Origin of the sequence: Singulisphaera chitinilytica (assembly GCF_049331405.1) — a bacterium.
Classification (GTDB): Bacteria; Planctomycetota; Planctomycetia; order Isosphaerales; family Isosphaeraceae; genus PoT.
In genome coordinates, this window is sequence record NZ_CP186274.1 from 2,926,912 (window position 1) to 2,978,590 (window position 51,679).

The 51,679-nt window shown below is 63.0% G+C and carries 74 protein-coding genes, 2 tRNA genes and 1 pseudogene (1 of these 77 cut by a window edge); 57 read left to right on the plus strand and 20 right to left on the minus strand.

Features of this window, described 5'->3' with window-relative positions; genetic code table 11:
* The 4 genes in view from ACOYYX_RS11770 to ACOYYX_RS11785 are tightly spaced (at most 19 nt apart) and all read right to left on the minus strand, a layout consistent with a single transcriptional unit that may run on beyond the window.
* Positions 1 to 164, minus strand: partial view of a hypothetical protein gene (locus ACOYYX_RS11770; protein WP_422930099.1) — the 5' portion only. 85 nt of this gene lie to the left of the window's left edge; only the first 164 of its 249 coding nucleotides appear in the window; it begins with the start codon at positions 162 to 164; its stop codon lies beyond the left edge, outside the window.
* Positions 161 to 358: a hypothetical protein gene (locus tag ACOYYX_RS11775; protein ID WP_422930100.1), complete on the minus strand. Its 198-nt coding sequence runs from the start codon at positions 356 to 358 to the stop codon at positions 161 to 163. Before ACOYYX_RS11775 ends, ACOYYX_RS11770 begins: the two co-directional genes overlap by 4 nt.
* 19 nt (positions 359 to 377) lie before the next feature.
* Positions 378 to 683 carry a hypothetical protein gene (locus tag ACOYYX_RS11780; RefSeq protein ID WP_422930101.1) on the minus strand — a complete coding sequence of 102 codons (306 nt, stop codon included), beginning with the start codon at positions 681 to 683 and terminating at the stop codon, positions 378 to 380.
* A gap of 5 nt (positions 684 to 688) precedes the next feature.
* Positions 689 to 934, minus strand: coding sequence for a hypothetical protein (locus ACOYYX_RS11785; RefSeq protein WP_422930102.1), 246 nt, complete (start codon positions 932 to 934; stop codon positions 689 to 691).
* Positions 935 to 1,111: 177 nt separating this feature from the next.
* On the opposite strand from ACOYYX_RS11785, the gene ACOYYX_RS11790 reads away from it, so the two are divergent.
* The 4 genes from ACOYYX_RS11790 to ACOYYX_RS11805 all read left to right on the plus strand — a co-directional run bounded on the left by ACOYYX_RS11790 (position 1,112) and on the right by ACOYYX_RS11805 (position 2,669).
* The gene (locus ACOYYX_RS11790; RefSeq protein WP_422930103.1) at positions 1,112 to 1,312 is read left to right on the plus strand and encodes a hypothetical protein; all 201 of its coding nucleotides are present in this window, start codon (positions 1,112 to 1,114) and stop codon (positions 1,310 to 1,312) included.
* A gap of 3 nt (positions 1,313 to 1,315) precedes the next feature.
* Positions 1,316 to 1,600, plus strand: a complete 285-nt coding sequence (locus tag ACOYYX_RS11795) for a hypothetical protein (protein ID WP_422930104.1) — start codon at positions 1,316 to 1,318, stop codon at positions 1,598 to 1,600.
* The gene (locus ACOYYX_RS11800; protein WP_422930105.1) at positions 1,597 to 1,845 is read left to right on the plus strand and encodes a hypothetical protein; all 249 of its coding nucleotides are present in this window, start codon (positions 1,597 to 1,599) and stop codon (positions 1,843 to 1,845) included. Before ACOYYX_RS11795 ends, ACOYYX_RS11800 begins: the two co-directional genes overlap by 4 nt.
* 359 nt (positions 1,846 to 2,204) lie before the next feature.
* Positions 2,205 to 2,669, plus strand: a complete 465-nt coding sequence (locus ACOYYX_RS11805) for a hypothetical protein (protein ID WP_422930106.1) — start codon at positions 2,205 to 2,207, stop codon at positions 2,667 to 2,669.
* Positions 2,670 to 2,913: 244 nt separating this feature from the next.
* Here ACOYYX_RS11805 and ACOYYX_RS11810 read toward each other — a convergent pair.
* A protein-coding gene (locus ACOYYX_RS11810) for an IS3 family transposase (RefSeq protein ID WP_422926310.1) occupies positions 2,914 to 4,036 on the minus strand; the annotation gives its coding sequence in 2 pieces (ribosomal slippage) (positions 2,914 to 3,757 and positions 3,756 to 4,036; 1,125 coding nt in all).
* A gap of 164 nt (positions 4,037 to 4,200) precedes the next feature.
* On the opposite strand from ACOYYX_RS11810, the gene ACOYYX_RS11815 reads away from it, so the two are divergent.
* Positions 4,201 to 4,791, plus strand: coding sequence for a hypothetical protein (locus ACOYYX_RS11815; protein ID WP_422930107.1), 591 nt, complete (start codon positions 4,201 to 4,203; stop codon positions 4,789 to 4,791).
* 85 nt (positions 4,792 to 4,876) lie between these two features.
* Here ACOYYX_RS11815 and ACOYYX_RS11820 read toward each other — a convergent pair whose 3' ends face one another.
* From ACOYYX_RS11820 to ACOYYX_RS11840, 5 genes are read right to left on the minus strand one after another with little or no spacing between them, the layout of a single operon-like run.
* On the minus strand, positions 4,877 to 5,125 hold the full coding sequence (locus ACOYYX_RS11820; protein WP_422930108.1) for a helix-turn-helix domain-containing protein: 249 nt from the start codon (positions 5,123 to 5,125) through the stop codon (positions 4,877 to 4,879).
* A gap of 15 nt (positions 5,126 to 5,140) precedes the next feature.
* Positions 5,141 to 5,674, minus strand: a complete 534-nt coding sequence (locus ACOYYX_RS11825) for a hypothetical protein (RefSeq protein ID WP_422930109.1) — start codon at positions 5,672 to 5,674, stop codon at positions 5,141 to 5,143.
* The gene (locus ACOYYX_RS11830) at positions 5,671 to 6,135 is read right to left on the minus strand and encodes a hypothetical protein (RefSeq protein WP_422930110.1); all 465 of its coding nucleotides are present in this window, start codon (positions 6,133 to 6,135) and stop codon (positions 5,671 to 5,673) included. Before ACOYYX_RS11830 ends, ACOYYX_RS11825 begins: the two co-directional genes overlap by 4 nt.
* A gap of 2 nt (positions 6,136 to 6,137) precedes the next feature.
* Complete coding sequence (locus ACOYYX_RS11835; protein ID WP_422922865.1) at positions 6,138 to 6,569, minus strand: ISAs1 family transposase; 432 nt, start codon at positions 6,567 to 6,569, stop codon at positions 6,138 to 6,140.
* Positions 6,570 to 6,591: 22 nt separating this feature from the next.
* Positions 6,592 to 7,305 carry an ISAs1 family transposase gene (locus ACOYYX_RS11840; RefSeq protein ID WP_422922867.1) on the minus strand — a complete coding sequence of 238 codons (714 nt, stop codon included), beginning with the start codon at positions 7,303 to 7,305 and terminating at the stop codon, positions 6,592 to 6,594.
* Positions 7,306 to 7,487: 182 nt separating this feature from the next.
* On the opposite strand from ACOYYX_RS11840, the gene ACOYYX_RS11845 reads away from it, so the two are divergent.
* The 17 genes and pseudogenes from ACOYYX_RS11845 (at position 7,488) to ACOYYX_RS11925 (ending at position 23,134) form a co-directional block, all read left to right on the plus strand.
* A tRNA-Gly gene (locus tag ACOYYX_RS11845) sits at positions 7,488 to 7,559 on the plus strand.
* Between the two features lie 123 nt (positions 7,560 to 7,682).
* A complete protein-coding gene (locus tag ACOYYX_RS11850) occupies positions 7,683 to 8,900 on the plus strand; it encodes a tyrosine-type recombinase/integrase (protein WP_422930111.1) in 1,218 nt (405 codons plus the stop codon).
* A gap of 105 nt (positions 8,901 to 9,005) precedes the next feature.
* Positions 9,006 to 9,890, plus strand: coding sequence for a hypothetical protein (locus tag ACOYYX_RS11855; protein WP_422930112.1), 885 nt, complete (start codon positions 9,006 to 9,008; stop codon positions 9,888 to 9,890).
* Positions 9,891 to 10,098: 208 nt separating this feature from the next.
* The gene (locus ACOYYX_RS11860) at positions 10,099 to 10,488 is read left to right on the plus strand and encodes a DUF1580 domain-containing protein (protein WP_422930113.1); all 390 of its coding nucleotides are present in this window, start codon (positions 10,099 to 10,101) and stop codon (positions 10,486 to 10,488) included.
* A 237-nt stretch (positions 10,489 to 10,725) separates the two neighbouring features.
* On the plus strand, positions 10,726 to 11,361 hold the full coding sequence (locus tag ACOYYX_RS11865; RefSeq protein ID WP_422930114.1) for a hypothetical protein: 636 nt from the start codon (positions 10,726 to 10,728) through the stop codon (positions 11,359 to 11,361).
* Positions 11,362 to 12,124: 763 nt separating this feature from the next.
* On the plus strand, positions 12,125 to 12,634 hold the full coding sequence (locus ACOYYX_RS11870) for a hypothetical protein (RefSeq protein ID WP_422930115.1): 510 nt from the start codon (positions 12,125 to 12,127) through the stop codon (positions 12,632 to 12,634).
* Complete coding sequence (locus ACOYYX_RS11875) at positions 12,631 to 13,800, plus strand: hypothetical protein (protein ID WP_422930116.1); 1,170 nt, start codon at positions 12,631 to 12,633, stop codon at positions 13,798 to 13,800. The genes ACOYYX_RS11870 and ACOYYX_RS11875 overlap by 4 nt, the downstream gene beginning before the upstream one ends.
* Positions 13,801 to 13,852: 52 nt before the next feature.
* Positions 13,853 to 14,161, plus strand: a complete 309-nt coding sequence (locus tag ACOYYX_RS11880; protein WP_422930117.1) for a DUF6444 domain-containing protein — start codon at positions 13,853 to 13,855, stop codon at positions 14,159 to 14,161.
* A gap of 214 nt (positions 14,162 to 14,375) precedes the next feature.
* A pseudogene (gene tnpC / locus ACOYYX_RS11885) lies at positions 14,376 to 15,302 on the plus strand (IS66 family transposase).
* 18 nt (positions 15,303 to 15,320) lie between these two features.
* Positions 15,321 to 16,151, plus strand: coding sequence for a DNA primase family protein (locus ACOYYX_RS11890; RefSeq protein ID WP_422930118.1), 831 nt, complete (start codon positions 15,321 to 15,323; stop codon positions 16,149 to 16,151).
* 476 nt (positions 16,152 to 16,627) lie between these two features.
* Positions 16,628 to 16,861 (plus strand): hypothetical protein, encoded by a 234-nt coding sequence (locus ACOYYX_RS11895; protein ID WP_422930119.1) that lies wholly within the window; start codon positions 16,628 to 16,630, stop codon positions 16,859 to 16,861.
* Positions 16,862 to 16,993: 132 nt separating this feature from the next.
* The gene (locus tag ACOYYX_RS11900) at positions 16,994 to 17,125 is read left to right on the plus strand and encodes a hypothetical protein (protein ID WP_422930120.1); all 132 of its coding nucleotides are present in this window, start codon (positions 16,994 to 16,996) and stop codon (positions 17,123 to 17,125) included.
* 173 nt (positions 17,126 to 17,298) lie between these two features.
* Positions 17,299 to 17,784, plus strand: coding sequence for a hypothetical protein (locus ACOYYX_RS11905; protein ID WP_422930121.1), 486 nt, complete (start codon positions 17,299 to 17,301; stop codon positions 17,782 to 17,784).
* A gap of 488 nt (positions 17,785 to 18,272) precedes the next feature.
* On the plus strand, positions 18,273 to 18,566 hold the full coding sequence (locus ACOYYX_RS11910; protein ID WP_422930122.1) for a hypothetical protein: 294 nt from the start codon (positions 18,273 to 18,275) through the stop codon (positions 18,564 to 18,566).
* Positions 18,567 to 18,680: 114 nt separating this feature from the next.
* Positions 18,681 to 19,064: a hypothetical protein gene (locus ACOYYX_RS11915; RefSeq protein WP_422930123.1), complete on the plus strand. Its 384-nt coding sequence runs from the start codon at positions 18,681 to 18,683 to the stop codon at positions 19,062 to 19,064.
* A gap of 3 nt (positions 19,065 to 19,067) precedes the next feature.
* Positions 19,068 to 20,849, plus strand: coding sequence for a hypothetical protein (locus ACOYYX_RS11920; RefSeq protein ID WP_422930124.1), 1,782 nt, complete (start codon positions 19,068 to 19,070; stop codon positions 20,847 to 20,849).
* Positions 20,850 to 22,345: 1,496 nt separating this feature from the next.
* Entirely contained in the window at positions 22,346 to 23,134 is a 789-nt protein-coding gene (locus tag ACOYYX_RS11925) for a hypothetical protein (protein ID WP_422930125.1), read from the plus strand.
* Positions 23,135 to 23,314: 180 nt separating this feature from the next.
* Here the strand turns inward: ACOYYX_RS11925 and ACOYYX_RS11930 are convergent, their stop codons facing one another.
* Positions 23,315 to 23,926, minus strand: coding sequence for a hypothetical protein (locus ACOYYX_RS11930; protein WP_422930126.1), 612 nt, complete (start codon positions 23,924 to 23,926; stop codon positions 23,315 to 23,317).
* Between the two features lie 361 nt (positions 23,927 to 24,287).
* The gene (locus ACOYYX_RS11935) at positions 24,288 to 25,394 is read right to left on the minus strand and encodes a hypothetical protein (RefSeq protein WP_422930127.1); all 1,107 of its coding nucleotides are present in this window, start codon (positions 25,392 to 25,394) and stop codon (positions 24,288 to 24,290) included.
* Between the two features lie 572 nt (positions 25,395 to 25,966).
* Here ACOYYX_RS11935 and ACOYYX_RS11940 point away from each other — a divergent pair.
* A complete protein-coding gene (locus tag ACOYYX_RS11940; RefSeq protein WP_422930128.1) occupies positions 25,967 to 26,770 on the plus strand; it encodes a hypothetical protein in 804 nt (267 codons plus the stop codon).
* Positions 26,771 to 26,780: 10 nt separating this feature from the next.
* On the opposite strand, the gene ACOYYX_RS11945 is transcribed toward ACOYYX_RS11940, so the two are convergent.
* Positions 26,781 to 27,041, minus strand: a complete 261-nt coding sequence (locus ACOYYX_RS11945) for a helix-turn-helix domain-containing protein (protein ID WP_422930129.1) — start codon at positions 27,039 to 27,041, stop codon at positions 26,781 to 26,783.
* Positions 27,042 to 27,290: 249 nt separating this feature from the next.
* Here ACOYYX_RS11945 and ACOYYX_RS11950 point away from each other — a divergent pair, with 249 nt between their 5' ends.
* From ACOYYX_RS11950 to ACOYYX_RS11985, 8 genes are all read left to right on the plus strand, one after another.
* The gene (locus tag ACOYYX_RS11950; protein WP_422930130.1) at positions 27,291 to 27,704 is read left to right on the plus strand and encodes a hypothetical protein; all 414 of its coding nucleotides are present in this window, start codon (positions 27,291 to 27,293) and stop codon (positions 27,702 to 27,704) included.
* A complete protein-coding gene (locus ACOYYX_RS11955; RefSeq protein ID WP_422931618.1) occupies positions 27,653 to 28,450 on the plus strand; it encodes a hypothetical protein in 798 nt (265 codons plus the stop codon). The genes ACOYYX_RS11950 and ACOYYX_RS11955 overlap by 52 nt, the downstream gene beginning before the upstream one ends.
* Before the next feature lie 26 nt (positions 28,451 to 28,476).
* Positions 28,477 to 29,565, plus strand: coding sequence for a major capsid family protein (locus tag ACOYYX_RS11960; RefSeq protein WP_422930131.1), 1,089 nt, complete (start codon positions 28,477 to 28,479; stop codon positions 29,563 to 29,565).
* A 42-nt stretch (positions 29,566 to 29,607) separates the two neighbouring features.
* Positions 29,608 to 29,979, plus strand: a complete 372-nt coding sequence (locus tag ACOYYX_RS11965; protein ID WP_422930132.1) for a hypothetical protein — start codon at positions 29,608 to 29,610, stop codon at positions 29,977 to 29,979.
* Positions 29,979 to 30,425 carry a DUF4054 domain-containing protein gene (locus tag ACOYYX_RS11970; RefSeq protein WP_422930133.1) on the plus strand — a complete coding sequence of 149 codons (447 nt, stop codon included), beginning with the start codon at positions 29,979 to 29,981 and terminating at the stop codon, positions 30,423 to 30,425. Before ACOYYX_RS11965 ends, ACOYYX_RS11970 begins: the two co-directional genes overlap by 1 nt.
* A 53-nt stretch (positions 30,426 to 30,478) precedes the next feature.
* Positions 30,479 to 30,892: a hypothetical protein gene (locus ACOYYX_RS11975; RefSeq protein ID WP_422930134.1), complete on the plus strand. Its 414-nt coding sequence runs from the start codon at positions 30,479 to 30,481 to the stop codon at positions 30,890 to 30,892.
* Positions 30,893 to 30,984: 92 nt separating this feature from the next.
* Complete coding sequence (locus ACOYYX_RS11980) at positions 30,985 to 31,533, plus strand: hypothetical protein (protein WP_422930135.1); 549 nt, start codon at positions 30,985 to 30,987, stop codon at positions 31,531 to 31,533.
* Positions 31,530 to 31,901, plus strand: coding sequence for a phage collar protein (locus ACOYYX_RS11985; RefSeq protein WP_422930136.1), 372 nt, complete (start codon positions 31,530 to 31,532; stop codon positions 31,899 to 31,901). Before ACOYYX_RS11980 ends, ACOYYX_RS11985 begins: the two co-directional genes overlap by 4 nt.
* Here the strand turns inward: ACOYYX_RS11985 and ACOYYX_RS11990 are convergent.
* Entirely contained in the window at positions 31,898 to 32,125 is a 228-nt protein-coding gene (locus ACOYYX_RS11990; RefSeq protein WP_422930137.1) for a superinfection immunity protein, read from the minus strand. The two genes, ACOYYX_RS11985 and ACOYYX_RS11990, sit on opposite strands and share 4 nt — an antisense overlap.
* Positions 32,126 to 32,210: 85 nt before the next feature.
* On the opposite strand from ACOYYX_RS11990, the gene ACOYYX_RS11995 reads away from it, so the two are divergent.
* The 24 genes from ACOYYX_RS11995 (at position 32,211) to ACOYYX_RS12110 (ending at position 47,369) form a co-directional block, all read left to right on the plus strand.
* Positions 32,211 to 32,723, plus strand: a complete 513-nt coding sequence (locus ACOYYX_RS11995; protein WP_422930138.1) for a phage gateway protein — start codon at positions 32,211 to 32,213, stop codon at positions 32,721 to 32,723.
* Between the two features lie 10 nt (positions 32,724 to 32,733).
* Entirely contained in the window at positions 32,734 to 34,248 is a 1,515-nt protein-coding gene (locus tag ACOYYX_RS12000; RefSeq protein WP_422930139.1) for a DUF3383 domain-containing protein, read from the plus strand.
* A gap of 14 nt (positions 34,249 to 34,262) precedes the next feature.
* Positions 34,263 to 34,709, plus strand: a complete 447-nt coding sequence (locus ACOYYX_RS12005) for a phage tail fiber protein (protein WP_422930140.1) — start codon at positions 34,263 to 34,265, stop codon at positions 34,707 to 34,709.
* A 428-nt stretch (positions 34,710 to 35,137) separates the two neighbouring features.
* Entirely contained in the window at positions 35,138 to 35,317 is a 180-nt protein-coding gene (locus tag ACOYYX_RS12010; RefSeq protein ID WP_422930141.1) for an HNH endonuclease, read from the plus strand.
* A complete protein-coding gene (locus ACOYYX_RS12015; protein ID WP_422930142.1) occupies positions 35,314 to 35,757 on the plus strand; it encodes a hypothetical protein in 444 nt (147 codons plus the stop codon). The genes ACOYYX_RS12010 and ACOYYX_RS12015 overlap by 4 nt, the downstream gene beginning before the upstream one ends.
* A 109-nt stretch (positions 35,758 to 35,866) precedes the next feature.
* Positions 35,867 to 37,348: a phage tail tip lysozyme gene (locus tag ACOYYX_RS12020; protein ID WP_422930143.1), complete on the plus strand. Its 1,482-nt coding sequence runs from the start codon at positions 35,867 to 35,869 to the stop codon at positions 37,346 to 37,348.
* Positions 37,348 to 37,899, plus strand: a complete 552-nt coding sequence (locus ACOYYX_RS12025) for a phage baseplate protein (protein ID WP_422930144.1) — start codon at positions 37,348 to 37,350, stop codon at positions 37,897 to 37,899. Before ACOYYX_RS12020 ends, ACOYYX_RS12025 begins: the two co-directional genes overlap by 1 nt.
* A complete protein-coding gene (locus tag ACOYYX_RS12030) occupies positions 37,896 to 38,288 on the plus strand; it encodes a hypothetical protein (RefSeq protein ID WP_422930145.1) in 393 nt (130 codons plus the stop codon). Before ACOYYX_RS12025 ends, ACOYYX_RS12030 begins: the two co-directional genes overlap by 4 nt.
* Entirely contained in the window at positions 38,285 to 39,139 is an 855-nt protein-coding gene (locus ACOYYX_RS12035; RefSeq protein ID WP_422930146.1) for a baseplate hub protein, read from the plus strand. The genes ACOYYX_RS12030 and ACOYYX_RS12035 overlap by 4 nt, the downstream gene beginning before the upstream one ends.
* Entirely contained in the window at positions 39,140 to 39,844 is a 705-nt protein-coding gene (locus ACOYYX_RS12040; RefSeq protein ID WP_422930147.1) for a Gp138 family membrane-puncturing spike protein, read from the plus strand.
* Complete coding sequence (locus ACOYYX_RS12045) at positions 39,844 to 40,191, plus strand: hypothetical protein (protein WP_422930148.1); 348 nt, start codon at positions 39,844 to 39,846, stop codon at positions 40,189 to 40,191. Before ACOYYX_RS12040 ends, ACOYYX_RS12045 begins: the two co-directional genes overlap by 1 nt.
* Positions 40,184 to 41,386, plus strand: coding sequence for a baseplate J/gp47 family protein (locus ACOYYX_RS12050; protein WP_422930149.1), 1,203 nt, complete (start codon positions 40,184 to 40,186; stop codon positions 41,384 to 41,386). Before ACOYYX_RS12045 ends, ACOYYX_RS12050 begins: the two co-directional genes overlap by 8 nt.
* On the plus strand, positions 41,386 to 42,036 hold the full coding sequence (locus ACOYYX_RS12055) for a DUF2612 domain-containing protein (protein WP_422930150.1): 651 nt from the start codon (positions 41,386 to 41,388) through the stop codon (positions 42,034 to 42,036). Before ACOYYX_RS12050 ends, ACOYYX_RS12055 begins: the two co-directional genes overlap by 1 nt.
* 5 nt (positions 42,037 to 42,041) lie before the next feature.
* On the plus strand, positions 42,042 to 43,187 hold the full coding sequence (locus tag ACOYYX_RS12060) for a hypothetical protein (protein WP_422930151.1): 1,146 nt from the start codon (positions 42,042 to 42,044) through the stop codon (positions 43,185 to 43,187).
* The gene (locus ACOYYX_RS12065; protein ID WP_422930152.1) at positions 43,184 to 43,522 is read left to right on the plus strand and encodes a hypothetical protein; all 339 of its coding nucleotides are present in this window, start codon (positions 43,184 to 43,186) and stop codon (positions 43,520 to 43,522) included. The genes ACOYYX_RS12060 and ACOYYX_RS12065 overlap by 4 nt, the downstream gene beginning before the upstream one ends.
* A gap of 4 nt (positions 43,523 to 43,526) precedes the next feature.
* Complete coding sequence (locus ACOYYX_RS12070; protein WP_422930153.1) at positions 43,527 to 44,099, plus strand: hypothetical protein; 573 nt, start codon at positions 43,527 to 43,529, stop codon at positions 44,097 to 44,099.
* On the plus strand, positions 44,100 to 44,327 hold the full coding sequence (locus ACOYYX_RS12075; RefSeq protein WP_422930154.1) for a hypothetical protein: 228 nt from the start codon (positions 44,100 to 44,102) through the stop codon (positions 44,325 to 44,327). It begins immediately after the preceding gene.
* Positions 44,327 to 44,725 carry a cell wall hydrolase gene (locus ACOYYX_RS12080; RefSeq protein WP_422930155.1) on the plus strand — a complete coding sequence of 133 codons (399 nt, stop codon included), beginning with the start codon at positions 44,327 to 44,329 and terminating at the stop codon, positions 44,723 to 44,725. The genes ACOYYX_RS12075 and ACOYYX_RS12080 overlap by 1 nt, the downstream gene beginning before the upstream one ends.
* Before the next feature lie 45 nt (positions 44,726 to 44,770).
* A complete protein-coding gene (locus ACOYYX_RS12085) occupies positions 44,771 to 45,127 on the plus strand; it encodes a hypothetical protein (protein WP_422930156.1) in 357 nt (118 codons plus the stop codon).
* A 1-nt stretch (position 45,128) separates the two neighbouring features.
* Positions 45,129 to 45,353 (plus strand): amino acid ABC transporter substrate-binding protein, encoded by a 225-nt coding sequence (locus ACOYYX_RS12090; protein ID WP_422930157.1) that lies wholly within the window; start codon positions 45,129 to 45,131, stop codon positions 45,351 to 45,353.
* On the plus strand, positions 45,350 to 45,676 hold the full coding sequence (locus tag ACOYYX_RS12095; RefSeq protein WP_422930158.1) for a hypothetical protein: 327 nt from the start codon (positions 45,350 to 45,352) through the stop codon (positions 45,674 to 45,676). The genes ACOYYX_RS12090 and ACOYYX_RS12095 overlap by 4 nt, the downstream gene beginning before the upstream one ends.
* Entirely contained in the window at positions 45,621 to 45,818 is a 198-nt protein-coding gene (lysC, locus tag ACOYYX_RS12100) for an Rz1-like lysis system protein LysC (RefSeq protein ID WP_422931619.1), read from the plus strand. The genes ACOYYX_RS12095 and lysC overlap by 56 nt, the downstream gene beginning before the upstream one ends.
* A 589-nt stretch (positions 45,819 to 46,407) precedes the next feature.
* Positions 46,408 to 46,848 carry a hypothetical protein gene (locus ACOYYX_RS12105; RefSeq protein ID WP_422930159.1) on the plus strand — a complete coding sequence of 147 codons (441 nt, stop codon included), beginning with the start codon at positions 46,408 to 46,410 and terminating at the stop codon, positions 46,846 to 46,848.
* Positions 46,849 to 46,946: 98 nt separating this feature from the next.
* On the plus strand, positions 46,947 to 47,369 hold the full coding sequence (locus ACOYYX_RS12110) for a hypothetical protein (protein WP_422930160.1): 423 nt from the start codon (positions 46,947 to 46,949) through the stop codon (positions 47,367 to 47,369).
* Between the two features lie 32 nt (positions 47,370 to 47,401).
* On the opposite strand, the gene ACOYYX_RS12115 is transcribed toward ACOYYX_RS12110, so the two are convergent.
* Both ACOYYX_RS12115 and ACOYYX_RS12120 read right to left on the minus strand, forming a co-directional pair.
* Positions 47,402 to 47,584 carry a hypothetical protein gene (locus tag ACOYYX_RS12115; RefSeq protein ID WP_422930161.1) on the minus strand — a complete coding sequence of 61 codons (183 nt, stop codon included), beginning with the start codon at positions 47,582 to 47,584 and terminating at the stop codon, positions 47,402 to 47,404.
* Between the two features lie 25 nt (positions 47,585 to 47,609).
* Entirely contained in the window at positions 47,610 to 48,320 is a 711-nt protein-coding gene (locus ACOYYX_RS12120; protein WP_422930162.1) for a hypothetical protein, read from the minus strand.
* Positions 48,321 to 48,422: 102 nt separating this feature from the next.
* On the opposite strand from ACOYYX_RS12120, the gene ACOYYX_RS12125 reads away from it, so the two are divergent.
* On the plus strand, positions 48,423 to 49,451 hold the full coding sequence (locus ACOYYX_RS12125; protein ID WP_422930053.1) for an IS701 family transposase: 1,029 nt from the start codon (positions 48,423 to 48,425) through the stop codon (positions 49,449 to 49,451).
* Here ACOYYX_RS12125 and ACOYYX_RS12130 read toward each other — a convergent pair.
* Entirely contained in the window at positions 49,411 to 49,752 is a 342-nt protein-coding gene (locus ACOYYX_RS12130) for a hypothetical protein (protein WP_422930163.1), read from the minus strand. The two genes, ACOYYX_RS12125 and ACOYYX_RS12130, sit on opposite strands and share 41 nt — an antisense overlap.
* A gap of 85 nt (positions 49,753 to 49,837) precedes the next feature.
* Here ACOYYX_RS12130 and ACOYYX_RS12135 point away from each other — a divergent pair, with 85 nt between their 5' ends.
* A complete protein-coding gene (locus ACOYYX_RS12135; protein ID WP_422930164.1) occupies positions 49,838 to 50,011 on the plus strand; it encodes a hypothetical protein in 174 nt (57 codons plus the stop codon).
* On the opposite strand, the gene ACOYYX_RS12140 is transcribed toward ACOYYX_RS12135, so the two are convergent.
* The 3 genes from ACOYYX_RS12140 to ACOYYX_RS12150 all read right to left on the minus strand — a co-directional run bounded on the left by ACOYYX_RS12140 (position 49,998) and on the right by ACOYYX_RS12150 (position 51,535).
* A complete protein-coding gene (locus ACOYYX_RS12140) occupies positions 49,998 to 50,231 on the minus strand; it encodes a hypothetical protein (protein ID WP_422930165.1) in 234 nt (77 codons plus the stop codon). The two genes, ACOYYX_RS12135 and ACOYYX_RS12140, sit on opposite strands and share 14 nt — an antisense overlap.
* Positions 50,232 to 50,298: 67 nt before the next feature.
* Complete coding sequence (locus tag ACOYYX_RS12145; protein WP_422930166.1) at positions 50,299 to 51,375, minus strand: tyrosine-type recombinase/integrase; 1,077 nt, start codon at positions 51,373 to 51,375, stop codon at positions 50,299 to 50,301.
* A gap of 89 nt (positions 51,376 to 51,464) precedes the next feature.
* Positions 51,465 to 51,535: transfer RNA gene (locus tag ACOYYX_RS12150), tRNA-Gln, on the minus strand.
* Positions 51,536 to 51,679: the final 144 nt, after the last annotated feature.

Genomic DNA, 51,679 nt, shown 5'->3' on the forward strand with positions numbered 1-51,679 from the left:
CTCAAGTCGCCTCGGCTGATCTGACAGAGGATGCCGAACGCGGCGGCGGAACCCGCGTAGAAGGCCCGGCGCATCTCGACGAGCTGGATCATGGGGGCGTCGGCCGGGATAACCTGGCGCCTGTACGACTCCCATTCGGAGCGGAGCGAGAGCGAAGTCTTCATGACTGGTCCTTTCTGTCTTCCCGGGACTCGTTACCGAACAGCAATGGTTGATCGATGATCGCGCCGCATTCGAGGTCGACCTTCCGCTCGAGTCGCTTGGACGTCTCGAGGTCCTCCGGCCTCCGGGTGCGGTAGAACGTGTTCTGGGCCTGGCGCATCTTGCGGACGAGCAAGGCGAGCTCGCGTCTCTCCACGTCTCTAGCCTCCGTGCGGTTACTGGTCCCGACCGAGGAAAGGCTTGCTCTCCCCTGGCTTGCAATTGAGCTCGACCAGCGAGAGGAGATTCCCGGCCGCATGAGCATGGAGCTCTCGGTTGCGGCAGGCCATGAGGCCTATCAGGGCGACCGCGAGGGTGATTTCGCCGAGCTCATACGCCTCTTGGACGAGGCAATCGAAGGAACGTTGGAGCGACTGAGCTCGATCGGCGACGGCCTCGGAGGCGAGGAAGGCCTCGACGAACTTGCGCTGTTGCTCGCCGCTGAAATTCATCTCGACCACGTTGAACGAAGGCGTGTTCACGGGAGTCAGTTCCTTTCCGGCTTGTGGTTCATGAGCTTCGACGCTTGCCGATCGGTGAGCCCCTTCGCTTGGAGCTTCTGGAAGATCCGGAACATCCGGGACACGCCTCGCATGCAGACCTTGACGCACCGGGTATGGACGAACCCCGAGTCCCCGTAGGGCTCGACCTTGCCTTTCTTCCCGATGAAGTCCCCGAGCTGGATTTCCTTGCCGCAGAAACGGCATCTCTCATTCTCGAATCCGGCAGACATTGGCAGCCCCCTATAGGCACCTTAGAAGTACAAGAAAGGAACATTAAATGTACCTGTCTTGTGCTACCTTATCCCATAGGTTATATCTAGTCAACGGCGGTTATGTACCGAATCGGTCCAAATGAGGTATCTTTTAGGGGGCAAGACATGGCTCAAGCGGTATTGAGGTCGAGGAAGATGGCGAAGAAAAAGAGCTCCGACGACGACGCGACCAAGGCCGATGGCGGCGAGGACCTGACGCAAGTCCGGATCTTCCTCAATCCCGAGGAGCTGAAGCGCGTGAAGGCCTCGGCCGACAAGCGAGGCCTCAAGCTCGCGACCTTCGCGAAGATGGCGACCGTCAAGGAAGCCGAGCGCGTCGAACAGGGGAGGGATTGACCGATGGCCACGCGGAAGGAAATCCGGGCGGCGGCTGCGGCCGAGGGCGGCGCCCGCGAGTGGACGGCCGAGATCCTCAAGGATGGGATGACGCTTTATGCGTGGATGGCCTACAACCGGGCATACGACACGTACGCGACCGACCGTCTCGAGCATGCTCGGCTGTTCCGCTCCGAGGCCGAGGTCGACGCATGGGCGGTGCGCCTCGGCGTGCCCAATGCCAGGCCTATCCGTCTTCGGGGCGAGGCGCCCGCGAAGTCGGCACTCTCGAGAGCGAGGACCAAATGACCCATCTCACGCACCCGACAGCGGCCAGCTATGAGCTCGTGGCCTCGCAGGCCCTCGCCACGGCCGAGGCGATCCTCGGCGAAGGCCTTCGGAACGACCCCGCCAAGGCGATCGCGGCCGTCTTGATGGGCTTGAAGATCTATAGCATCAAGAGTTCGGGCGGTTCCCTCGAGCTCTTGAACGACGCGATGAACGAATACCATCGGCTTCAAGCCGAGGTCGAGGTCGAGGCCTCGACGGGATGACTTCCACGCCGGCGAAATGACTTCCAAACCAGGGACCGAGGCGAAAGCCTTCGGTCCCTTTTTCATGCGCGGTGGTTGCGCTCGGCGGCGAGGTCCTCGAGCTCGACCAGGTCGAGCGCTAGGCGGAAGTCGCTGCGTATGGCGCAGCACATCCACCCGACAAAAGCGAGCCTCGAGCGTGCGGCGTAATGGGCCTTGGGAACTTGGCCAAATCACCTGTTAAGCCGTTGTCTGTTTTGCGATGATCTGGCGAATGAGGGGTTGCCGTTATGGAGGCGGGAACTTTTGAAATGGCTCAACGTCGTCGTCGAAATGGAAGCAGTGTCGTTGAGTCGAGGCGGGGCAAGGAGGACGGAATAATGCCCGAGAATGACGAATCCGTCGATATTCGCTACCATGCTTTGAAGCATCTTGCCATTACCATACTGGTTCCAATCTCCCTTGTGCTGGGCATTTATCTTTTCAGGCCGGTCCTAATTTTCGTCCTAGTTTTCATGGCCCTCGTCTTATCGCCGTCGACCGATAGTCGCCTGGAAGATGGCCACGAGGTCATCACGCTCGAAGGCTTTCGGGCGCCACTAGCGGACGAGGTTGTTCACAAAGAAATCAAAATACATCATACGCCAAAATATTGGTTCGACTCCGACTACTCTGCGAAGGGTAAGCTCGACGTTTCCAAGGGCACATCGGGTATCGTGAAGCTCGATAGCAAGACTGATGATGACGACACCAACCCATTGCGCCCTGTCGCCATCACCCTGAGCGACGGTAGACACAAGGGTTTGACGGTCGCCATCCCTCGCGATCATTTACGCTACAAATAAGCCTCCCAGGTGCTATTTTCGGTCACTAATTGAGATCGACAAATGGCAAAGAATTATTGCAGACGACGTGTCCTGATTCTCCTCTGCATCGTCCTCGGCCTGGCCGCCATCCCGTTCACGCCAATAGCAATCCTCTTGGGCATCGAGCCTCTTATCGAAGGGTACCACTATGAAACTCCCTGTGGTGACTGAGGTGGACCCCATTGTCTAGACCAAAAAACGGCGATCCTTCGCTACTGTCCAATCAGGCCGTCGTGGCTCTGTCCGCTCGGTAGACCGTCCCTGGAGTCCGGTACCCCAGGGATTCGTGGAGCCGATCCTCGTTATAGAAGCCGAAGTATCGCCTCAACCCTCGCTGCAGCTCCGGCACCGTCTCGTAGCCTTGGATGTAAATATCTTCGTATTTCACGGTCCTCCAGAGCCGTTCGACGAACACGTTATCCAATGCCCTGCCGCGTCCATCCATGCTCACGGCTATCCCGGCCGCCTCAAGCCTCCCGGTGAACGCCTCGGCCGTGAACTGGACCCCTTGGTCCGTGTTGAACACCTCGGGCTTCCCCGACCTCAAGGCATCTTCCAACATCTCCAGGCAGAAGGAGCCGTCCAGCGTGTTCGACAGCCGCCAGCCGATCACGTACCGGCTGTACCAGTCGATCACCGCCGCCAGGTACATGAACCCTCCACTCATCGGCACATAAGTGATGTCCGTGCTCCACACGTGGTCCGCTCGCCGGGCTTTGACACCTCGCAAGAGATAAGGGTAGATCTTATGGCCTCTCCCGGCCTGACTCAGCCTGGGCTTGGCATAGATCGCTTCCAGGCCCATCTTCCGCATCAGGCGCTGTACTCGCTTCCGATTGACCTCCTCACCTCGTTGTTCCAGCCAGGCGGTCATCTTGCGGCTGCCGTAGAACGGGCATGCCGTATATTGCTCGTCGATCAACCGCATCAGGCGCAGGTCCTCGGGCGACTCACCCGCAGGTCGGTAGTAGAGGCTCGATCGGCTCAGCCCCAGCAACTCGCACTGGCGGCGCACGCTCAACCGGGGATGATCCGGCTCGATCAAGGGCCTTCGGTCCTCAACTGAATGGGGCGACTTTTTTCAGCCACTCGAGTTCCATCTTGAGGCGCCCGATCTGTTCGAAGAGTTCGGCCTGGCGTGCCTCGGCGTCAGCCGAGGCCGCCTTGGCCGGACTCCCGAAGACCTCCTCGGCACTGCTGATGAGCTGCTTCTTCCAGCCATGGATCGATGTGGGATGGACGCCATAGTGGCCGGCCAACTCGTTGATCGTGCGGTCTCCCTTGAGGGCCGCCAGGGCGACTTGAGCCTTGAACGCCGCCGTGTGGACTTGCCGCTTCCTCGCCATCCGTCCTCCTCCTCAGACCCGTCTGAGTAGCTTAACAGATGGTCCAGTTTTCGGGGTCCACCATAGTTTGTGGCACACTCGTGCCGAATCCGCTCAGTGACATGGTAGCTTGAGATGTTTCCCAAGCGTGAATTGCCAGGGCAGGTGCGGAGCGTGAGGCTTTCATGGTACTGGCCAAGACCCGACTCAAGGCTTTGTGGACCCCCGTCGAATTTGCCGCGTACGTCGCGCTAATTGTGGTTTGCCTGATCGTCTTCTGGTTCACCTATCTCCCCGTGATCTGCTTCTTTCTCTGGTTCGGATTGGGTTATTTCTACATATTCAAGAATTGGGCGGCTAATTTTGTGGTGTTGGGCATAATCTGCGGCACACCTTGCGTCGGATTGTCGTGGCGGATACTGCCCCTCTCTGCGTCGAAGAGGAAAGGCATCTACTCCCCCATTGGCCGAATCATCCTGGCTTGGTCGTTGGCCGTCGCAGGTAACGCGATCGCATGGTGGCTTGTCGCACCAGCAAACCTCATGGGACAGGCCGCCGTGAACGTCCCGGGGGCCTATAAATTTTTCCTCGTGGTCGTCATTCCTTATTTCCTGATGTGTTTCGCAATCCTCATCAAGGCACATTACGACGCATTCCGCCCCTGCAACCCGCCGCGCGAGTCCTTCTTACGCTCCCTCCTCATATCGGCCGGCCATGCCTTCCCGTTCTTGGCGGTTGTCCAACTCCTCTGGTTCGTCTTGGGCGGTTACATTTAATTAAATCTTGCTAGAACCTCCGCAAAATCGGCAAGTCTGGAATATCTTTGCATTGCAGGCGGTTTGTCTTCATGCCTCGCGGCCATCATCGGCCGGATCGCCTCCGCGCGGCGGTGAGAGGTGCGACCCCGAGCGCCTCGGCGAGGCGGTCGGCGGTCTCGAGCTTCAGGTCACGAGTGCCGTTCATGAAACGGCGGATGACTTCCTCAGCGACGTCGCTGAGCTGGGAGAGCGAGTAGGCGGTATGTCCGCTCTCGCAGATGATCTCGCGGAGCTGGTCTCCCATCTTCACTCGCTCTTGAGAGGCCCGATTAGGCCCTCGCGTTGCTTTCATGATCCCTCGTCTGGGTTAGCTCTTGATGCCGAAGAGAGCGGCCATCGCTTTGGCGTTTTCGATCAGCTCGCCGGCGATACGAGTGAGCGTCGCGAGGTTGCCGGTCAACCGGCGGTACTCCTCGGCCGGCATGATGACGGCGTGCGGTACCTGCTTGTGGCCTGACATCGTCCCTTCGAAAGAGCAGATCGCAAACGTCTGCTTGCCGAGTATGACCCGGTCGAGGATCCTTGCAGGGTTCTCGCGGATCTCACCGGGCGCAGTGACGTCGAGTCGGTCGATAGGCTCGACCACAACCGGATGCGTGATCGTATTTCGGACCTGTGAAGCGGTACTCATCGGCGTCCATCCTCCAAATTGCGGGGAGTGAAAGGCCTCGGCTGAGAGGCGGAACGTTGCCTGCTCGAATCTTCGGGTAATCGTCGTCTGGAATTGCTTGATGGCGAGGTTCATGAGCTCGGCATAGCGGACGGCTTGCATAGGCCGGTGATCGCCGGCGAGGGGAAGCGGCTCGAGGCCTTCGCGTGCGCTGAGCTGGTTGACGGTCAAGATTCCTCCGGCTCGTGAGGAGCGATCCTCACCACCGCCGACAGCGGGGGCGGTTCGACGATCGGGAAGGGTAGGTACTCGAAACGTCGCTCGCGTTCGTCCAGTAGGTCGAGCTTGTTGAGCTCGGCCAGATACCCGGCGGCGAGGACCTGGTTTCGAGAGTTCCGGTCTCGCTCGGCCCGATCTCGCGAGGCCCAACAAACGCTCAGCATCAGGAGCAACCTGGCTTGCCAATCGTAAAGCTTCCCGAGCAGGCTCTTACCGAAGTCGTCGAGACGGAGTGACTCCATCGCCTTCGAGATCGGGAGATTCTTGAACGAAGCGAGGTCGCCGGCGAGCTGGTCGAGCGGCCGCGGATCCCAAGTGACTTCGAGCTCGACCGTCCTATCCGGCTCGTCGCCGGCGAGGTCGACCCCCAGCCATCGCCGGCCTTGCTCGGCGCGGGCCTCACGGCTAATCACAGTTAGAAGATGCCCAGCGTGGCGAAGAGATCGCTGATGCGGCTGGCATTCCTTCGCATCGCCCCGGCGATGTTGGTGCTCCCCGTCGATCGTATCAAGCCGAGGGCCAGGTTCCGTAACGCCGCAAAGACCTCGGGGCCGAAGCCTTTGCGAATCCGGCTGGCATCTTCTCCCAGGCTCACGTCTCGCACATGGTGCGAGCGGTTCTCGATGGTCCAATGGCCGCGCGACCAGCGCAGGAGTTCCTCGGCACCGGCCATCGAACGCGGCACGCTGGTGATGAAGTGGCGGGTCTCCGTGGTGCGCTTGCCGTCGCGCAGCACGACCGAGTCGATTCGGCCGACCTGGCCCACTCCGGGCCAGTCCAGATAGCCGTTCAGGGCCGTCGTGGCCGTCGACGTGCGACGCTCGGTGCGGCCATGTCCTTTCTCCAAGGTGGTCGCTGTGTCGATGGCCTCAAGCCAGAGCGCCGCTGCCGGGGGAAAGAGCCTCTACGGCTCCCGGGGCGAAGGCCGCTCGGATGTCGGCCGGGAGTGCGGGCTGATTGTCCTTGACCACCCAGAGGTAATGGCCGCCGCTGTCGACGATCTGACGGCTCAGGTCGCGTTGACAGAAGATGGCATCGCCGGTGATGAGACGGCCCTCGAGGACCAACCCCGAGAGGAGCTGGAGGGCGGCCTTATGTTCATTCGTCTTGTCCTTGGCGCCGTCGGGCACCTTGGCCTGGGCCACGGTCAGCCCGGATCGGTGGGCGACCAGCGAGAGCAGATGAACGGCTTTGTTCAGGCCATCGAAGCTGCCGCGAACCGACTTACCGTCCAGGGCGAAGGGGGCAAGGAGGCCTTCGTCCTCCGCGGGGATTTGGCCGAGCAGGGCCTCGGCCCAGCGGGTCAAGGCCGCCTCCAGTGCGGCCGGCGAGAGGGCCATGAGGACCTTGCGAATGCCGCCGGACTTGGGAGGACGCCTAGTGAATCCGAGGCGATGCATGAACGCGATGTCCTGGTCGTGGGCCCATTGGCCGATGGCGGCATAACTGCGGGAGCCACACATGATGGCGCAGCAGGCCAAGGCGAGGACGGCCGATAGGGGATGCTGGCGGCCGTGTCGACTGCGAGGGTCGAGGACCTCATCGAGGAAATGGAGCAAGCCGAGATTTGAGGGTGCGTCCATGCCAAGGATCTCGAAAGGGGTCGTTCTAAGCCGAAGACGCTTCTCTAACCTCCCCACAATGAATCCGTCAATAGCCCTGCCCTCCTGATTCCTCCTCTTGCACTCTCTCTCGCTGCGTGATAAGATCACAGTCATCGCAAAGATTGATTCAAATATAGGTTTTTGCATTACAGCGGTCATTTGCGGGCGTAATTCAGTGGTAGAATGCCAGCTTCCCAAGCTGGACGTCAGGGGTTCGAATCCCCTCGCCCGCTCTCACTAAACCCCTCCGCCGAAAGCATTTACGCTTACCTGCCGGCGGTCGGCAGAGCGGCCTGGAAGTCCGAATTGGTAGTACCCGGTACTACTTAATTCCTTCGGACAACAGGAGCTCACCCTTGGCCGACCGGAAAAACTCCCCTCCCGCGTACCGGCATTACAAGCCGAAGAATCTCGCCGTCGTCCGGATCAACGGGCGTGATCACTACCTCGGACGCTTCGGCTCGCCCGAGAGTCGAGAGAAATACGGCAAGCTGATCGCCGAGTGGTATGCCACGGGCAGGGTGGGCTCGATCGCCCAGCAAGGGGAAGGGGGGCAAGCGTCCCACGGTAATCCCGCCCCCAACCACGGCGTCACGATCAGCGAATTGATCGTCGCTTACCTCCGGCACTGCGAGACGTACTACCGCGAACCGTCCGGCGAACGCTCGCTCGAGATCGCGAACATCAAATACGCCCTCGTCCCGCTCCGCGAGCTCTACGGCTCCACGCCCGCCGCGGCGTTCGGGCCGCTCGCACTCCAGGCGGTGCGGGATCACATGATCCGCTCGGGCCTGGCCAGGCCGACGGTCAACGCGAGGATCCACCGCGTCCGCCGGGCCTTCCGCTGGGCGGCCTCGCTCGAGATGGTGCCCGGCTCGGTCGTCCACGCCCTGGGCACGGTCGCCTCGCTCAAGCAGGGGCGGACGGCGGCACCGGAGCCCGAGGACGTCACCCCCGCCCCCATCGAGCACGTCGAAGCCGTCCTCCCGCTGCTCTCCCGGCCGGTCGCCGCGATGGTCAAGGTCCAGCTCCTGACCGGTTGCCGCGTCGGGGAGGTGCTCGCCATGCGCCGGCGTGACATCGTCATCGGGCCGGAGAACTGGGAGTACCGACCCGGCCGGCACAAGAACTCCTGGCGGGGACAGAAACGGGTCATCCCCATCGGCCCGAAGGCCCAGGCGGTGTTGGCCGAGTTCCTCCAGCGTGGCCCGGACGAGTTCCTGTTCGTCCCGAGGGAGGCGGTTGCCGCCCACCAGGCCGAGCGTGCGGCGACCCGCAAGACGAAACCCACGCCGTCCGAGCTCGCCCGCCGGGCCGCGGCTCCGGGCAGGAACCACGCCCCCCGCTACAATCGCCGGACGTACCGACAGGCGGTGGTCCGGGCGTGTGCAAAGGCGGGCATACCGGAATGGTCGCCGCTCCAGCTCCGGCACACGGCGGCCACGCTGGTGCGTGCGAAGTACGGGCTGGAAGCCGCATCCAACGTCCTGGGGCACTCCAAGCCGGACACGACGCTGATCTATGCGGAACGGGACCTGGCCAAGGCCCATGCGATCGCCGCGGAGATCGGGTGAGGCCATCAGGTTGGCGGCCGGGAATCATTGGGATCGGACACTATCGGATTGGCGGGGCGAACTGGACGAAATCAGCCAGGTCCCCCGCTGCGGGGAGAGTGGGTCATGGGCCAGTCGGATCTAGCGGAAGCCAAGCAAGAGATCCTGAAGGTGGGTCGGCACGTACTGCGGATAACGTCGATGAGAGACGGATTGTTCCCGATAGGTGATCGCAGCAATCTCTTGCTCAGTTCCATATCGAAGTTGATCGGGTCAATCGAAAGGTACATGGAGCTTGAGTCCGGGCCACCCGTGGAGCGACCTGCCGTGCAGGATGCGGAAGACTTCATCATCCCGGATGCGATTTACAGGCCATCCGGGGACAGCCCACTACTCCTGCTCTGCCTCTTGCAGCATGTTCGAGAGAGGATTGCCAAGGAATGGGATGAATACTGGAAGTCGGTCGAGGATTTCTATGGAATGGCAAAAGCCGACGAAGATGGCAACCTCATCGAAGGCCACCCCGCCAATGAATCGCTTGTATCTCCGGACGAACCGGCCGCCGTGCTCCTCGTCGACGAATCAGGGCAACTCGAGATCCTGCTCGAACATTTCGAACTCGTCTCGGAATTGCCGGCTTCTGGCGAACGGCAGCACAGCACAGAGAGCAAGGTGGGAACTTCGGAGGCGTCCGCCAGGACTGATGTCCCTGCCCTGCAGCTCGCCTTAGACGCCTCCTCGCTCCGGACGGATCTTGCCTCCCGCCAAACTGACACGCCGTTCACCTCAGATCCCGCTCAATCCCGAGGCCTTGTCTGGATCACCACCAGTCGGGCCATGGAAATCGGCAGGGCCATGGGCATTGCCCTGCAGCTTCCTACGCTATCCAAACGGAAGGGTGAGGGGTGTTTCGAAACCAGGTCAGCGGAAGGACGCTCAAGGAGGGTTGAGATTGAACTCGGTTCATTCTTCCGTTGGCTCGAAAGCGGGGCTCGCGGGAAAACCAGCTAAAAAGGTCGTTCAGTCCCGCGGAACCAGGTGTCCAAGTTTCCACTGAGTTTCCGTCGAGTTTCCGTGGCACGTCTGCACCTGTTTAATTTCCGTGATTTCACGGAAATTCGACGCACCGAAGTTGATGCGAAGTTGCAAAACGGTTTCCTCGCTGGCTGCCTCCGGAAACTTGCGTGTCCGACCCGAAACACGCAAGGAGAGGCATCAGATGGCGATCGACATCGCGACCGAGAAGCTGATCACCCCCGTCGAGTACACCAAGCTCAGGCCACCCGGGCGGGGCGGCCGGCCGATGCACGTGAGCACGTTCTTCCGGCACCAATCGCCCGGCGTCAAAGGCATCCGGTTGGAGACGGTGAAGATCGGCGGCAACGTCTTCACCTCCGTGGAGGCAGCCGGGCGATTCTTCAGGCGACTGACGGAAGCCCGGTCGAACGCACCCGGCCAACGCGATCACGCGGAATACCGGCCGCTCGAGACGGTTTCCCACTCCACTCCCATCACTTCACCCGCCCGCACGTCGGCCCAACGGCACCGTGCCCACCAGGCCGCCGAGCGTGAGCTTGACCGCATGCTCGGGCCGGGCGGAAGGAACTGAGCCGTCAAGCACGGCGTCAGCTCGCCACGTCCCCCCTGGGCCCACTCCATCCAGGGGCAAGGTGGCCATTGTAGGTCGTACGGCGACCTCCAAGCCCACCGCAGGCGGCGACAGTTCCGCCAGAGCGATTGGAGAAATTCCGTCACCCTAAACCGTTGCAATTCGTATACTTGCAATCACTAGATGCGTGGTGATTGCACAAAATCTATCCCATCCCCATAGGAGTGGAGAGTCCGAATGAGCTCCCCTCGTAAGTCCGGCGAGGCTGCCGGGCGGAAGAAGACACGCAGCCCCATCAATGAACCCACCTCGCCACCAGAGTTTGTGTCCTCGGATGCAGAGAGGGTGCCCGGCAGCCTGCTGGGAGGCAGGAAACGGCGTCGCGGTGCGAGCGACCGCTACCTCGGGTCTCCATCTCGGATGATCCCCCAGCAGCTCGCCATTGCGAGGGGCCACCGCTTGCCGGCGACGAAGGCGACCAAGGCCCAGGAAAAGGCCTTGGAAACCTTGGTCATAAGCTACATCCGACGTCAAATCGCCTGCACGTTCGGAGAGATCGGGGTGGAGGCCGTGTCACAGGCGATGAACGTCTCCCCAGGGACCATCCACAACCAACTCAAGGAGTTGTCGAAGATCGGCGACCCCTGGCGATGCTTGGTGCTCGACTTCTTGCTCGGGATTCAATCGGGCAAGTATTCTGGCCCGCGGGGGCATCGCATGACGAGCCTGTCGCGATGGGTGTTCGGCCGCATCAATTACTACGGCCTCGGCCCATTCGAGCTCCAAGCGACGGACGATGAGGCGTGCATCCAGCAACTCTTGGCGGCGTTCAGGGTCGACATCCTCGAAATGCGGAAGGCAGGGCTAAGGTGATGCAATCCAACCGGCGGCGAACTCGGCGTCCTGCATCCGATGATCTTGGCTTCATCCATGTTGAACACGAGACCCGATCCGAGGCAGCTCAAGTGGTAGGTGACCTCTGGCATCGGGCCCGAGCCGCTGCGTTCGACTCATTCAGGCTACCCGTTGTCGCGATCCAGACCAGTGAGGGTGTCGTGCTGCTCATTCATACGGCCGATCTGCCTGGCCTCTCGGATTGCTCGGAAGCCCTGGCTGAGATGGCTTCGGCCGGGTAGTCCGACCGGTCCATCCGGGATTGCAATGCCACAGACGTGAAAACTGCCCGCGGCGTCCAGCCGGACGGGTTTGCCGGGCAAGGTACGCCCATAAATACGACAAACCCCAGGGTTGCCGCCCGGGGCTTGCGAGCCGAAGCGGTTGCCGCCGCATGGCCGAATCAGCAGCTAGGAGCATGTGACATGCTTGATTATATCAGCCCCGCTGGCTCCGATCAAGTCGGGGCCGGCGGACAAGTCGAAACACCTACGCCTCCCCCTCGCCAGGCCCCTCCCGTGCTGCCGCTGCCCAAGATTGACCAGCAGACGGGCGGACGGGCCTGGGATCTCCTCACGCACGGGCTCAGCCCCACGAGACGTGCATCGGCGTCCGCGTCCTCGGTGCCAAGGCGACGTCGGCGCGATACATCACGCGATGCGACGACGGGTACGCGAAGACCTTTCACGGCTTCTACAGCGAACGCCAGCAATTCGTGTGCGATCTTCTGAGATTTCAATACGTGTCGGCCTATTGGGTGATCAACCCGCTCAACCCCGCCCTGCTTGCCCTGTCGTGCAACCGCATCACACAGGCCAAGGAGACCGCCACGGCGAAGGATGTCCCTCGCCTTTGTAACGTCCTGCTCGATGTGGATAGCCATCGCCGCAAGGGCATTTCGGCCACCGATGCCGAGCTCGGCCACGCACTCGATCTCCGAGACCGGATCTTGCAGGGCGAGCCGAAAATCCGCGAGCGGTCATGGGGCGGGGTATCGGGAAATGGCGGCTATCTCATCTTCCGGCTGCCCCGGCCCTTGCCGAACACGGATGCTAGCCAGGCGAAGATCAAGGCCTTCCTGAAGGCGTTGGCGGCGAAGTACCGGAGCGATCACGCTTCTCTCGACGTCTGCACGAATGACCCCGCCCGCCTGGCCTGCGTGGGAGGCAGCGTCAAGGTGAAGGGAGATCATCTGCCCTCCCGGCCCTGGCGGTCTGTCACCGTCGACCACGTGGGGGCATTCTTCCGATGAACGTCCCCGATTTCGACTTCGACGAGTATTTGGCCGAGCTCGGATGTGATTTATCGGACGCGGAAGAAAAGCCGCCGACGTTCCCCACGACGATCGCTTCGCTCCCCACCTTGGGGGGCGACCACAGGCACGACGTGCATCGCTATGGCGAAGTGGCGGCCGACCGCCTGGTTGCAGACTTCGAATCGGACCAATGCTCCGACGGAAGGAACAACGCCTTCAACAGGGCCTGCGATCGCCTGGGGAGGATCGAATCGGGTACCGGGATCGCCGGGACGCGGTGGCTGGAACAGCTCTCCCACATCGCCATCGCGAAGGGGCTCGGCCAATCCGAGGTGGCTGCAACGGCTCGCTCGGGCTACGAATCGGGGCTCAATAAGCCGATCGACGTGAGCCACGTTGGGCGGCGGGCAGTCAACCCTGGATCGGCTCGCCAGAAAGGGGGCGATTCTCGGGCCGAAGACGACTCCAAGTCCTGGGACCATCTCGACAACCCACAGCGGATGGCGATGGCGTTCCTCGGCTCCAAGTTCCGCCTCTTTGGCGATAACACCCTCGTCTGGTTCCAGGACGACTATTACCGCTGGGTGTCCGGAAGCTACCAGCGAATACCTGCCTCCAGCCTCAAGACGATCCTGGCGACCTTCTGTCGGGACGAGTTCGAAAGATTCCTTTCGGATGAGCTGATGCGATGGGGGATGAGGAACTCGGGCAACCCGGATGGGGAGGCCGGCGACAACGAGAAGCCGAAGCTGAAGAAGCTGACGAAATCCTTCGTCGCCGACGTCATGCAATCGTTGGACACCTTAATCGCAGTCGACACCCTCGCCTGCCCCGGCGGATTCGGGTGGATCGGAAAGGGGGAGGCTCCGGATTGGTCGCTTGATGACATCATGGTCGCGTCCAACGCGATCGTGAACATCAAGCTGTATCTCGAAGGCCGGCCCTGCACGATGGCCCCGACGCCGCGGCTGTTCGCCACCAACGCCCTGAGCTACCCATGGGATGCCGCCGCCCCGCCGCCCACCCGCTGGCTGCGACTGATGAACGAGATCTGGGGGGACGACACGGAATCGATCGAGTGCCTCCAGCAGTGGTTCGGATACAACCTGACGAGGATCACGAAGTATCAGAAATTCATGTTCATGTTCGGTGCCAGTCGGTAGCCGTTCACAGCCTGGGATTGTTGTTTCCGAATGGCGTGACTATCTTTCCAGCATGGCCCCAACGCCTCCGCTTCCAGAATCGTTGTGGGAAACGGCTTCGCCAGAGGTCCAAGCGGCGGTCCTCGCGCTCGCCGCGTTCTATGACGAACGCCTCGCCCAACTGGAAGCGCGCGTCAAGGATCTTGAAAATCGGCTGAAGCTCAACTCGACCAATTCGTCCAAACCTCCCTCCTCTGATCCGATCGGGATGAAGCCGCAAGCCTCCCACTCCCTCCACGGGGAAGAAACGGGGCGGCCAATCGGGACATCGCAAGGCTCACCGCGCGTTGGCCCCGCCCGAGCTGATTCGCGCGACGACTGAGTGCAAGCCGACCGTCTGCCGCCGATGCGGTGAAGGGCTCTCGGGCGATGACCCCGAGCCCCTGATTCATCAAGTCGCGGAATTACCCAAGATCGAGCCGCTCGTCGACGAGTATCGGCTCCATCGCTTGATCTGCCTCGGTTGCGGCGAGACGACGTGTGGCACCTTGCCCGCGGGGGTCCCTGCCGGTTGCTTCGGCCCCTACCTCCAAGCCGTGCTGGCCGTACTCGCCGGGGCCTATCGCCTCAGCAAGCGACAGATCCAGCAGATGGTCAGGGATCTGTTCACCCTGTCGATCTCCACCGGCATGATCTCCAAGCTGGAACGGCAGTCGACCGTGGCCCTGGAGGCCCCATACAACGAACTGGCGACTTCGGTCCACGATGCCGACGTGGTGAACATCGACGAGACGTCGTGGCGTCAGGGTCGTGTCAAGGTCTGGTTGTGGGCGACGGTGACCTCGTCCTGCACCGCCTTCACCATCGCCAAGAACCGCAGCGGCGAGGTCGCCCGTGCCCTCTTGGGGAGCCAGGGCGACAAGGCGGTCGGGAGCGACCGCTACAGCGCGTATGAATGGATCAAGGCATTCGGGCGACAGGCCTGCTGGGCCCATCTGCGCGCGACTTCCAGGCCATGATCGACCGAGGCGGCGATGATGAGCGGATCGGGAGGCCGTTGCTCTCGTTGTCGGACCGGTTGTTTCACCATTGGCACCGAGTGCGATGGGACCGTGCCTTGGGGGCAATTCCATGAGCGAATGCGACGGTTGCGGCGCGAGGTCAAGGAGGCCCTTGAGAAGGGATCGCGGTGCTCGTGCGCGAAGACCGCGGCGACCTGCTTCGAGATCCTGAAGGTGGAAGAAGGCCTGTGGACGTTCGCGCGAGTCAGGGGAGTCGAGCCGACGAACAACGTGGTCGAGCGGGCGTTGCGACACGCGGTGATCTGGCGACGGATCAGTGGCGGGACCGACAGCGTAGACGGGAGTCGGTTCGTGGAGCGGATGCTGACGGTCGTGGCGACCTGTCGTCAGCAGGGTCGCAACGTGCTGGATTACCTGACGACCTGCTTTGAAGCGGACCGTCGCGGCCAAGCGCCCCCCTCCCTCTTGCCGATCCACACGCCTGAATCGAACGTCCCCTGATTTCACCTATCCCACCCTGTGAACGGCTACGCCAGTCGCGCGGGCAAAGGGACCATCCTCCGGTCCCTGAAGCTGCTAATCGGCGAGCACAACACGTGTGCCCCGTCGCTCCTGTCGATGGCGGGCGAATTCGGGCTATCGCCGATGATCGGCAAGCTGGCCGCGATCTTCGATGACGTCCAACTGGACCCGCGGACGAATATGACGGTCGCCATCGAACGGCTGCTCTCCATCACGGGCGACGGTTCCTTGGACATCAACCGCAAGAACCGCGAACACTGGATCGGGAAGCTTTCCGCCCGGGTCACGATGGCGAGCAATGAAATGCTCCGGCTGAGCAACTCATCCGGCAGCCTGGACAACCGGATGCTGGCTCTGAAGTTCGTCCGGACATTCCAGGGGCGGGAGGATTTCGGGCTCGACGACGCGTTGGCCGCAGAGCTTCCCGGGATTCTCCTCTGGTCGCTCGAAGGCCTCCGGCAGTTGCTGAAGAACGGCCGGTTCACCCAGCCGGCGAGCGGTGCCGAAGCCAAGGAGGCGATGCGAGAGCTCAACAGCCCGATTCTCGCATTCCTGCGAGAGTGCTGCGTGGTCGACGCGGAAGAGGACTGCGAGCGATCGGAGATCTACGAGAGGTATCGGGCGTGGTGCACGCCGCAGGGGATCAAGGAGCCGTGGAACCAGGCGACGTTCGGCCGCAACTTGAACTCGGCGATCCCCGGTCTCAAAAACGGTCGCCCGCGTGTGAATGGGGGCCACGTGCGAACATACGTCGGGGTCGGCCTGAAGCCGCCGGAGACGCTCGTCGACTCGCGTGGTGGAGGCCAAGCCAGTGACATGCCGTTCTGATCAGTCGGTGGGGTTGTGGGCACTCCATGGCGTGGTCCAGGGAAAGCGTTATTGGTCCAGGCATGGTCCAGGGAAGAAGTGGCTTCCCTGGGCCACGCTTAAACCTTTGCATGCTAACGCTTTATACCTCTGTTTTCTTCTTTGGTCCACGTGGTCCATGCAAAATAGAAAGTTACGCACATAAGAAAAACAGGTGGGATACCTAGCTAGACCCTATAGAGAGAGTTCCACCCCCCGCCATTGCATGGACCACATGGACCAATTGGCGTAGACCTAGAGCCACCAAACAGATACGACAATCCCGTTCCATGGACTATGCCTGGACCACGTCCAGTTTGCCTGGAGCAAGCCTGGACCACTGTCGTCAAAAGTAAACTTTCGTCAGGAACCGTTAACCCTCCGTTCGCGTGCCATGTGAGCACGTTCAACGCACGTCCCCTTCTCATCACTCCCGCCTCACCGAAGGAACCCGCATCGTGCAAGTCACCCTCTGTGACAAATGCCGCCGCCAACTCGACCTCCTTGAGATCAAGCCCGTGAAGATCCTCGACCCCGCCGAGTTCGAGGAGTTCACCTGGCATCTCTGCCCGGCATGTCTGGACGACCTCAAGGCCTGGCGACGGTCAGGGCCGATCACGCCTCCCGAATCTTCCGCAGCGCCCAATCCGCCTTATCACCCGACCCGACGATTTGAACCGTCAATGAACTGAAAGGGGACGGGCCACGCCACACCGCTCGCGTGGGAGGCAAGGTGGTCACCTCCGACGACCGGACGCCCTTCCTGGGTCGCCTCCCACAACCTCGAACCTTCACCACTCGACCTTCAACAGGAACCTCACCCAATGCCACGCAGCCACAAACGTCGCCGACGACGCATCACGACCGCCGCCAAACCGGTGGACGTCCCCGCCCGTCTCGCCTTGATCAACCTCGCCAAGGCCGTCCGGTCGATCGGTGCTCCCGCAACGACCTGAGATCCACCGCCCGTACCCGCCCGATCGCACAAATCAGACCCATTCGTGAACACTGATACCACCAGCACATCATAAGTGCACCGAGATCAACGCCCCTCGATCAACGCCGGTCGCCACGTGAGCGCCCGGTTAGTCCTGAGAACCGTTTTGACTTCAACTGAGGAACCCTGTCCATGACGACCGCTACCCTTGACCGCCAGTCCGCCCGTTCTACTCACGCCGAATCCCGCCCCGTCCGCCTGGCCAACCCCGCCCACGCCAGCACCATCACCCCTGCCGTGGGTGGCGAATACCCCGTCAAGCTCGCCAGGGCCGACGAACGATTCCAGCTCGGGCACGATTGCGGCGTAGCATGGGCCGACAACGTTGCCACCCGCGTTCAGCTCGAACGCCTGGCCAGGCTCGCCGATGAACTCGGGGGCGATGAGGATGTGGCCGGTTACTTCACCAATATCGACCGTCAACCCGCCAGGGCCTGCGATGAGTTCGCGAACATTGTGGACCCCGCTCTCGTCGACGATCCCGCGGGACGCCGAAGGCTCTGGCGAGGGATCGCGAGGGACGTCCAGGCCGCACGCGTTTGGACCGACGCGAATTTCGTGAGCGGCGTGTTCGCAGCGTCGGTGGACGCCTGGCGGACGGTCGCAGCCGAGTTGTGAGCCCTACCCGTCCGGCGTTAGCACTGCGGTGGGTGGCAATCACCCTCCCACCGCTCACGTCCGGCGGTGGCCACGCCCCGCGGTGGGCGGCAAGTACCCTGACCTCCCGCCTGTCACATCATTCGCATCAGTACCAATCGTGATTACTGGTCTGACCAGTTCGGTTAACCTTCGGTGAACGGCCACCCACCTTCATCTGTCCCACCCGCCAACCCTCCCAGCAACACAATCTGTCCGCCCGCCCACGCGATCCACGCACCTCGCCCACCCTCTCGTCCACCCGGGCATGCGGGACGCCCTACTGGGCAGCCAGGGGCCTTGGCGGGCGGGTGGGGGTGGGACGGGTGGGACCGGCGAAACGGCTGGACTTCCGGAGCGTGCGGGTATCACTCCCGCGGCATCGGTGGGCGGCCAGGGCAACCGGTCAACACTCGTTCGGACATCGTAATTTCTTCAAGTTACCAAGTCCACATTCAAGGAATCTGATCATGATCGGCAAAGTTGGTCCCAACGGTATCACTGCCTGCGTCGATGGCATGCCCGGCCGCGGTGAGGTCGTGCTGCACGAGTTCGAGGGCGAGTCCCTCGTCCCGAGGCGGTCGGAGGTCGTCTACAGCGTCTCCACGCTCCCGATCCCGGCCGACAGATTCGTCATCCTCCTGCCGGTCAACGACCTGCTATTCGCGGTGCCCGTGGGCCTGCCCCTGGGCGGGATCTCCATCGTCCCCGGGGACGAGCCCGCGTACGACGACGAACCGGCCCCGAAGGGCGATGCTGATTGACCGGCCGGGATCACCCCGCCGGTTCGCACTACATCAACACTTCACCCTCAACCCGCCCTTCATCCACCCTACATCGAGACAATTTCCATGCCACCCCCAGCCAGAATCGAGCGAATGGTCACGGGCGTGTCGTCCGTCGACTCCTGGATTGACAAGGTACTCTCCGCGATCGAACAGGCGTTGAACGTCTCGGGAAGCGATGGAATCAGCGTCCGCCGCGGGCCGCAGGGCATGCAGATCGGGTTGAACGTCGGGCCCACGTCCACCCTGGCCACGGTCAAATCCGGCGGAATCCCCAAGCTCTCCGGCGGCGTGCCGGGCCGGGGCAACGTGACCATCCAATCCTTCGACGGGGTGAATGCCCCCGTAGGCATCTACGACGACCAAGCGTTCAACATGGGCAACACGGATATCGCCGCCGGCTCGCTCGTGGCCCTCTCGAGGGTGGGACGCTACTGGTTCGCCTTCGTGGTCCCTTGCCCGCCCGAGGAGGCCTGAGACATGGCTTGGAAGAGAGACAATCCGGGGTGTCCGTGCTGCGGCAAGCCGTCCTGCAAGTCTTGCGTGATCGTGACCGACGGTTGCTCGGGGGCCAGGGTCGCCGGGGCCAGCGTCACGCTGTCTGACGGCACGAACACCTACGGCCCCGTCCTGACCACCGGCCAGATCATCGCCGTCAACGTCTCCCCGCATGGCACCGGATACGATCCCACCAACGTGCCGACGGTGACCATCTCGGGCGGTGGTGGCTCCGGGGCCACGGCGACGGCCATCCTCTCCGGGGGCGTCCCGTCCGCGTCGATGACTTCGCCCGGCACGGGGTACACGAATCCCCGGCTCGCGATCGGCGGGGCAACGACCGGCTCAAGGGCGACCGTCTCTTATGCCTGCCAGGTCGACAACCTGACCCTCAACTCCGGGGGCGGCGGGTTCACGGATGGCACGGGCTACGCCCTGTCGTTCTCCGGGGGCACGCCGACGACCGCGGCCGTGGGCACGTTCGATGTCGTCGGGGGTGCCGTCCAGAACCTGGTGATCACCAACCGCGGGGCCGGGTACAAGTTCGCACCGTCGGTCGGATTCTCGGCGGCCGGATCGGGGACCGGGGCCTGGGCGACGGCGACCCTCCGCTTCACCTCCATCTCGGCCGGCGGGGGCACGCTCTACGTCTCGCCGGCCGTCACGATCACGGACCCCAGCGGGACCGGGGCGGCGGCCAACGCGACGGCCAGTGCCATCACCATCGGGTCCGTCATCGTCAACTCGGGAGGCTCGGGCTACACGAGTGCCCCCGCGGTGAGCTTCGCATCGTCGTCCGGCTCGGGGGCGGTTGCCACGGCGACGGTGGCCACGCTCGCATGCTTCCCGAAGGTCCCGACGGGCACCTACACTCGGACGACGACGGCGACCGGCTACGGCACGGACACCTCAACGGTAACCATCACGAAGGGCGTGAACTGCGGGCCGAGCAATGCCGCGACGGTCAATCTGCCGCCGATCGGCTATTTCACCGTCAACTGGTTTGTGATCGGCTGCGGGAGCCAGGTCCATTTCCCCGACACCGGCAATCCGCTCCCGGGGGCCACGGTCACGATGACGGGAGCCGGGGGCCTCAGCGCCACCGGGACGACCGATGCATCGGGCCTACTCACGCTCGCGCTAGGGCCATTCACCGGCACCCTTCCGAGTTGGAGTGCCACGGTCAGTTACCCCGGATTCTTCAATCGCACGATCACGGGTGCCCCCAACATCTGCGCCGGGACCACCCGCAATCAGCAGATCAAGATGACTGCCGCGTCGCCGATACCGGCCACGATGGGATGGATCTGCATCCCCGGGCCGAGCGGGCAATGCGGACCCTACTCGTTCGAGCTCACGGACCTGACGATCACCGATTCCAAGAATGGCACGACGACGCTGACGTACTTAGGACTCAACAGCGGCGGCTTCTATAACTGGGAGGGGTCGCAGGCGGGGACGTTCGATGCCGCCGGCTCCTGCCCGGCGTCGTCGGGAACCGTCTCGTACAGCCTGACCTTGAACCCCACAGGGGGATGGAGCTTCGGCGTGGGCCTCTCCATGCAGGACGTCTACGGGTTCGGCTGCGACTGCCCCGGGCCTGGTTCGCCACCATGTACGTCTCGCATAGGATGTGGCCCCATCTCCAGCAGTTACACCTGCCCGCCTGCGTTTATGCTCGTGTTCTCGCTCGACCCATCCAGCGCAGTCCTCTGCCTCGGGGCCTACGGGAGCGGCGGGGGCACTTTCACAATCACCCAATGACGAGGATCCTCGATGCAGAGATGCGGGACATGCCCCTTTGAAGGCGGCGAATGCCTGGCTGTGAAGATGCGAGTCAAGCGGCTTTGCGAACTCGCCGACCCAAGCCATCCGGCGCATCGTCCAGGATACCGCGAGTTCCTGGCAAGGGGAGGCGTAGAACTTCCGTCGATGCCTCCCAGCATCCGGGCCGAGCCAATCGTCGATGTCGTCCCAGAAAGCGATGAGCCGCGACCGACCGGGGTTTTCGCCCCGATCTCGCGGCTCAATCAACACCTGGAGATCCTCGAGATCATCGAGGCGTGTGATTATCGCACGCCCGTCGACAGAGATTGGGAGACGGGATGCGGATGCAATCCGACCTGGTTCTGTTCCCAACGTCGCGGGAGCTTCCGGGGAAAGGAGCACGAGGTGTCCAAGGCGGACTGCATCAGGTGCGTGACGTCACGGTGAGCCCGGGAGCGCCCGCTGGGGCGGCCATCCCCTGGGTGGCAACTCCCTCGGGCTGTTCGCCAGCGAACCCTAGGAGGTTACGTTGGCGGATTGCCTGCGGTGCGTGTCCGGTCCTACCGACCAACCGAGTGGGTGAATCGGAGACCGGCGGTCGTGAGGTCACGCACCGTCCGGCCGCCTGCGGCAGCCACGTGGGTGGCCCGGACGAGTGGCCGGGATGCTACGCCGTCCACCGGTCAACCACCGCCGCGGCCACCGGACACACCGCCTGAGTAGACCCCTTCCGCCCACCGGACACCCCTTCCGCCCACGGGCACCGTCAACCGGTCCACGTGGTCCACACGTTCATGCCGCCCGCCGTTGCCGGCGGCACGCTGGTGGGTGGCGTGGGCACCTCGTACAGATGCCATGACTGGCGGCGGTGGGGGCGTCATGACCGGGCGGCAAACAGCAAAGGGAGTCCGTGAATCCCACCCATTGGTGGCCATGATCCTAGGTGTCCAGAGTAAACTAGTTTACGGATTTCGGACTCCCAAACTGTTTCGCCGAACAATTCGCAAGTTATTGTCGAAATAGAGGTTGTTGGCGTCTGCTGACGGTTGCAGGTGTCTGCTGGCGGCGTCCTTAGTTGACAACGATTTGTGGTCAGATAAGATCAGTACACAGGAACAATGTTCCGGTGGATGCTGACCGAACTGTCGGCTCTGGTTAGGAAGAATCATCGGACTTGGCCATTAACTCTCCAGTTGAAAGGAGGGGTAGGTGATGTCTGGACTTTATGTTCACCAAAATTTGCCCGCGACTCCTGAAGCTTGGAGCGAGCAAGTAGTTTTGGCCAATCGTCTTTTCCAGGAGTTCTACGGGCAGTGTTTCTGGCATTCGCCAAGAAACCTGAACATCTCCGAGGAAATGATCCCGTTCGTTGTCAAAGGCCTGCGGGTTCACGGTGGCCAGGAAGGCTTTTACTGGTCGCAGAAGCTTCGGACTCGAGCTGTCGAGCCTTGCCCTGCCGACGAATCTCACTCCAATGCGAGCAGGCTTGTCGGATGCCTCTAACTCCCTTCCAAAGGGAGGTTGCTCGCATACTGGCTGCCAACCGGAATCCCGAATCATACATCGCCGGCGGTGCCGCAATCAATCGCGGAGAAGGGTGGCTGCGCTTCTCCAGCGATCTCGACATATTTAATGATATGTCAGTAATTGTGTCATTATGCGCCTCGGAAGATGCGAAGTTTCTGGAATTTTTAGGCTACTCAGTCGAGTGGAAGATCCGTCACGACGGGGTTCATCGAGCTCAAATCAGTAAAGGCGAGGATAGCATTCGCCTGGATTGGGTCAACGACACCGCTTTCAGATTCTTCCCCGTTCAGAAAGATGAAGATTTCGGCTATTGCTTGCATCCAGCCGATTTGGCCACCAATAAAGCCCTGGCATGTGTCGGCAGGCATGAAATCAGAGATTTTATTGATATTCTTCAGATCGACGAGAAGTATTTAAGTGTTGGCGCTGTGGTGTGGGCTGCCTGCAGCAAAGATCCGGGATTTACACCGGATTTCATGCTGGATTTCATGAATCGGCACTCAAATTTTCGACCCGACGACCTCCTATCGGAAAACCTCGCGAGAGAGGTCGACTTGAGGGAGATGAAGATTCATTGGCTAGAGGCCAAGGCGAAAGCCCAGGAATTGTTCGCCCAACTTCCGGAAGATGAGCTTGGCTGTCTCTACCTTGATGCTTCAGGAAATCCGGTCACGCCGAATCCGTTAAGTGCCGACTTCGCATCATTGATACGCCATAGAGGCAGCGTCCGCGGGGTATGGCCCGAAATTTCTTAGCACGCCGCCGAGCTGAGCAAACAGCGCTTTGCTACGCCAAAAGAGCCGATCGGCGATCGGGCCGCCCGACTCGTGAAACCGGATGTCATCCCTAATCCGGACTCTTGGGGATCATGCCAGGACAAATCTTGCTCCCCTGGATTGCAGACCCACCACGCCCGTGGGTGGCCTGTTTTTGCGTTAGAAGACGCAACGCGGTGATCCATCCAACCCGCACAGCCATTGCACCTCGCTAGGCATGAGTTCCCAATGGGAGAGAAGTCCTCTGGCGATCCTCTCGATGGCTGGCAAGTTCTTACTAACAAGCCTCATTGCCTCACTGCCGCATTCGTTGAGTAACTCGTCGACTAGAGACTTGGTCTGTTGCAAATCGTCTTCTTTGAAGGGCTCTAGGCCCTCTTTCGAGCATGGAGTCGTTGCAAAACGAAGGATACTTCGTGCGTCGAGCCAATCGTTTAGGTTGGCGCTACCAAAGTCTGGATGCAGGCAGCCGGGTGGATAAGGCCGACACTCGGCGAGGGGCCCACAAAACGACAGGACTGCCTCCGCTTTGGCGTCCTCTACCCTACCGAAGAAACTGGGTTTGTCGATCGCGTTGATGCGGATTAATTGGCCGAGGATCTCGCCACATCGAATCTCGAAGTTCGTCCGCTTAAGAATCCATACTTTCGAAAAAGGAATGCCGTAGTGGGCCGCAGCCATAGCATGACCTGCTTCATGAAAGGCGGTGGTTTCGACCCAATGACGAATGTCAATCATAAGAGTACGTCCCAAGCCGAGCGGCTGTCTCATCGCGTGGATTATCCGAGGGCGTTACCCGACCCAGCCTCCATCGGCCGTATCCTGAGTCGCCGGAAGCCAAACACGCTTTCGCAAGCGGGGGTTACTTGGTTAGCCTACCCCGTTCGACCGATGAACTCCATTCAACGAAAGACTCACGCAATGCTCAAGGTTTACGTGATCGCAGCGGTCATTTGGCTGGTCGGGCAATCTGACATGTGATCACAAATATAGAGCATAGACGCCGGACTCCCCAACGCCTGAATCAGTCCCGCCACGGTTTCCGGCCAAGTTCCATGGTCGAGACTGGGGACGGCCTACCACATGTGGGGTGGCTATAGGCGGCCTGCAGATTGACCTCAATTATTGGCGGCTACTGATCCGACCCCGTCAGTGCCTTGAGCCTGGTCTTCACGTATCCAGCCGCTTCGGCGTTGGGGTAATCCTTAAGGAACTTGCGATACGCCTCGACGGCCTTAGCAGCCTCTCCCTGCGAGTCGATGAGCCTCGCCGCGCGGAATGCGTTCGAAGCCTCACGAATGGTCGAAGTCTCCGCGAGGGGCTTCGACCTTTTCTTTTTGGGCTCAGGAGCCCTCCGCTTTGGTTGAGGCTCGGTGTTCTCGTCTTCAGGGATCGGCTCGCCGAATGGTGCGGCTTCCGGCTCTGGCTGCGGGTGCGGAACTGGCTGCGGTGCGGGAGCCTGACTCCGTCGCGGGTCTTGCACTTGGTCGATGGGCGGGAGGTCGGACTTCCTGACCTCGGGCCAGGGCCAAGTGTTCTCTTCGCCTTCGTGGTAGATCAGCCGGCCGACATTGATGCTCAACCCGTAGCGATCCATTACCTGTCTGTCGAGCTCCTTCTCGAATGCTTCGTAGCACTCCTGCCTGCGGCGTTCGCGATCAAGCAATGTCTGCTGATCGAAAGGAGGCTCAAGCTGCGGAACGCGACGATCGGCCTCAAGGTTGGCAATTGACCCCACCCGATGGAGCTCGGCGTAGATCTCTCGACGCTTGAGCAGCGTGAGGCCATGCTCGACGTCCTTCGTCGACTCCTCTTCAGTCGGCTGCTTGCGGACGCTGGCCCTGGGGATCCACCCCTCTCGCCCCTCCCAGCCGCGACTGTGGAGCCGGATCTTGACTGCCGCCGAGTCGCCTCCAACAACCAGGCCGGTGTTACCAACGCCGCCCGCGAACTTCTGCTCTCCATTCTTGAGGGTTCGTAAGTTCACACCCGGGTTGGCGAAAGCCCGTTCAGAGAACATCGTCGGCTTCAAAATGTCGACGATGTCACCAGGCTTCAGGTCAGAAGGGCCGAGGTTTGAGGATGGCTCAACCACGGGCAGGGATGGTGGGGGCAAGGCCACACTGTTAACCTTACTGGTCGGCCTGACGTTCATGAGCACGGCGATTCCCGTCGCGGCCATCCAGGCGATGAACAACACGAGACACCCGCACCCCAGCGTTTTCTTGAGGCCACCCAACAACCTTCGTTGTATCGGCCGTCCGCATCTTGGGCAGGCCTTCGCCTGCTTACTTACGACTCCCCCGCAATCCGGACAGTTCGTCAACTTCGACATTACTCGCAACCTTCAGATTTCCTGACGACGTCATCATGAGGCGATTCACGGCCAAGGTTAGCCTGGCGGTGGATTTTCGTCCACTTCAAGTTGGGAACTCTCGGATCTTTGAATCGCCCCACGGGTGGATTAACGGAGATCCTTGAACGTTTGACGTCACAACGCCCGGCCCCTGTCGCCCATCAATCGGGGCCACCCACGTGGGCGGCAACGTGGCCTTATCCTACACCCCACGGGCGTTGTCGAGGGGCGGACGACGCATGCCGCAACGCGGCGGCCGGTGGGCGGCAAAGGTCCCCGATCTCCGCTCCGTACACGGATGTACAGTCGCCCGACGTATGCAGATTCGCTTGTTTAATTTCACGGATTTCACGTAAATGAAACCGTGATATCTCAACTATTTTATTTCGAACTTGACTTTCCGCCTTACTCCGTCATTCTGGGCGCTTTACTGAGACGTTTGGCGGAGGTGCGCCGTGGGACGCCCCGTGAAAAGGCCCTGGCAGCGTGAAGGTGACGACCAGTGGTACGGAACCATCCATGGGCGCAAGGGCGTCAAACTGGGGAACCCTGAGTCGATCCAGACATATAGGCAGGCTGAAGCCGAATTATTCAGGCGGCGGGGGCAACCAAGCCCCCGGAAGAGGAAGAGGTGCGCAGATGAGAATATTAGGGGTTCGGGTCTGCCATTCCACGAATATCAGAAATTCGTAGAAGAGCACGGCGGGATGATAGCGGTGACCGCCATAAAGGATCTGTATCACGACCTCATAGTGGAATGCTCAGAGAAAGAAGTTGAGAGGGAGTGCGATAGCTGCCGACTTGCGGCCCCTTTACGCGTACTGATTGAACGCGATCTTAGGGCCGGGGCGTGCGATTGCTCGTTGGACGATTGGCTCGAGCTCTTTCGCGACGACGTTCACGCCGCGGAGAAGCGGGGTTGGCCGGGCAAACCCGACCCAACCTACCTGCTAACCCCAGCCTTGAGAAAGCTGGCTCTGGCGGCCGAGCGGGCCGAGGGTCCCGTTCAAATTGACAGCGATTCCCGCATCGCCCCTTATCGCGGCAAATGGGTACTCCTCGACAGTAAAGGCGAAATGCTCGACGATTTAGAGATGCCAAATCATTGCGATCCCGAGTCAAAGCACTGCGAACCGATCTTGTTCAAAGACGCTCGGACCGCCATTGCTGCGCGTGTGCTGATTCGCACTATGTGTGAAGGCAGAGAGCTCCGATACAAAGTTGCACTCCGAAAGCTGGACGGATCGCTCAAAGCCTGATCGACCTGTGTCACCCTTCTTGCTTCTTGGTGAGCTCGTCCGGCGAGACGCCCAAAGCCGAAGCAAGCAACTCGATCGTCTCCGGTTCCACCCGGACCGCATTCAAGATCGAAGAGACCCGCTGCCGCGAGAAGCTCTCGCCCGTCTTTTGGGCCACAAGCCTGGCAATATCGGCACTTCGAATTACAATATCGCCATATCCAAGCCTGTAAAGATTTTGAGCTAATAGGGGTCCTATCGGCTCGTCCACCGCCACCTTTTTTCTTGCCATCTCGTCCGCCCCCTGGCGATGAAGTCGAAATCATCTCACTGGCCAAGCCTATCCCGCAAATACTGCTTTGTCAACAGCCACGAAAATAGACAAGCAGAAAGAAATTCTGATTCAAGCTATTGACGTAGCAACGGCTATAGAGTATTATTCCATTGTCCTGAGTGAACGGCACTCAGAAACAAAATGGCCCCGCGAGTGCTGGACACACCCACGGGGCCGAGAGGCAAGCCTGTCATAGAGGCCCACCCCATGTCGATCTTAACCGCCCACGCCCCGGCCCGCCACCGGCTCCCCAACGGCCGGATCGCCGAGCCTAGCACGCACGACGTTCTTTACTCCCTGCCCCCCGCCGACGCCCGACGGGTCACCCTCGCCCGGCTCCGTGCGATGAACGTGTTCGAGGTGAAGCATCCCCGGATAGAAGACGAGTACATCGAGCACGCCGGCGAGGTTGCGGCGAAGGCGGAACTGGAGAAGGTGATCGCCGAGCGGAAGGGGAAGGTTAACCCCACGCCCGCTAAGGTTGCTCCCGCCCAGGTTGCCGCCCACGCAGTGGCCACGCCTACACCGTCAGCTCCGGCGGCAACCCCGACCCCACGGGCAATAGCGCCCTGGCGGGCACCGCCCAGGTCGGCGGCAACGGCATCTTCGCGGGTATCCTGATCAATCCCAAGGATTACGCATCCTACGGCACGACCGGGGCGAACGGCCCGCTGGCCCCGACCCTGATCCTGCCCGACTACTCGATCGGCCAGCTCGCCACGATGGGCTACTTCTGGGTCAACCTCCCGGGCCCGGCGAGCGTCGGCGACCTGGTGACCTACGACCCGCTCACCGGCAACCTCAACAGCATCACGCCGACCACCAGCTTCACCGGCACCATCAGCACCACCACGCTGACGGTCTCGGCGGTCGCCGCGGGCAAGCTCTCCGTGGGCCAGATCATCTCGGGCACCGGCGTCACCCCCGGCACGCGCATCACCGCCCTGGGCACCGGCACCGGCACCACGGGCACCTACACGATCAGCGTGAGCCAGACCGTGGGTTCGGCGACGGCCATGACGGCCGACAATCGCCCGGCACCGGCGTTCGCGGCCTCGGCGGCCTACATCACCACCTCGGCGGGCGTGGACACGCTGACGATCGGCACCCTGACCTCCGGCCAGGTGCTCGTCGGCCAGCAGGTCTTCGGCGCGGGCGTGGCCCCCAACACGGTGATCACCGCCTACGGCAGCGGCACCGGCGGCACCGGCACCTACACGCTGAACACCAGCGGCCAGACGGTCGCCAGCTCGGGCAGCCCCGAGGCGATGACCGGCCCGTCCAACGTGCTCGTGCCGAATTGCGTGGTCGACCGCTTCACCGCCAATACCGGCGGCGGCCTGGCCGTGATCAAGCTCACCAACTAACCATCCAACATCAGAGGTAACACACCATGGAAACCATCATTCACACCGCGTTGGATGCCCAGAGCGTCCGGCCGTTCGCGTTCAAGAACGTCGAGGACTACGAGGACCTGCGCCGTATCGGCCTGGGCGGCTTCGACAAGATCGTCGACGAGGGCTTCGGCATGGACTCGATCCAGGGCGGCGTCACCCAGGGCAGCATCCCCGTGCAGCTCCAGTTCCTCCAGCAGTTCCTGCCCGGCTTCGTCATGGTCATGACGGCGGCCCGCAAGATCGACGAGATCGTCGGCATCAACACCGCGGGCAGCTGGGAAGACGAGGAGATCGTCCAGGGCATCATCGAGAACACCGGCACGGCCGTCCCCTACGGCGACCAGACGGTGGTCCCGCTGGCGAGCTGGAACGAGAACTGGGTGCCGCGCACCGTGGTCCGCTTCGAGCTGGGCATGCGCGTCGACGTGCTGGAGGCCAAGCGTTCGGCCCGCATCATGGTCGACACCGCCGGCCGCAAGCGCGAGTCGGCGGGCCTCGTCCTCGAGCAGCAGCGCAACGCCGTGGGCTTCTACGGCTACAACGCGGGCAACAACTTCACTTACGGGTTCCTGAACGACCCGGGCCTGCCCGCCTACAAGAACGTGGCGGCGACCGGCACCGGCAGCTCCACCCTGTGGTCGACCAAGAACTTCCAGCAGATCACGGCCGACCTGATCACGGCGTTCGCCCAGCTCCAGACCCAGTCCCAGGACACGATCAACCCCGAGGACGTGGCGACGACGCTGGCGCTCGCGACCGCCGACTACCAGTACCTGTCGGTGACCACGGATTACGGCCTGAGCGTGCGCGCGTGGCTGACCCAGACCTACCCGAAATGCCGCGTGGTCTCCGCCCCGCAGCTCAACGGCGCCAACGGCGGTTCGAACGTGTTCTACCTCTTCGCCGACGCGGTCAAGGACCTGTCCTCGGACGACGGCCGCACCTTCGCGCAGCTCGTCCCGGCCAAGTTCCAGGTCCTGGGCGTGCAGCAGCTCACCAAGGGCTACGAGGAAGACTACTCGAACGCCACGGCGGGCGTGATGGTGAAGCGCCCGTGGGCCTGCGTGAGATATAGCGGGATCTAGAAACAACAAAAGGTTATCAGTATGCATCACGTCTATTCAACCATGTCGAATTCGAACGAATACGTCCGCTACAGCAACCACGGCCCGCAGGGCATCAACGTCGCCGAGGCGAGCGTGGTGATCAAGGGCGGGTCCGGGATGAACCACAAGTATCTCCGGACCCCGCTCGGGGTGCACACGGCCGTCTCCGACGAGGACATGGACTGGCTGAAGGAAGACTTCTCCTTCAGGCAGCACATGGCCAACGGCTACATCACCGTCAAGAAGGCCAAGGTCGACCCCGAGGTCGCGGCGGCCGATATGGTCACGCACGACCGCAAGACCGACGCCTGCCCGATCGTCCCGCAGGACTTCAGGGAGGACGGCGACAGGGAGACCATCAAGCCGATGGTCAACAAGAAGAAGGCGGGCTGATGCCCTGCATCGCATACGACGATGCCAAGTTCCGGGCGCTGTTCCCGGCGTATGCGAATACGACCACCTACCCCCAGGCCATGATCCAGGTCTACTGGGACACGGCCACCGCCTATGTCAGCAACCGCTACGGCGGCTGCTACATAGGCGGCATGAATCCGGCGCAGCAGACGCTGGCGCTCAATCAGATGACGGCCCACCTTCTCTGCCTGGCAGGGCTGATCGCGACCGGGCAGACGCCCGGCGTGATGGTGGGGGCGACCATCGACAAGATCAGCGTCACGATGGAGCCGCCGCCGGCCCCGAACCAATGGCAGTACTGGCTCCAGACGACGCCCTACGGGCAGCAGCTATTGGCCTTGCTCCAGGTGGCGAGCGTCGGGGGCTTCTATGCTTCGACCGCCGTCCCGGGCCGGGCCGGATTCTGGTTCGGGAATGGGTGGTGATGATCGTTGTTTATGCTGGCAGAAGGTCTTGATTTGTGATAATCGGGATTTACATGAAATATGATCCAATATTGAAACCAAGCGAATTATTCCTGCCGTGGCGCGGATACTATTTATCCGCCGAAACCTCCACGCACGTCCAGATTGTCGGTGCTGGCATGGGCGAGACGGATGGTGGTTTTCAATACTTGCGGCGGAAAGGCCTGATCTTCGAGCCGGGAAGGACATACGTGATGGGGACACCGGAAGGAATTTGCTGCAAACATTGTGGCGGGGATCCGACGCCAATATTCACCAGTTTTATCTTTTGCAAAACCTCCGACTATAACGGATTGCGCCAATCCGATTTGGATCGACTGAATGGTTGCGATCCGCTACAGAAATCTGATGATTTACAGGCGGATGTTCCGGCGAAAAACGGGCAGTGTGATGGGCAAATCCAGCCCCTCGCCTATCCCTCGCATTGAGCCGATGTGCCAGCTTTGCGACAAGCGATACAATAAGTTATCTGAATTGCTCTCGTCGATTGCGAGGCGATCGAGCCGGGACTGTAGATAATATGAAAATGGAGCGCTCCAACTCCAGGGCATTCGCCACGCTCGAGAATCGGCTGAAGGAACTCGCCGGGGTCGAGACGAAAGTCGGCTGGTTCCCCGGCGCAACTTATCCCGACGGCACGAAAGTGGCGTATGTGGCCGCGATCCAGGAGTTCGGCCACGGCCCCATCCCTCCTCGCCCTTTCTTCCGCACGACCGTCGCCGACCAGAAGGCATCCTGGGCCCAGGATGCCGCCAACGCCGCCAGGGCCGTACTGAAAGGCTCGATCTCGGCCGAGCAGGCCATGGACGCCCTCGGCGAACGCGCCCAGGAGGATGTCAAGGAGACGATCAATCAGATCACCGCGCCGCCGCTCTCGCCGATCACGCTGGAGCTGCGGGCCATGAAGCACAAGAATCCGGACCTCAAAGTCGGCGGCAAGCTGGTCGGCGAGGTCGCGGCGAAGGTCAAGCAGCCGGGATATCGCCTCGCGGCGGGGACGCCCACGAAGCCGCTCATCGATTCCAAGCTCATGCTGACCACGCTCACTCACACCACGGAGAAGGTATGAGCGTCCCGGGTTCGAATTTATTGGCGATGGCCACGAGGCTGATCGCCAAGCAGCCCTTCGAGTACCACGCCTTCCGGGGCCGCGAGACGAACTACATCGGCCAGGACGTCACCGTCTTCGCCGTCCCCGTGACCCTGCTGGGCAGCATCCAGCCGGTGCCGCGCTCGGTCTATCAGGAATACGGCCTCGACTTCCAGCGCAACTACGTCAACGTCTACGTGTCGCAGGACATCACCGACATCGCGCGCGACGTGGCGGGGGACCGCATCGTCTTCCAGGGCAGGACCTACGAGTGCATCTCCAAGACGCCATGGATCGGCATCGACGGCTGGGACGCCGTGCTGTGCGTGGAAGTGCCCGTCGATTAGTCGGCCGGTCGCGCCCGCGCCATGGCGAACACCAGCGCGAGGAGCCAGAAGAGGCCCGACCAGCCCAGGGCCACATTGATCATCACGATATCCCAGCGCGTCCTGCTGCCGTTCGAGAAGGCGAGGATCGTGGGGAGCATGTACACCCAGAGCATGACCAGCAGGAAGACGATGCCCTCCGGCGGCGTCGCCGCCAATGTTTCGAAGAATCCCTTGCTTTCCATGACACAACCCCGTTTCGTTAACGAGATTTAATATTATCAGATTATGCGGTAATGTCCAGTGTTAGATAACCAATTGATTGCATTGGTGATTTCCGCCGTCATCGCCGGGGAGGCCGTCGCCGGGATACCGGGGACGCCGATCAAGCAGGCCTTCCAGCCCACGCTCCAGGGGGCCAACACGCAGCCCACGGCCTACCTGCACAAGATCGGCGACCGCCGCGTCGGCTCGCCCCGGCGCAGCGACGTCTGGGATCAGGAAAACGGCGTCATGCTCCACACGGAATTGCAGAAATACGAGACGACCTTCCAGATGAGCGCCCTGGCGACGCAGGACCCGAAGACGCCGACGCAGTACACCGCGTCCGACATCCTCAACCTGATCGCCTCCATCCTCCAGAGCAGCACGACCATCGCGGCCTTCGAGGCGCAGGGCGTGGGCATCCTCCGCGTCGCCGAGGTGCGCAACCCGTATTTCCTCGACGACCGCATGCAGAACGAGGCGTCCCCCAGCCTCGACTTCACCCTCACGCACGACCAGGTCGTCGCATCCGCGGTGCCCGTCATCGCCGAGAAGGTCTACCAAATTCTAACCGTATAGGAGTTCAATAATGGCTATAGCATTGAGTCGTTACGTCGATATCACGTCCGGCGTCGGCGCGGGCAATAATGTGTCGACGCGATCGCTCTCGGGCCTCGTCGTCACCGGCAACCCGCTGGCCCCCTCCGGGCAATTCCTGACCTTCAGCTCCGCCGCCGACGTCGGCACCTATTTCGGCACGTCCTCGGAGGAATACGCCCGCGCCGTCTTCTACTTCGGCTGGGTCAGCAAGAACATCCGCTCGCCCCGCACGCTCAACTTCTGGTCCTGGAACGACAATTCCGCCGCCGGCTCGAAGATCTTCGGCAAGCCCCAGGCCTTCTCGCTCTCGACCTTCACCGCCATCAGCGCCGGCCGGTTCACGCTCACCCTGGGCGGCTTCACCAACACCCTCACGAACATCAACTGCTCGGCGGCCGGCACGCTCGCCGCCGTGGCCGGCATCGTGCAGACTGCCGTCCGCGCCTACTCGGCCGGCGGCACGGCCTGGACCGCCGCCACCGTGACCTACGACGCGACCCGCGGCTGCTTCAATCTCGCCTCCGGGGCCACCGGTGCCGACACCGTGGCCGTGGCGGCCGGCGTCAGCAACGACCTCGGCGGCCCGCTGGGCTGGCTGAACGGCGCCATCCTCTCCAACGGCACTGCGGCGCAGTCGGTCTCCGACAACCTCGACGCCCTGATCCAGGTCAGCAACAACTTCGGCTCGTTCTGCTATACATCGGCCCTGGCCCTCACCCTGAGCCAGGCCCAGGAGGCGGCGAGCTGGAACGACAGCCTGGACCCGAACATCCAGTTCATGTTCTCGATCGCCGTCTCGGCGGCGAACGCCTCGGCGTGGTCCGCCGCGCTGATCCAGACCGGCGGGTCGACCATGACCCTGGCCCCGCTGTCGAACGAGTATCCCGAGATGTGCCCGATGATGATCATGGCGGCCACCGACTACACGGCCAGGAACAGCGTCCAGAACTACATGTTCCAGTCGTTCGCCCTGACCCCCTCGGTCGCCACCGACGCCGACGCCGACACCTACGACGCGTTGCGCATCAACTACTACGGCCAGACGCAGACGGCCGGGCAGTTCCTCGCCTTCTACCAGCGCGGGCTCATGTTCGGCCTGGCGACCGACCCCTCCGACCAGAACGTCTACGCCAACGAGATCTGGCTCAAGGATGCGTGCGGCGCCGCCATCATGACCCTGCTGCTCTCGCTCTCCCAGCTCCCGGCCAACAACGCCGGCCTGGCCCAGCTCCAGGCGACGCTGCAATCGGTCATCGACCAGGCCGTCTTCAACGGCACCATCTCCGTGGGCAAGCCGCTGAACTCGACGCAGAAGATCTACATCACCAACGCGACGGGCGACCCCAACGCCTGGCAGCAGGTGCAGACCATCGGCTACTGGGTCGGCTGCACGCTCCAGCCCTACGTCGAGGGCGGCGTGACCCAGTGGAAGGCCGTGTACACGCTCATCTACAGCAAGGACGACGTGATCCGCAAGGTCGAAGGCTCCGACATTCTCATCTAACAAGGACGTAAAACATGGCACAAGACATCTCCGGCTTCGGCCTGGTCGCGACGATCACGGCATCGAACACCTTCCCGGCGGGCTTCCCGATCACCCAATTCGCCGACGACTCCGACCCGCTCGACATGGCATCGATCCAGATCGCCGACAAGGCCATGGGCCTCAACGGCGACCTGATCACCTGGGCGCGAGCGATGCCGATCCCGGCGGTCATCGCCGTGATCCCCGGCTCGATCGACGACATCAACCTCGGCATCCTGGCGGAGGCCAACCGCGCCGGCCAGGGCAAGGTGTCGGCGAATGACGTCATCAACATGACCGTCGTCTACCCCGACGGCAGCGCGATCTCCGTGAGCCAGGGGCGGCTGACCGACGCCATGTTCGGCAAGAGCGTCGCCAGCAGCGGCCGGCTGAAGACCAAGATTTATTCCTTTAGCTTTCAAAACAAAGTAGGCTCTTGATTGTTATATATAATGCACTATTTTCAATGAATGCCTCATTGTAGTACATGTAAATGCTATACTGAAAAGCCTGGACGCTGTTCTCCATGCAATAAACTGTATATGCGTGATTACAAGCGGGCTAACTCCGAGAAAATCCGAGAAGGTTTGCGCTCGCATTACATCCGTAATACAGAGCGGGTGAAGGCCAGGATGCGAGAATACGGCCAGAAAAACAGAGAAATTATCAACAAAAAGAAATCCGAGTATTACTATAAGAACAAGCTCGTTCGAAGGGCGAAGATTAAGGAGTGGCAAGAAAAGAATCCCGAAAAATACGCCGCCATTTCCCGTACGTCATGCCTGAATCGGGTTGCCAGGAAGAAAAATGCAGCCGGAAGACATACTGCCAGTGACATTCGAGAGATGTACATCAGGCAGAGAGGCAGATGCGTCGCCTGCGATTGCGAATTGCATGGATAGTTTCATGTAGACCACATCATACCTCTAGCGAGAGGGGGGGGAGCAATTGGCCTGACAATTTGCAGATTCTCTGCCAAACTTGTAACACTGAAAAACACACAAAAACCATGGAGGAATTCATGCAATTGCGAGCAGAAAGATTATGATGGACCTGATCCAGCCCAAGACCTTCGAGGTCGCCGACCAGGACGGCAACCCCCGCACCTACATCCTCTCGAAATTCCCCGCCGTCGACGGCCGCGAGATCGTCGCCAAATACCCGATGAGCGCGCTGCCCAAGCTCGGCGACTACGCCGTGAGCGAGGAGACGATGCTCAAGCTCATGTCCTTCGTGGCGGTCGACAATAACGGCGCGCCGCTGCGCCTGAGCACCCGGGCCCTGGTCAACAACCACGTGCCCGACTTCGAGACGCTGGCCAAGGTCGAGATGGCGATGATGGAGTACAACTGCTCGTTTTTTCGCGACGGGACGCTCTTAAATGGCTTGCAAAGTGTCGTCCGTCAGGTGCTGGCGAAGATTTCCGAAATGTCGACCCCCTCGTCGGCTGCGTCGTCGCCAGCAGGCTCGCAACCTATCACGAACTGAAGACCATCTACTCGCTCGAAGACCTGTTCATCCTCTGGGAATGCCACGTGATCCCCAAATATAACGACTGGCTCGCCGCCGAGGAGTCCAGGAAGCAGCAGGGCAGGAAATGACCGTCCTCGATACTTTCTACCTGATTTTCAAGAGCAACGCGGGCGACACGAAGGCCGACATCGGCGCGCTGGATAGGCAGATCGGCGACCTCGCGGCCAAGGGCGCCAAACGCTCCGACGACGAGAGCAAGAAGCTCAAGGAGCTGCGCAAGCAACGTCAGGAGATGACGCAGGACCTGAAGGACCAGAAGAAGGTCGTCGAGGGGACCGGCGAGGCCTTCGTGAAGGTGGTGGAGACGGCCACGGCCGCCGCCGCCGCGATCTTCTCGCTCGGCGCGATCAAGGATGGCGTCATGAACGCCGCCAAGTTCAACTCCGACCTCCAGGTCCAGGGCAAGCTGCTCGGGCAGAACGCCGCCGACATCAAGGCCTACGGCGCGGCGGTGCAGTCGGCCGGGGGTAGTGCAGAAGGCTTCCAAAGCGCCCTGAAGACGGCATTCTCCGCCGCGTCCGAGGCGGGCCTGCCGCTCCCGCCCGTCGACGTGCTGATGCGCCGCTACCACGACGCGATCAAGGGCATGACGCCCACCGGCGCCGCCAATTACCTGTCGCGCCTCGGCGTCTCCGACCCCGGCATGATGGCGCTGCTCGAGCAATCCGACGCGGAGTTCGAGAAGAGCATCGCCACGGCCCGCGAGCATGTGAAGGTCACGGAGGCGGACACCCAGGCGGCTCGAGATTTCGAGCAGGCGTGGAGCCGGGCGGCGCAGAGCCTGGACACGATCTTCACCAAGATCGGCACCGACGTGCTCCCGGTCCTGACCGGGATGCTCGATTCGGTCACGAAGCTCACGGACGCCCTGGGGGGCGACAAGGGCACGTGGCACGAGCGGGTCGCCGACTGGATCATGGACCCCGATCGCGACGCCGATATCCGCAAGAAGTACCGCAACGGGATCGACAACAACGCCATGGATTTCTGGATGTCGCAGGGATACACGCGATCGCAGGCCGCCGGGATCGTGGCCAACGAGATGCGCGAGAGCGGCGGCAATCCTGATGCCGTCGGGGACGGCGGCAAGGCGCGTGGCCTCTATCAATGGCACCCCGACCGGGCGGATGCCATCCTCCGGGGCACCGGCATCGACGTCCGAAGCGCCTCCGCGGCCGACCAGCGCCGGGCGGCCGCCTGGGAGTTGCAGCAGACGGGCCTGGCGGACCGGCTCAAGCAGATCGACGACCCGGACGCCGCCGCGGCCTTCGTCAGCCAACGCTTCGAGCGGCCCGCGAATGGCGGCTACGAGGCCATGATCCGCGGCAAATCCGCCCTGGAGATCGCCTCGGCCAGCCCGTTCTCTTCCGCCGGCACCGCCCCGATCGGAGGTGCCTCGAATCGCACCACCAGCGTCAAGATCGACGAGATCAACGTGCATACCCAGGCCACCGACGCCGCCGGCATCTCCGGCGCCATCGGCGACGAGCTCGCCGGGCACCTGCGCACCACCGTGTCCAACTTCGACGACGGGATCGCCTACTGATGCCCACGTTCAACGGGCTGCTCTCCGACGCCGCGTCGGTCCTGGAGCTGCTGGGGCTGGCCAGCCAGGTCGACATCGTCGGCGTCTATGACGCCCGGAGCTTCCGGCAGGCCTTCGCCTACGCCCGGCCGCTCAAGGCGTCCATCCGCGAGACGGCCAAGGTCATGGAGCACCCGGCGGAGAACGGGGTGCTCATCTCCGACCATCGGGTCGTCAACCCGGTCGAGATCGAGATGCCCATGCTGATCCCGGCCCTCTACTACGGCTCGATGTACCAGCAGATCAAGTCGGCCTTCCTGGGCGGCACGCTGCTCTACGTGCAGACCCGCGTGGCCACGTACTCCAACATGTTCATCGCGGACATGCCGCACGAGGAGAGCCCCGACATCTACGACGCCATCACCCTCACGCTCCGCCTGAGGCAGGTCATCTACCTCCCCGACCCCAACCGCTACGCGCCGGCCGATCCGCAGGATGACGACACGGTGAATAACGGCCTGCAATCGCCGACCACGCCCGCGGGCAGCCCGAGCATCGCGGGGGCCTGGTGACGCAGCAAGTCCCGATCCAGGCGATCCCCAATCAGCAGTTCACGATCATCCTCGACGGCAACACCTGGGATTTCGTCATCAAGGCGACCGACGGCGTGATGTCCGTGACTCTCGCCCGCAACGGCACCATGATCATGCAGAATATGCGCGCGGTCGCCAACATGCGGATCATCCCCTCGCTCTACGAAGAAGCCGGGAACTTCGTGTTCGCGACCCAGAATTTCGAACTCCCCGACTACACCAAATTCAATGTGTCGCAGATCCTGCTCTACGCCTCCGCCGCCGAGCTGGCGACGCTCCGCGCCCCGCACGCGCCGCCGATCACGGCCGCCGACTTCAACCCGATCGCGGCACTACCGCTGCGCTTCGCCCCGCAAGGTTATACATGACGGCGGCCTTCGACCCCCGCATCGTCCGCGTCGGCTTCGACCTGCCGAGCGGACATGTCGACCTGGAAGGCCTGGCCATCTACGCCTCGGGCCGGAAATACGCCTCGGGCATCCAGGCCGAATGCACCTGCCGCGTGTTCAACCTCACCCGCGAGCGGCAGAATAGCATCCTGACCACCGCGTCCCCGCTGCTCAAGCAAGGGCAGGAACGCACGCCCATCAACATGACCCTCGACGTCGGCCGCGAATCCTACGGCACGTTCCGGCTCTTCGAGGGCTACGTCTTCCAGGGGGGCATGACCCAGCCCCCCGACATCGGCATCCTGCTCCGCAGCCTGACCAACAACCTGCTCACGGGCGTCATCGCCGGGGCCAGCCAGCCCAGGACCGCGCTGCTCTCGGTCATCGCCCGGTCGGTGGCGCAGGCCAACGGCCTGACGCTGAGCTTCCAGGCCGCCGACAAGCAGATCAACAACTGGTCCGTCTCCGGCTCGGCCCAGCAGCAGATCAACCGCCTCGGCCAGGTCGGGGGCGTCGACGCCTTCGTCGACAACAGCACGCTGGTGGTGATCGACAGCGGCAAGGCACGCGACGGCGACAGCGTCCTCATCAACGCGCAGACCGGCATGGTGGGCATCCCGCAGGTGACGGACATCGGCGTCGCCGTGCGCGTCATGATCAACAACGCCATCCAGGTCGGCGGCAGCGTCACCATCGAGAGCGAGCTCAACCCGGCGGCCAACGGCACGTTCAAGGTGATCCAGCTCAACTTCGAGGTCGCCAGCCGCGACCAGCCCTTCTGGTACACGCTGGTCTGCTCCAATCTCGCGTTCTACCAGGGGAGCCAGTAAATGCCCACGAATTCGCCCCCGTCTCGCAATCCCGCCGAGGACGACAGCATGGTGGGCATGATGCGGCTGGTGCTCACCAAGTTCCTCCAGAACACGGACGACATGCTGCCCGCGCAGGTCATGGCCTATGACCGCGCGACCAACCTGGCGCAGGTCCAGCCCCTGATCGCAATGGTGACGACCGACAACATCGTCATCCGACGCGCCCAGGTGGCGGCCGTGCCGGTCGTGCAGCTCGGCGGCGGCGGCTTCGTCCTCAGCTTCCCGATCGCCACCGGCGACCTGGGCTGGATCAAGGCCAACGACCGCGACATCTCGCTCTTCAAGGCGACCTTCGCGTCCTCGTCGCCCAACACGCAGCGCAAGCACAGCTTCGAGGACGCGGTGTTCATCCCCGACACGATGATGCGGGGCGTGACCGTCGCCCCCGAGGATGCCGCCAACGCCGTATTCCAGAACCTGGCGGGCACCGTCAAGATCGCGTTGTGGGACGACCTGATCCAGATCCTCGCCCCCTCCGGCGTCGGCATCGGCGGGACGCCCGGGCCCGGTGCGTTGCTCGACTTGCAGGGGGCCAAGGCCTTTGGCCTGCCCCAGATGACCACCGCCCAGAAGAATGCCATCCCTTCCCCACGCAAGGGATTCCAGGTCTTCGATACCGACCTCGACGGCGTATCGACCTACACAAGCGCGGGGTGGACATAATGGTAAAAACTCTAGCGACTGATGCCAACAATGACCTCTACCTCGGGCCCGACGGCAACCTCGCGTTGCTCTCGGGGATTCAGGCGGTGGCGGGTGCCTGCGCCACCGCGTCCAAGGCCCAGCTCGGCGAGATGGTCCTGGCGACGAACGCCGGCATACCCAACTTCCGGGCGATCTGGGTCGGCGTGCCCAACTACGCGCTCTGGAAGCAATACCTCATCGACACGCTCAAGAACGTCGAGGGCGTGGTGCAGGTCTCGGGCCTGACCATGGCGGCCTCCGGCGGCGTGCTCTCCTACACCGCGACGATCCAAACGATTTACGGCGAGACCCGACTCAATGGCTGATCCCTACCAGTACGCGGACGCGACCGGCGTCATCATACCCGACACCTCCGGCATCCTCGCGACCGTCCAGGACGAGTACAAGGCCGTCTTCGGGGCCGACCTCGTCGTCACGCCCGACACGCCCCAGGGCGTCCTGATCACCGCCGAGGCGCTCGCCCGCACCGAGGTCGTCAACAACAACGCGGCCATCGGCAACCAGATCAACCCCAACATCGCCGGGGGCGTCTTCCTCGACGCGATCATGGCCCTCACCGGCATGCAGCGGACGCCGTCCTCCCCGACGGTCGTCACCGACGTCACGCTCACCGGCATCCCCGGCACGGTCATCCCGGGCGGATCGCTCGCCGCGACCTCCGCGGGCGACCAGTTCCAATCCGTCGGCACCGTGACCCTCGGCTCCGGCGGCGCGGCGACCGTCGACTTCCAGTCCCTCGCGACCGGGCCGATCCCCTGCGCCGACGGGGCGCTGGACACGATCGTCTCCAACGTCCTGGGCTGGGAGACGGTCACCAATGATGCGGGCGGCACGCCGGCCTCCGTCACGACCCTCGGGGCGACCACGCAGTCCGATCAGGCCGCCCGCGCCCTGCGCCAGAACACGCTGGCCTTCCAGGGCGTGGCGCTGCCCGTCGCCATCACCTCGGCACTCTACAACGTCGAGGGCGTCACCAGCCTCACCTTCCGGGAGAACGTCGCCGCGACCACCCAGACCATCGACGGCATCAGCATGGTCGGCCACTCGATCTACGCCTGCGTGGAAGGCGGCACGGACACCGACGTCGCCGCGGCGCTCCTCGAGAACAAGAGCTCGGGCTGCGCCTGGAACGGGGGCACCACCGTCAACGTCGTCGAGCCCGCCAGCGGCCAGACCTACGCCGTGCAATTCGACCGCCCGACGCCCGTCGACATCCTGGTCAAGGTCACGACCACCAACGGCAATGCCGCGAACATCGCGCAGGCCGTCCTGGACTACGCCGATGGACTGATCAATGGCCTCGCCGGCTTCGTCGTGGGGGCCGACGCCTCCCCCTTCGAGATCGCCGGGGCGATCATGAGCGAATATCCCTCATACTACATCGCGAAGGTCGAGCTCAGCCCCGCGTCGCCCATCTCATACTCGACCGACGTGATCCCGATCGCGGTCAACCAGATCGCACGCACGCAGCTCTCCTACATCTCGGTGGTGGGCCCCTGATGGCCGGGGACATCCAGCCGTTCGACTTCAGCGTCGGGCTGCTGAGGGCCCTCTTGTGGCAATATAACGAGGCGACGAATCTCCAGGCGCTGCTGGCCGACAAGGCGGCCTGGTACGAGGCCAACCAGTCGGGGTTCTGGCGGGACTGGATCGCGGACGTCTTCGACCTGCGCACGGCGAACGACTTCGGCCTCTCCGTCTGGTCGGTCATCCTGGGGCTGCCGCTGTACGTCAACGGCGCCGACGACGCCGGGCCGTTCTTCGGCTTCGACGACCAGACCGGGTTCAATTTCGACAACGGGATCTTCGGCGACCAGAGCACCTACGAGCTTTCGACCGAGGCCAAGCGCATCGCGCTGCGCCTGAGGTATTTCCAGCTCACGAGCAGCGGCACCGTCCCGGAGACGAACCGGATGCTCCAGTCCGTCTTCGGCGGGCTCGGCCGGGCGTGGCTGCTCGACTACCACGACATGACGCAGCGATACATCTTCAATTTCCCGCTGCCCTACGACCTCCAGTACCTCTTCAACCACTACGACATCCTGCCCCGGCCCGCGGGGGTGGCGTCATCCTACGCGGACGCCACGCTCACCTATTTCGGGTTCGCGCCCGGCGACTACAACTTCGACAACGGCAATTTTGGAGCTTAGATCATATGTGCCCGATTAATGGCTACTTCGACATCCCCTTCGCCGAGAACGGCGACCTGAACACCATCCCCGACCCCACGCAGACCAACGGCACGGTCAGCTACAACCAGGGCTTCCCGATCGGCTACAGCACGCCGGTCGGCTCCGGCGGCCTCCTGGTCCCGCGCACGGCGTTCAACCAGGTCCTCTTCGACATCACCTCGGCGGTGCAGAACTGGCAGCAGAACACGGTGGCACCGTTCATCACGTCGACGATGAACGGAGGCACCCCATATTCGTACCCCGCCAACGCCATGGTCCTCTACGGCGGCAACATCTACATCTCATCCGCCGGGTCGAATACGGACACCCCTCCCTCCGCCAAGTGGCAGTTGCTGGCATTGCGGACACGCCTGGCCGGGGACACCACCTTCTACGTCGCCACGACCGGCTCGGACTCGAACACCGGGCTCTCGGCGGGGAGCCCCTGGCTCACCCTCCAGCACGCCTGGGACGCGATCTGCTCGCAGTACGACCTGGCGCAATACACGGCAACGATCCAGGTCGCAGACGGCACCTACGCCGCCCTGCAGGCGACCATCGGGGCGGTCGGGGGCGCGATCGTCCTCAACGGCAACGCGGCCACGCCGTCGAACGTCATGATCTCGGCCTCCGGAGGATCCGGGGCCCTGTCCTTCAACAGCCAGCGATCGCCCATCACGGCCACGGTCAAGAACCTCGAGGTCGTCAACTCGGGGGGGAACGGCATCTCGGCTTCGAACGGGACCAATCTGACGATAGGCGCGGGGCTGATCTTCGGGGCCTGCTCCCTGTCGCAGGTCTCCTGCAACAACGGCGCGAAGATCTTCATGACTTCGGGCTATACGATCGGCGGCGGGGCCGCGAATCACTGGTTCGCCTCCGACACCTCGTTCATCGCGGCGACGGGGATAACGATCACGCTGGGCGGCACCCCGGCGTTCTCCGGCTCGTTCGCGGCCACCCAGGGCTGCTCCTCGCTGGAGTGCTTCGGCAACACCTTCACCGGGACGGCGACGGGCAAGAGGTACAGCGCCATCGGGGTCAGCTTCATCAACAGCAACGGCGGCGGCGCGAGCTACCTGCCCGGCAGCGTCGCGGGGACGCTCGCATCGGGGGGGCAATACGCATGATGTACGACACAGCTCATTGGTACTGGATCGTCGACGGCGACGCGACGCGGGCATGGTCGGGCGCCTCGCGCACTTACGTGCCGGTCGCCGACGAAGGCTACGCGGCATGGCTGGCGGCGGGCGGAGTCCCCACGAGGATCTCCGCCGAGGACCTCCCCGGCGTCGTCAACCGCCCCGTCATCGACCAACTCGCCATGCTCGACATCGCCTCGGCCCGCGCCATACGCTCGATCACGATCGCCCTGCAATCGGGCCAGGGGCCGAGCGAGGGCGATATCGATGCGCTGAAATCGCACGACGCGGCGGCCCGGGCCCTGCGCGAGACGCTGGTATAGGCCCATGCTCGCAGGCCTGATCCTCGTCCCCGTCTTCGCGGTCGCCAACCGGGCCCGCGGCAGCCGCCTCTTCGACCGCACCGATTCGACCACCGTCGGCCGCGTCAGCTCGACCTTCGCCATGGCCTCCGCCACCGGCCTCGCCGCCTGGGCCGAGGGGCAGGGGGGCTTCCAAGCGTCAATCATCGCCCTCTGGGCATGGTCCTCGCTCTTCTTCTGGTGCATCTTCGCCTGGGACAAGTATTGGTCCGCCGCCATCAGCAATCCGACCGACCTCACCGTGCCGGCCTGCAAGCCGGTCGATTGGGTCATGGCGAGGCTCCCGGCGATGCCGCTGCGAATCTGGGGCGCCATCGCCATGGGATTGCGTCAAGCATTCCTCATCCCATCCCTTGCGGGCCTCGCCGCCCTCTGCGGCCATCCCTGGAACGCGGCCTATTCGCTGGCGACCTTGCTGTTCGGCGTCATCTATCTGGCCGCAGGGTATGCCTCCAGACTCCGTCCCATCGCCGTCGCGGAGTATTCGCTCGGGGCATGCCTGGGCCTATTGACGTGCAAGGCGATCGGGGCGATATAGATGGCGGACACCCCCCAGGAGCGGCTCGCGCGGCTCGAGGTCCAGATGGCCAACCTCACCAAGCAGCTCGAGAAGGCGGTCGAATCGATCGAGGAATTGACCTCGGCCCTGAATCAGATGCGCGGCGGCATCCGCTGGGCCCTCGCCCTCGGCTCCGCCACGACCATCGCCGTCGCGGGCATGTGGTCGCTGGCGACCTGGGTCTACGGCACCCTGCGGGGGCACTGATGACCGACGTCGACGTCCTCGCCCGCACGCTGTTCGGGGAGGCGCGAGGGGAAAGCCGCATCGGCATGATCGCCGTGGCCAACGTGGTCATGAACCGGGTCGCGGCGCGACGATGGTGGGGCAGGACCGTCCCCGAGGTCTGCCAGAAGCCTTATCAGTTCAGCTGCTGGAACCAAAACGATCCCAACCGGGCCGTGATCCTCGCGGTCAACGCCTCCCATCCTATATTCGCCCAGGCCCTCGCCATCGCCGCCGACGCCGTGGCGGGGACGCTGGCCGACGTCACGAACGGCGCGGTCGCCTACTACGCCAGGGGGACGCCGCAGCCGAAATGGGCGGCCGGGCATATCGCTTGCGCCGAGATCGGGCACCACATATTCTTCGATGACATCCAGTAAGCGAAGCGCTATCATAAGATAAATTCAACCGAGAAAGGACAGCCAATGACCGAAGAAGCCCAGATCACCGAATCCGTAGAGACCGCCGCCCAGGAAGCCGCCACCCCTCCGGCTGAAAACACGACGACAGCCATGTCGACGACCGAAGAGGCCGCCCCGACGGTTGAGGCTGTGGTCGAAAACCCTACCGTGGCCCCAGAAGATGCGCCTGCGAGTGCCACGGACGCCCCGTCGGCCCCATTTGGTGCCCCGACTGCGAGTGCTGCCACTACCCCTGAAGCCGCCCCCGAGGGCGAGCTGCATCGGCTCCTGTCGAACGGCCTGCACATCTTCGGCAAGGCCGAGCACTGGACGGCCGAGGAGATCGCGGCCTTCGCGACGTGGATCGAGTCCCGACTCTAGGATGGCCTTCCTCAAGGACCTCGTCACCGGCGTCGACGGCGAGAGCTTCGACGTCGGCCGCGTCCTGTGGGTCGCCAGCGTGCTGGCCTTCATGGGCCTGTCCGCCTACTCGCTCTACCGCGGCGGCGCCTTCGACGCCCTGGGGTGGGGCACTGGCTATGGCGCCATGCTCGGCGGCGGGGGGGCCGGCATCGGCCTCAAGCGCAAGGCGGAGCCCGCCGAATGAACGCCTCCTGGAAATTCGGGCTCGGCATCGGCTGGACGATCATCATCTTCTCGCTGGGCTATTACGTCGCGGGCGAGTTCGACGATGCCAACCAGGTCCCGGGCCTGAAATCCCAGATCGAGGCCCTCCAGGCCGCCGTGAAGCGGGGCAACGACCTCGCCTCCGACCTGCGTGGGAAGCTCGTCGCCTCGCAAAATAATCAATCCATGCTCGCCCAACGATTGGAGGCCGCCATTGCGAATACGCCTGATTGTCCCGTGCCTGATGATGTTGTCGGCGTGCTCAACGACGCCATCCCCGCAACCGATCGCGCCACCCGCTGATCTCACGCAGCCGTGCGAGCCCATCTCGCCCCTTCCCATGGGGCTCACGATGACGGGCCTGGCGAAACGCTATCTCGCACTGATAGGCCAATACAACCGGTGTTCCATGAGGCATGACGCACTGGCCGAGGCCGTGAAATGATCGCGCGGCTCTTCCTCGCCGCGTTGTTCCTGTGCCTGCTGGCCTTGATGGCCGGATGCTCGCCGTGCTGGCGGCCGAATACGAATCGCGACTGCGCGGTCATCGACCGGATCTGAGCCGTCCCCGATACGACCCCGCCGAGACCGAATATCCGGTCTCCATGCGGACACCCGCCCATCCCCCCCGGCCCGGATGCGGGCCGCCATGACGCGTCCCCGCGTCCCAATCCTCCCCACGCTCCATCCCCTCCCGCCCCTCATCCTCCGCCGGACATCGATCCGGCGAGAAGTCCAAGGCCCGCGACGTGCTCGCCGAGGCCCTCCCCTCCGATCACACGCCTCCCCGACACTCCCCCTCCCGCGTCCGAATTACGCCCCTCCATCACCTTTTCCGCGCGTCACCCCTCCCTCTTTCTTTTTTTTGTCCCCGACACGCCCGCCGGTGCCCCAGGAGGGAGTCCGGGATACTCCTCGGCGAAAAGAACGCGACATCCTCGGCCCGCATGACTATGATCCACGGGCGGGGCATCTCCCGCTCGTGCCGCGCCAACCATCATCCCCCCGGACACTCCCCTTGCGAGGAGCGACCCTTGATCCTCCGCGTACTCCTGGCCTCGCTCGCCGGCCTCTTCGCGATGGCCGAAGGACCGAAGATGCCCCCGAAGGACATCTATCGCGTCTGGGTCCATTCGGATGAGGAGGACACCGAGGATTTCGAAGTCTACAGGCCAGAGTCCTTCGACTTCCCGCCCGCGCGTGGCAGGGACGGGTTCGAGGTCAAGCGGGGCGGCGCCTTCGTGCTCCGCGAGATCGGCCCCGCCGACGGGATCGAGGAGGTGGATGGCAAGTGGGAATTCAAGCCTGCGGATGCACTATCCGTCACGTTCCCCGACGCCAAGCCGCGGGAAATCCTGCCGGGGGAATTCATCGCGGCGCCGGGGGCGAGGACGTATCGGATCGAGGGATGCGACGAAGGCATCCTGAGGATCCGGAAGAAGGCCGCCGATAAATCGCCACGCCGATCGCGGTAACCCGGATCGCATTGCGTGGGTTGTTTCGGGTGCTAGACTGGCGATATCTCGCGACGATCGGCCATCCAACAACCCGCCCGCACCAGGGATATACCGCCATGGCAGCCAAGAAATCCAAGCCCCGCAAGCCGCCCGAGCAGGCCGCCCTCGAATCCACGGCGCCCGAGAAGACCTTCCCGTCCGTCTCCAAGGCCGAGGCCGTCCGCCGCGCGGTCGCCGCAGGCAATGAGCGCCCCGCCGAGGGCGTGGCCTACATCCTCGACGAGTTCGGCATCGAGATGGACAACAAGACATTCAGCCTGAACAAGGCCCAGCAGAAGTCGCGTGAAGCCAGGAAGGCCGAGGCCGCACCGGCCCCGAGGGTCGAATCCGGCCGTCCCATCGAAGGCTTCCTCGCCCCGCCCCCGAGGAAGATGTCGTCAGGTGGCGGCGACCTGATCGAGGTGATGGAGAAGATGAAGCCGCTCGTGGCGATGCACGGGGCGGATCAGGTCAAGCGGCTGGTCGACTTGCTGGGGTGATGGGGCTGGAGCCGGGAGGGCAACGCCTATGCCTAGCGGGGGCGGCGCGGTGCGAGTTGATCATATGCTGCCCGCCGCTTCTGCTCGTAAGCGTGGACGATGCGGAGGGCCCGCTCGTCATCCCTCTGGGCTTCCTTGATCAATTCCCTGGATCGGTCGCTCCCCTGGCGAATCTCGCGTTCATGCCCCGAGACGGCTTTAAGGGATTCGGACACGGGATGGTCCCTCCTGGGCATTGCCCTAACGGACGAGTCTCTTGATAGCATATTCTAACGACAACCTGGCCGCAAAGCCTTCAATCAGGGATTCCAATTTATCCCGCGCGTCCTCCTTGAAATGACCTGTGACGTTCGTATCGATCATGAGGACGGCCCTCGCGGGCGTGTTCCCATCCAGGCAGAAATTGAGCATGGGGTACGCCACCAGCGACCGCAGATAATTGATCTGGGCGGCGGTGAAATGATGGAAGTCCGGGTCGTGTTCGCAATCTTCGACGATCAGCATCCGGCCCAACTGCACGCAAACTACCGCATAAGAAGGGTTTGCAGTGTTCCCGAGGTCGAATCTCTCGGCATGCTGTCGATAGGAAGTGAATGGGTCCGGCCGGCTCGTGTTGAGGTCGAACGCCTCGACCGGCTCCAGTTTCCCGCCCTTCTCCACGTATAATCCGACGCGAAAATTATGCTTGTGCCCTTCGGGGGACCCGATCTCGGAGCGCAAGAACGTCACCAGGGATTCCAGGATCGCCTTGATTTGGACGTCGGGCACGAGCGCGGCCCTCACCTCGCCGATCGTCCCGCGGGAGGCGTTGGAGCCCTGGAGCACCAGGCGTACCCTCTGGAACTTCTCGTTCACCAGGGTCCGCAGGTAAGAGGCGACCCGCACTTCCGCGCGGTAGAGCCGGACGGCGTCCTCCTTATCCTGGGAGAGGAGATCCACCTTCCGCCGCAAATCCCTGGCATCCTCCTCTTTCGCGGCCTTGAATTTATGGTCTCCGACGATCCCCGCGATTTCCCACAGGAATAGGAGTTACGCAGTAGTGGCCTTGCGTCCATGGAGGGTCGGGCGGCCTCGGCTGGTATGATGGGATTTATGAAAAACGATGTTAAATGTCAGGATACGAACTACATCGACTTCCTCATCGCCAGCCCCAAGTCCTTCTCCTGCACGGAGGCCGCCAAGGTGCAACCCGAGTCGCAGGACGCCCCCGCACACGATGCCTTCACCCGGCTCCTCCGCCGCCTCGAGCCCGATCCCGAGACCTTGTGGGCCGAGGCTCGCCCCCTGGTCTCCCTCAAGGGAGGCCTCCTCGTCCTCGACGATTCCACCCTCGATAAGCCCTACGCCCATAAGATCGACCTGGTCAGCCGACACTGGTCCGGGAAGCACCACGCCGTCGTCCGCGGCATCAACCTCACCACCCTGCTGTGGACCGACGGCGACCGCCATATCCCCTGCGACTACCGGATTTACGACCACGAGCACGACGGGCTGACCAAGAACGACCATTTCCGCAACATGCTCCGGGCGGCTAAGTCGCGGGGTCTCGCCCCCGACTGTGTCGCCTTCGACGGCTGGTACAGTGCCCTGGAGAATCTGAAGCTGATCCGCGGCTTGAACTGGCATTGGCTGACGCGGCTGAAGATCAATCGCCGGGTTAACCTCAACCGGCAGGGCAACAAGGCCGTCGACGAGACGGCGATCGAGGCCGCCGGCACGATCGTCCATCTGGAAGGTTACGGCCTGATTCGTGTCTTCAGGATCGTCTCCCGAGACGGAGACACTGAGCACTGGGCGACCGACGACCTGGCGATGGACGAGCTGACGCGGTTGGTGCTGGCCGAGCGGACGTGGGCGATTGAGAACTATCACCGGGGCCTGGAGCAGTGCTGCGGGGTCGAGCGATGCCAGGCCCGGGTAGGTCGGGCGCAGCGCAACCACATCGGGATGGCGATCCGGGCCTTCCTGCGGCTGGAGCGTCATTTCTATGCCACCGGGGTGAGTTGGTACGAGGCCAAGGCACAAATCATCCGGGGAGCCGTCAGGGCTTATATCGCTCAACCCTTGTACAAACTTCCATGACCGCGTAACTCCTAAGGAAATAACCCAATCCGGCGATGATCGTCGTAGTCACCCAGGGTTGATCCCGGATAGGCAACTTCGCATCGACCCCGGCCGCTCGGCTCGCCACCGCGGCGGCCGCCGCGACGAGGCGGAAGAAGCTGCCCACGATCTTCGCCATGAACTCGCGATACCAGGCCGCAACGTGCCGCCACAGCAACGAGACGGTGCCGAGGGCAAGCACGCCGGTGCAAGCGACGAAGGCGGTGGTCCAGAAGGCCATCGATTCGAGATGGTCGAAGACGTAATTCCAATTCACCATTGCGCTCGACTCGCGACATCCAATCCTCATCGGCGGCCTGCATTCGACACCTCTTTTTACCACGAAATTCGCGAGACGGTCAGGAGTGGCCCCATCGCGACGGCCATCGGTCGCGGTCGGGGACTTGCGGCCCCACGGCGAGGCCTGCGGCGGCGACCACGAGGCGGCGCCGGCCGCCGCCCCGGAGACGACTCTCCCCGTCACGCACGCGGCCCGCGTACTCCTGCGGGGGATGGAGGCCGGGTTCAGGGGGCGCTGAGGCCCCCGCCGACCTTCAGGGCGCAGGCGGCCTCGGTGGGCCGATAGCTGCCCTCCGCGCCATGGAGGAAGGTGCTGACCGGGTAGACGAGCCCCGCCGCCATCAGCTCGCGGTAGAGCGGGAGGTTCTCCTCAGTCACCGCCACCCACTCCCCGGCCAGGCGGCGGCGGAGCAGGGCGGCGGCGGATCCTGTCAGCGTGGCGGTCGCGTCGTCGGCCATCGGCATGCCTCCTCCTGATATCCGCACCGGCGACGGGATGACCCTCGCCACCTTCCTGCGCATCCGTTCAATCGCCCCGGCCCTTCGTCGCCTGCTCGGCCGCCCTGCGGAGGTGCTCCCGCTTCTCCCTGAGCTTGGAGTAGTGCTTGTGGAGCACGGCGGTCCCCGAGTGGCCCATCAGCTCGGCGACGGTGGCGTCGGGCACGCCGTTCTCGAGCGCGTCGGTCGCGAACGAGTGGCGGTAGACGTAGGCGGTCACGTCGTCGTCGAGCCTGTCCGACTTGCGGACCTTCTTGCGGCGGAACCGGCAGTTGATCGCCTGGAGCGTCCAGGGGTTGCCGTCCGCGTTGCGGAAGATCGGGCCGTCGGGGTGCCGGGCGGCCAGCCGCCTCGTCAGCTCCAGCAGGGTCGGGTTCATGTAGACCACGCGATCCTTGCCGGTCCTGGCGGTCGTCTTGCCCGCGATCACCCAGACCCCCTGGGCGAAGTCGACGTCGGCGGCCGTGACCTTGATCGCCTCGCCCGGGCGGATGCCCGACTCCATCATCGCCACCAGGAAGTCCCGGAACGGGTCCCCCTCGAGATACCAGGCGAGGATCCGGCCCCGCTCGTCGGCCGAGAGCACCCGGTCCCGCACGGTCGCCGCCGGCTTCTCGTAATCCTCGATCGGATTGGCGGGGATGAGGCGGTTCTCGGCCGCCCAGTTGAGCAGCCGCTTGAGGATGGTGATGGCGGACCGCTGGCTGGATTGCCCCCAGCGTTTCTTGCGCTCGGCGGCGACCCAGGCCCGGACGTGGCGGGGGGCGATCTCCGCCGGCGGTAATTTGGGGAACCGGGCCTCGAAGTCGGCGAGGAAGCGGCGATACCAGGCGGCCGTCTCGGGGGCGACGGCGTTGGCCGCGTCGACGAGGAAGTGCTCGATCGGGCCGCCCAGCAAGAGGTTTCGGGCGGGGGCGGCCAGGCCCTCGCCGGCCATGAGCCGGTGCCAGGCCGCGACGATGTCCCTGGGGGGCTTCCAGTCGCCGCCCTCCTTCCTGGGGGGCGGCTCCTTAGCGGGGTGCTTTCCCAGGGGGCGCTGGACCCCATCGACCTGGATGTACCAGGCCTTGGTCTGCGAGCGGTACCACGGCTTGGGGGCTTTCATCGGCATCCTCCGATGCCGTGCACGTAGCGTGCACGGCGGGGTGATTTCGGGAGGAGTCGTCTGCCGATAAGTCCTTGCGTGTCCTTGAGCTGGGGATCTAGGATTCGAACCTAGACTAAGTGATCCAGAGTCACTCGTGCTACCGTTACACCAATCCCCAAAATTGGTAGAGTTGAGGGTGTTTGCCCTCGACGTGCTTATCCTAGAGTCTCGGCTCATTTCTGGCAAGAGCAATGCTGAAACGCTAGGGGTCAATCTTAACTCTTTGCCTCATCGAACGTTTGGGCTTCTAAGAAAACTTGGA

What these genes read in the sequence shown, in the direction of transcription:
- ACOYYX_RS11800 (WP_422930105.1), top strand. Translation starts at nt 1,597, where the DNA reads ATGACCCATCTCACGCACCCGACAGCGGCCAGCTATGAGCTCGTGGCC.
- ACOYYX_RS11985 (WP_422930136.1), top strand. Translation starts at nt 31,530, where the DNA reads ATGAGCGTCCCGGGTTCGAATTTATTGGCGATGGCCACGAGGCTGATC.
- ACOYYX_RS11925 (WP_422930125.1), top strand. Translation starts at nt 22,346, where the DNA reads ATGCCTCTAACTCCCTTCCAAAGGGAGGTTGCTCGCATACTGGCTGCC.
- ACOYYX_RS12035 (WP_422930146.1), top strand. Translation starts at nt 38,285, where the DNA reads ATGACGGCGGCCTTCGACCCCCGCATCGTCCGCGTCGGCTTCGACCTG.
- ACOYYX_RS11785 (WP_422930102.1), bottom strand. Translation starts at nt 934, where the DNA reads ATGTCTGCCGGATTCGAGAATGAGAGATGCCGTTTCTGCGGCAAGGAA.
- ACOYYX_RS11970 (WP_422930133.1), top strand. Translation starts at nt 29,979, where the DNA reads ATGCCCTGCATCGCATACGACGATGCCAAGTTCCGGGCGCTGTTCCCG.
- ACOYYX_RS12070 (WP_422930153.1), top strand. Translation starts at nt 43,527, where the DNA reads ATGCTCGCAGGCCTGATCCTCGTCCCCGTCTTCGCGGTCGCCAACCGG.
- ACOYYX_RS12095 (WP_422930158.1), top strand. Translation starts at nt 45,350, where the DNA reads ATGAACGCCTCCTGGAAATTCGGGCTCGGCATCGGCTGGACGATCATC.
- ACOYYX_RS12090 (WP_422930157.1), top strand. Translation starts at nt 45,129, where the DNA reads ATGGCCTTCCTCAAGGACCTCGTCACCGGCGTCGACGGCGAGAGCTTC.
- ACOYYX_RS11855 (WP_422930112.1), top strand. Translation starts at nt 9,006, where the DNA reads ATGGGCCAGTCGGATCTAGCGGAAGCCAAGCAAGAGATCCTGAAGGTG.
- ACOYYX_RS12075 (WP_422930154.1), top strand. Translation starts at nt 44,100, where the DNA reads ATGGCGGACACCCCCCAGGAGCGGCTCGCGCGGCTCGAGGTCCAGATG.
- ACOYYX_RS12110 (WP_422930160.1), top strand. Translation starts at nt 46,947, where the DNA reads ATGGCAGCCAAGAAATCCAAGCCCCGCAAGCCGCCCGAGCAGGCCGCC.
- ACOYYX_RS11860 (WP_422930113.1), top strand. Translation starts at nt 10,099, where the DNA reads ATGGCGATCGACATCGCGACCGAGAAGCTGATCACCCCCGTCGAGTAC.
- ACOYYX_RS12125 (WP_422930053.1), top strand. Translation starts at nt 48,423, where the DNA reads ATGGAGGGTCGGGCGGCCTCGGCTGGTATGATGGGATTTATGAAAAAC.
- ACOYYX_RS11910 (WP_422930122.1), top strand. Translation starts at nt 18,273, where the DNA reads ATGATCGGCAAAGTTGGTCCCAACGGTATCACTGCCTGCGTCGATGGC.
- ACOYYX_RS11815 (WP_422930107.1), top strand. Translation starts at nt 4,201, where the DNA reads ATGGTACTGGCCAAGACCCGACTCAAGGCTTTGTGGACCCCCGTCGAA.
- ACOYYX_RS11975 (WP_422930134.1), top strand. Translation starts at nt 30,479, where the DNA reads ATGAAATATGATCCAATATTGAAACCAAGCGAATTATTCCTGCCGTGG.
- ACOYYX_RS12000 (WP_422930139.1), top strand. Translation starts at nt 32,734, where the DNA reads ATGGCTATAGCATTGAGTCGTTACGTCGATATCACGTCCGGCGTCGGC.
- ACOYYX_RS11990 (WP_422930137.1), bottom strand. Translation starts at nt 32,125, where the DNA reads ATGGAAAGCAAGGGATTCTTCGAAACATTGGCGGCGACGCCGCCGGAG.
- lysC (WP_422931619.1), top strand. Translation starts at nt 45,621, where the DNA reads ATGTTGTCGGCGTGCTCAACGACGCCATCCCCGCAACCGATCGCGCCA.
- ACOYYX_RS11905 (WP_422930121.1), top strand. Translation starts at nt 17,299, where the DNA reads ATGACGACCGCTACCCTTGACCGCCAGTCCGCCCGTTCTACTCACGCC.
- ACOYYX_RS11880 (WP_422930117.1), top strand. Translation starts at nt 13,853, where the DNA reads ATGGCCCCAACGCCTCCGCTTCCAGAATCGTTGTGGGAAACGGCTTCG.
- ACOYYX_RS11945 (WP_422930129.1), bottom strand. Translation starts at nt 27,041, where the DNA reads ATGGCAAGAAAAAAGGTGGCGGTGGACGAGCCGATAGGACCCCTATTA.
- ACOYYX_RS12025 (WP_422930144.1), top strand. Translation starts at nt 37,348, where the DNA reads ATGCCCACGTTCAACGGGCTGCTCTCCGACGCCGCGTCGGTCCTGGAG.
- ACOYYX_RS11790 (WP_422930103.1), top strand. Translation starts at nt 1,112, where the DNA reads ATGGCGAAGAAAAAGAGCTCCGACGACGACGCGACCAAGGCCGATGGC.
- ACOYYX_RS11980 (WP_422930135.1), top strand. Translation starts at nt 30,985, where the DNA reads ATGAAAATGGAGCGCTCCAACTCCAGGGCATTCGCCACGCTCGAGAAT.
- ACOYYX_RS12010 (WP_422930141.1), top strand. Translation starts at nt 35,138, where the DNA reads ATGCGTCGCCTGCGATTGCGAATTGCATGGATAGTTTCATGTAGACCA.
- ACOYYX_RS11795 (WP_422930104.1), top strand. Translation starts at nt 1,316, where the DNA reads ATGGCCACGCGGAAGGAAATCCGGGCGGCGGCTGCGGCCGAGGGCGGC.
- ACOYYX_RS11820 (WP_422930108.1), bottom strand. Translation starts at nt 5,125, where the DNA reads ATGAAAGCAACGCGAGGGCCTAATCGGGCCTCTCAAGAGCGAGTGAAG.
- ACOYYX_RS11865 (WP_422930114.1), top strand. Translation starts at nt 10,726, where the DNA reads ATGAGCTCCCCTCGTAAGTCCGGCGAGGCTGCCGGGCGGAAGAAGACA.
- ACOYYX_RS12005 (WP_422930140.1), top strand. Translation starts at nt 34,263, where the DNA reads ATGGCACAAGACATCTCCGGCTTCGGCCTGGTCGCGACGATCACGGCA.
- ACOYYX_RS11920 (WP_422930124.1), top strand. Translation starts at nt 19,068, where the DNA reads ATGGCTTGGAAGAGAGACAATCCGGGGTGTCCGTGCTGCGGCAAGCCG.
- ACOYYX_RS12060 (WP_422930151.1), top strand. Translation starts at nt 42,042, where the DNA reads ATGTGCCCGATTAATGGCTACTTCGACATCCCCTTCGCCGAGAACGGC.
- ACOYYX_RS11965 (WP_422930132.1), top strand. Translation starts at nt 29,608, where the DNA reads ATGTCGAATTCGAACGAATACGTCCGCTACAGCAACCACGGCCCGCAG.
- ACOYYX_RS12080 (WP_422930155.1), top strand. Translation starts at nt 44,327, where the DNA reads ATGACCGACGTCGACGTCCTCGCCCGCACGCTGTTCGGGGAGGCGCGA.
- ACOYYX_RS12040 (WP_422930147.1), top strand. Translation starts at nt 39,140, where the DNA reads ATGCCCACGAATTCGCCCCCGTCTCGCAATCCCGCCGAGGACGACAGC.
- ACOYYX_RS11840 (WP_422922867.1), bottom strand. Translation starts at nt 7,305, where the DNA reads ATGGACGCACCCTCAAATCTCGGCTTGCTCCATTTCCTCGATGAGGTC.
- ACOYYX_RS12145 (WP_422930166.1), bottom strand. Translation starts at nt 51,375, where the DNA reads ATGAAAGCCCCCAAGCCGTGGTACCGCTCGCAGACCAAGGCCTGGTAC.
- ACOYYX_RS12050 (WP_422930149.1), top strand. Translation starts at nt 40,184, where the DNA reads ATGGCTGATCCCTACCAGTACGCGGACGCGACCGGCGTCATCATACCC.
- ACOYYX_RS12140 (WP_422930165.1), bottom strand. Translation starts at nt 50,231, where the DNA reads ATGGCCGACGACGCGACCGCCACGCTGACAGGATCCGCCGCCGCCCTG.
- ACOYYX_RS12045 (WP_422930148.1), top strand. Translation starts at nt 39,844, where the DNA reads ATGGTAAAAACTCTAGCGACTGATGCCAACAATGACCTCTACCTCGGG.
- ACOYYX_RS11950 (WP_422930130.1), top strand. Translation starts at nt 27,291, where the DNA reads ATGTCGATCTTAACCGCCCACGCCCCGGCCCGCCACCGGCTCCCCAAC.
- ACOYYX_RS11960 (WP_422930131.1), top strand. Translation starts at nt 28,477, where the DNA reads ATGGAAACCATCATTCACACCGCGTTGGATGCCCAGAGCGTCCGGCCG.
- ACOYYX_RS11875 (WP_422930116.1), top strand. Translation starts at nt 12,631, where the DNA reads ATGAACGTCCCCGATTTCGACTTCGACGAGTATTTGGCCGAGCTCGGA.
- ACOYYX_RS11805 (WP_422930106.1), top strand. Translation starts at nt 2,205, where the DNA reads ATGCCCGAGAATGACGAATCCGTCGATATTCGCTACCATGCTTTGAAG.
- ACOYYX_RS12015 (WP_422930142.1), top strand. Translation starts at nt 35,314, where the DNA reads ATGATGGACCTGATCCAGCCCAAGACCTTCGAGGTCGCCGACCAGGAC.
- ACOYYX_RS11930 (WP_422930126.1), bottom strand. Translation starts at nt 23,926, where the DNA reads ATGAGACAGCCGCTCGGCTTGGGACGTACTCTTATGATTGACATTCGT.
- ACOYYX_RS12130 (WP_422930163.1), bottom strand. Translation starts at nt 49,752, where the DNA reads ATGGTGAATTGGAATTACGTCTTCGACCATCTCGAATCGATGGCCTTC.
- ACOYYX_RS12065 (WP_422930152.1), top strand. Translation starts at nt 43,184, where the DNA reads ATGATGTACGACACAGCTCATTGGTACTGGATCGTCGACGGCGACGCG.
- ACOYYX_RS11915 (WP_422930123.1), top strand. Translation starts at nt 18,681, where the DNA reads ATGGTCACGGGCGTGTCGTCCGTCGACTCCTGGATTGACAAGGTACTC.
- ACOYYX_RS12055 (WP_422930150.1), top strand. Translation starts at nt 41,386, where the DNA reads ATGGCCGGGGACATCCAGCCGTTCGACTTCAGCGTCGGGCTGCTGAGG.
- ACOYYX_RS12020 (WP_422930143.1), top strand. Translation starts at nt 35,867, where the DNA reads ATGACCGTCCTCGATACTTTCTACCTGATTTTCAAGAGCAACGCGGGC.
- ACOYYX_RS12085 (WP_422930156.1), top strand. Translation starts at nt 44,771, where the DNA reads ATGACCGAAGAAGCCCAGATCACCGAATCCGTAGAGACCGCCGCCCAG.
- ACOYYX_RS11900 (WP_422930120.1), top strand. Translation starts at nt 16,994, where the DNA reads ATGCCACGCAGCCACAAACGTCGCCGACGACGCATCACGACCGCCGCC.